Raw genomic sequence first — 44,360 nt, 5'->3', positions numbered from 1 at the left:
GGGCGCGGGGGGTGGGGGGGGCCGCCGTGCCGGTCCTGCGGGGGGCCGGCGGGGGGGGGTTGGTGCCGCCGGGCCCCCCCCGGGGGGGGGGGGGGGGGGGCCGCGCCCCCCCCGCCCCTTCTCCAACCCCCCATGTGCCGGTCGGTCTTACGCGAAGCGCTGCTTCGCGCTGCCGTCGCAGCTCTGCAGCTTCAGCGGGTCCTTGGCCGCCGCGAGCGTCAGGCACAGCCCGGTCGAGGCCGCCGGGCGCAAGGTGCCCGACTCCTTGACGAACTGCTGGTTGGCCGCGCCCGAGCAGTTCCACACGACGAGCGAGGCGCCCGCCTTGTAGTCGGCGCCCGGCACGTCGAGGCACCGGTCGTGGCTCAGTTCCGTGCGGATGCTCTTCGTGCCGGAGTCGTACCACCAGCCCTGGTTGCGGCCGCCGTGGCAGTCCCAGCCGCTGATCCCGGTGCCGTTGCGGGTCACCGAGGCAGGGACGTCCACGCAGGTGCCCGTGGCCTCGTTCTTCAGCGGCTTGAAGACGTCGTCCCACGCCGCGGGCTGGAGCACCGGCTTCCCGGTGCTCGCCGGGTCTGCGCAGCTCGCCTCACGCAGGCCCGAGTTGTAGATCTGGGTCAGGCAGGATGCGAAGGCGGCGTGGCCGCGATCGTTCGGGTGGTAGGACTGCCGGACGGAGTTGGAGTCCGGCGGGAAGTGCGCCAGGTCGATGTAGAGGCCCCGGGCCCAGGTGTTCTCGCTGCACACCTCGTGACCGTGGAAGAGCCGGGAGTTGTCGAGGTAGACGGCTCCGGTGTCGGCGGCGACCTTGCGCATACCGCGCTCGAAGGCGGGGACGGCTACGTTACGGCCCCAGGAGGCGTCGGAGTCGTAACCGGCACAGCCTCCGGGAAGCTTGCCCGGGAAGTTCGGGTTGTCGTAGAAGTCCGGGCCGATCGGGCTCGGGTAGCCCATGACCACCAGCTTGTAGTCGTTGTTGCCGTATCCGGCGTCGGACATGACGGTCTTCAGGTCGCGCACCGTCTTCTCGACCTTCGGGACGAGCGCGTCGATGCGCGCCTGCCAGCCGCCCTCGTACTTCGGCTGGCAGGTGCCCTGGGAGAGCACCCAGCGCTGGACGCAGTCCGTCATGACCGGGCCGAACTGGAGGTCGTCATTGGCGCCGGCGACCAGCAGGATCATCTTGATGCGGGTGTTGCGGGCCTTGATGGCGAGGTTGTCGCTCTGCACGAGTTCGTCGGCGTACTGCTTCGATCCGCCGATCACGATGTTGCCGGTGTACGCGCCGGAGCAGGCGACGTTGTACGTCACGTCGGCCGGGATGCCGGTGCGGTGGATGGCGGAGTCGGACGAGCGATGGCACCAGTTGTCGGGGCCGTTGGTGCCCGCCTCGTACGTGCCGACGCCCTCGCCGGAGATCTCGCTGTCGCCGAGCGAGATCAGCCCCGTCTTGCGGTCGGCGAGCGGACGCTCGGCCGGGTCGCCGTACAGCCGGGTGGCTTCGGCGGCGCGGATGGCCTCCAGCTCGGGCGACAGGGGGGTGGATGCGGTGGTGGTGGAACCGGACCGGTCTGCCGCGCCCGCCGGTCCCGCGGCGAGAGCCATACCGCCCAATGCCGCCGCCATGGCCGCGGCGGCCGCGACCGTACTGCGAAGTCTGTGCCTGGTACGCCTCATTGCGCCTCCCCGGGTTGCTGCATGGGGGTACGGGGTCGTCCCCCGGGAAAATGCAGCACCCCGGTGTCTACTGGTCAGTAGGCGTCTTGGGAATAGACAGAACAAGACAAGTGCTCAACTTTTTCTGGAGGTTGAACCCCATGGGGCGAGGTGCCGCAGCTGTCGTCGTGCGCCCACCAGGGATTACGGGACAGCCCTTGTACGAGACGCTGGACGTGCTGCGTATGACCCGCCCGTGACATGTGTCGCAGCAACCGGGCTGCGGCATCTCTAAGATCTGCCCATGGCAGGTACCGGATACATCGAGCGCTGGGCGCCGGGCGATCAGATCCTGTGGCGCTACCTCGGCAACGGCACGCCGCGGCGGGACGCCGCGCCGGGTCACGCCCAGGGGCCGGTCCACATCTGTCGGCCCGTCACCGTCGTCCAGGACACCGACGAGCTGCTCGCCGTATGGGTGGCCCCCGGCACCGAGTGTGTGAAGCCGGTGCTGGCGAACGGCACCGACGTGCACGACGAGCCGCTCGCCACCCGCTACACCGCCCCGCGCACCACCGTCCGCTCGGCCTGGCTGGGCAACGGCGTGCTGAAGCTCGCCCGTCCCGGTGAACCCTGGTCGGTCTGGCTGTTCTGGGAGCCCGGCTGGCGGTTCCGCAGCTGGTACGTGAACCTGGAGAAACCGCGCACCCGCTGGGCGGGCGGCATCGACTCCGAGGATCACTTTCTCGACATCTCCGTCTACCCGGACCGCAGCTGGGTCTGGCGCGACGAGGACGAGTTCGCCCAGGCTCAGCGGGTCGGCCTGATGCCCCCCGAGACCGCGCAGCGGGTACGGGAGGCGGGCCTCGCGGCCGTCGAGGTGATCCGGGACTGGGGCACGCCCTTCCGGGACGGCTGGGAGGACTGGCGGCCCGATCCGCGCTGGCGGGTTCCCGCACTTCCGGATGACTGGGACCGCATCCCCTCGCATATGCCGTCGTGAGACCCTTGATGCACCCCAGGGGGGCAACCGTAGGATCGCCCTCCGGAGGGCCGCTCCGCTCCAACCGGCGGACGCGGCACCGGACCTGACCACAAGTGATCGCACGAGCACCACGCACTGCACGAGCTGTATGAGCGGCATCAGCCGTATGAGTCGCCTGAGCCACTACGAGGGGGTGGAGACGTGCTCGCTGTCGCCCGCCCCGGCGCCGGAAACGTTGTCGCCGAACCATGCTGCGAGCATCCGGTTTCAGCCCCTCGTTCGTGGGCATCCGGTGACAGCCGTTGTTATCGCCGCTCTTACCGGGGCACAGTAGCGCCCCACGAGGTGATTGCCTCATACAACCGGCCCGGACGGACGGAACCCCACGCGTGACGGAGCATCCCACCTCCCACGAAGGCCGGCAGCCTCTCGCCGCCCGGTCGCAGGAACGCACCCGGCCTCGGCAGCAGGATGCCGAGCCGGCTGCTTCCCCTGCCGTCGCGATCCCCGGCCCGGCCACGGCGCCGGGCGCAGGAGCGAATCCGGCGGCCCCCGCGGCCGGCCCCGCAGGACTCGACCCACAGGCCGCGGCCCGTCGCGAGGGCGACCGGCTGCGTTTCGTGGGGGCCGCCACCCGGCGGATCGCCCGCGGCATAGACCTGGACGAGATCGTGCTGGGCCTGTGCCGGGCCAGCGTGCCGACGTTCTCCGACGCCATACTGGTCTACCTCCGCGACCCGCTCCCGGTCGGTGACGAGCGGCCGGTCTCCCCGTTCGTCCTGCGGCTGCGCCGGTCGGACCGGCTGCGTTTAAACGAGGAGGAGACCGAGAGCTCGTCGGAGATCGAACGACTGCGGCTGCCCGCCATCGATCCGCACGGCGATCTGCCTCCGGCGGCCGACCTGTGCGAGGTCCGCTCGGGCGGCGCGCTCGCCGAGGTGCTGCGCGGTGTACGGCCGGTCTTCGGCGACTCCGCAGCGGCCCGCGCCGCGCTGCCCGAACTGCTCGGCACCGGACGGAGCGCACCCACCGGACACCGTGCGATCCTCGCCCCGCTCCGCGGACGGCGACGGGTGATCGGCGCCGCCGTCTTCCTGCGCGGGACCGAGCGGCCGCCCTTCGAGGCCAACGACCTGCTGGTCGCCGCGCAGCTGGCGACGCACACCGCGCTCGGCATCGACAAGGCCATGCTGTACGGCCGCGAGGCGTACATCGCCGACGAGCTGCAGCGCACCATGCTGCCCGACTCGCTGCCGCAGCCGACCGGCGTCCGGCTCGCCTCCCGTTATCTCCCGGCCGCGGAGACGGCCCGGGTCGGCGGCGACTGGTACGACGCGATCCCGCTGCCCGGGAGCCGGGTCGCCCTGGTCGTGGGCGACGTCATGGGCCACTCCATGACGTCCGCGGCGATCATGGGCCAGTTGCGCACCACCGCACAGACCCTCGCCGGGCTCGATCTTCCGCCGCAGGAAGTGCTGCACCACCTCGACGAACAGGCACAGCGGCTCGGCAGCGACCGCATGGCGACCTGCCTGTACGCGGTGTACGACCCCGTGGCGCACCGCATCACCATCGCCAACGCCGGGCACCCGCCGCCCGTCCTGCTCCATCTGGGCGGCCTCGCGGAGGTGCTGCGGGTGCCGTCCGGCGCCCCGATCGGCGTCGGCGGTGTGGACTTCGAGGCCGTCGAGCTGGACGCGCCCGCGGGCGCCACGCTGCTGCTGTACACCGACGGTCTGGTGGAGTCCCGGCTGCGGGACGTCTGGACCGGGATCGAGCAGCTGCGCGAACGGCTCGCCGCCACCGCCCAGCTCACCGGCCCGGACCATTCGCCGCCACTGGAGGCCCTCTGCGACGACGTGCTCGACATGCTCGGCCCCGGCGACCGGGACGACGACATCGCGCTGCTGGCCGCCCGGTTCGACGGGATCGCGCCAAGTGATGTCGCGTACTGGCACCTGGAACCGGAGGAGACCGCTCCGGGCCGGGCCCGCAGGCTGGCCCGCCGGGCACTGAGCCGTTGGGGGCTCGACGATCTCTCCGACTCGGTGGAGCTGCTGGTCAGCGAGGTGGTGACCAACGCGGTGCGCTATGCGGAGCGGCCGGTGACTCTGCGGCTGCTGCGCACCGACATCCTGCGCTGCGAGGTCGGCGACGACGCGCCGCAGCTGCCCCGGCAGCGCCGGGCCCGGGACATGGACGAGGGCGGCCGCGGCCTGTTCCTCGTGAACCGGCTGGCCAGACGGTGGGGAGCGACACGTCTTTCGACCGGCAAGGTGGTCTGGTTCGAGATGCCGGTCCGGGGCCAGTAGGAGGGTCCGGGCCGGGGCGGACAAGAGCCCTGCACGGACGGTAGCCAAATGTTGCCGACCTCCTGTCGGCGGAGTTGACTTCAGTCGTGAACGAGACGACCTGACCGAAACCCCCACCGACGGGAGGACGCTCGTGCCCGAGGAATCGAAGACCAGGAACACCCCCTACACCACGAACAACGCCGGAATTCCGGTGGAGAGCGATGAGCACTCGCTCACTGTCGGATCCGACGGTCCGATCCTGCTCCAGGACCACTACCTCATCGAGAAGATGGCCCAGTTCAACCGGGAACGGGTCCCCGAGCGAGTGGTCCACGCCAAGGGCTCCGGCGCCTACGGCATTTTCAAGGTGACCAACGACATCAGCCAGTTCACCAAGGCGGACCTCTTCCAGCCGGGCAAGCAGACCGCCATGCTCGCCCGCTTCTCCACGGTCGCCGGTGAACAGGGCTCTCCCGACACCTGGCGCGATCCTCGTGGGTTCGCCCTGAAGTTCTACACGGAGCACGGCAACTACGACATGGTCGGCAACAACACGCCGATCTTCTTCGTGCGCGACCCGATGAAGTTCCAGGACTTCATCCGCTCGCAGAAGCGCCGCCCGGAGAGTGCCCTGCGTGACCACGACATGCAGTGGGACTTCTGGACGCTCTCCCCCGAGTCCGCGCACATGGTCACCTGGCTGATGGGTGACCGCGGCATCCCGAAGACGTACCGCAACATGAACGGCTACAGCTCGCACACCTATATGTGGGTGAACGCGGGCGGCGAGAAATTCTGGGTCAAGTACCGCTTCAAGACCGACCAGGGCATCGACTTCTACGCCCAGGCCGAGGCCGACGAGATCGCGGGCATCGACGGTGACGTCCACCGTCGTGACCTGTTCGAGTCGATCAAGCGTGGTGACCACCCGAGCTGGACGCTGTATGTCCAGATCATGCCGTTCGACGACGCACCGGACTACCGGTTCAACCCGTTCGATCTCACGAAGGTGTGGCCGCACGGCGACTACCCGGAGATCGAGGTCGGCCGGATGACGCTCAACGAGAACCCCGAGGACTTCTTCGTCCACATCGAGCAGGCGTCCTTCGAGCCGTCGAACCTGGTGCCCGGCATCGGTCCGTCGCCCGACAAGATGCTGCTCGGCCGGCTCTTCTCGTATCCGGACACCCACCGGTACCGGATCGGCCCGAACTACGCGCAGCTGCCGCCGAACCGTCCGCGGTTCGGCCGGAACTCGTACGCGAAGGACGGCCCGATGCGGTACGAGCCGACGCGTACGGGAGCGGTCTACGCACCGAACTCGTACGGCGGTCCGGCCGCGGACACCGAGCGCTTCGGCGACCCGGCCGGCTGGGCCACGGCGGGCGAGATGGTGCACGAGGCGTACAAGCTGCACCGCGAGGACGACGACTGGGGCCAGGCGGGCACGATGGTGCGCAAGGTCCTGGACGACGCGGCGCGGGAGCGGCTGGTGTCCAACATTTCCGGCCATCTGCTGGACGGGGTGAGCGCCCCGGTCCTGGAGCGCTCGCTGCAGTACTGGCGCAACGTCGACAAGGATCTCGGCGACCGGGTCGCCAAGAAGGTCAACGGCGGCTGACACCGTCGCACGCGGACGCATGGGTCAGGGGCGGTGCCGGCCGGCACCGCCCCTGACCCATGCGTTCACCGCTCTCTCATGCGTTCACTGCTTGGGCGGGTTGCCGTTGCCGTTTCCGTTGCCCGGCCCCCCGGAGTCCGTTCCCTCGTCCGGAGGGCCCGCGGACTGGCTCGGCGACTCCTCCGGGGACTGGCTCGGCGACTCCTCCGGGGACTGACTGGCCGACTGGCTGGGCGAGTTGCCCGGGCTGCTCTGCGCGGGCGGGCTCGACTGCCTGGACGGGGACGTGTCGGGGCTCTGGGCCGCCGGAGGGGTCGTCGCCGCGCTGGTCGGCAGGGTGACCTCGCCGGACTCGACGTCCTGCAGGTCGAACTTGGCACTGGAGCCGCCGTTCAGCGCGCCCAGGGTGTAGTCCGCCCAGATCTGCGCCGGGAAGCCGCCACCGTTGGCCCGGCCGGAGTTGGCGGTACCGGTCAGGCTGACCTGCGCGCCGTTCTTGGGGGACTCTCCGAACAGTGCGACGACCGTGCTGAGCTCCGGGGTGTAGCCCGCGAACAGAGCGGCCTTGTTGTTCTCCGAGGTGCCCGTCTTGCCCGCCGCCTCGTAGGCCGAGGTTTTGGCCGCCCGGCCGGAGCCGTCCTCCACGACGTGCTGCAGGACGGAGGTGACAGTGTCGGCGGACTTGCGGCTGATCACCTGGCTGCCGATGCCCTCGACCGGCTCGACCGTGCGGTCGCGGTGCTTGGCGGACTTCACGATGAACGGGGTGACCTTCTTGCCGTGGTTGTCGAGCGTGGCGTACGCGCCCGCCATGTCCCACGTCGAGGCGTTCATCGTGCCCAGCGTGATCGCGGGGCGCTCGGGGAAGTTCTTGTCCGGCAGCCCGAGGTCGAGCGCGGTCTGCTTCACCGCGGCGGGGCCGACGTCGACGACCATCTGCGCGAACACCGAGTTGATCGACTTGTCCATCGCTTGCTGCACGGTGACGTCGCCGTAGCTGATGTCGTCCTCGTTCTGCGGGGCGAACGGGGTGTCGCTGCCCACGACCGGCCGCTTGCTGGTGCCGTCGTAGAGGGTGTCGGCGCCGATCAGATCGCCGTCCTGGGTCTTCGACTCGTTCTCCAGCGCGGAGGCGAACACCAGCGGCTTGAAGGTGGAGGCGGGCTGGTAGTCCTGACGCGTGGCGTTGGAGAGGTAGTGCTTGACGTAGTCCACCCCGCCGTAGAGCGCGACGACGGCACCGGTCTTCGGGTCGACGGAGGTGGCGCCCGCCTGGACGGTCGCGTCGACCTTGTTGTTCTCGCGGTCGAGCTTGGACTCCAGCTGGCGGTCGACCGCCTTCTCCAGCTCCTGCTGCCGCTTCTTGTCGATGTTGAGGGTGATGGTCCAGCCGCCGGCCTCCCGCTGGGCCTCCGTGACGCCCTGCTTCTCCAGCTCCTTGTTGGCCGCCTCGACGAGGTAACCGGTCTGGCCGTCCATGCCGGGCGCGGGCTTGGGCTTGTCCGGGTAGGGGAACTTCAGGCTGTCGCGCTCGGCCTTGTCGAGCCAGTGCATCTCGACCATGTTGTCGAGCGTGTAGCCCCAGCGGTCCTTGACGAGCTTCTTGCCGGTGTCCGTGGCGGTGGCCCAGTCGTACTGGCTGGGGGCCTGGAGCAGCGCGGCCAGATAGGCGCCCTGGGAGACGTTGAGATCCTTGGCGTCGACCCCGTAGTAGGCCTGCGCCGCGGCCTGGATCCCGCTGGCGCCTCGTCCGTAGTACGAGGTGTTGATGTACCCGGCGAGGATCTCGCTCTTCTTGTACTTCTGGTCGACCTTGAGGGAGATGACCAGCTCTTTGAGCTTGCGGCTGATCGTCGGGTCCTGCGTCAGGTAGTAGTTCTTCACGTACTGCTGGGTGATGGTCGAGCCACCCTGCTTGCCCCTGCCGGCGAGGGTGTTCAGGATGCCGCGCGCGGTGCCCTTCAGGTCGACGCCCTGGTCCTTGTAGAAGGACTTGTTCTCGGCGGCCACGAAGGCGTGCTGCACCTTCTCGGGGACCTCGGCGAGATCCACGTTCTGGCGGTTGACCCCCTTGCCGGTCCGGGCCAGCACGGTGCCGTCGCTGTACTGGTAGACGTTGCTCTGCCGCTCGGCCATGGCGTTGGCCTGCGGTATGTCCACGTACAGGTAGAGCGCCACGAAGGCGCCCATGCTCAGCAGGCAGAACCCGAAGAACGCGCCCAGCATCTTCCGCCAGGTGAAGAGTCTGCGTATGCCGCCGCTCTTCGCGGCCCGCCGCGCTCCGCGCCTCTGGGCTCGTCGCGCATCCGCTCGACCCATCTCTGTATTGCTCCTGTTTCTCTGCTCGATCAGATCAGCCCCGCCAGCTAACACCGTCGGCCGGGAGAAGAAGCAAGCGGTGTGGCCTTTTCCGGACGTGACAATCAGCACCCCTTACTGGGGAACTGACTCACGAAAGACACCCAAGGTTGCCACCTCAGGTAATGTGTAATCACATTGCTAGCACCAAATCGTCTTTCGAAACGGGGGATTCCATGTCCAACCCACACAATCCGCACAACGCGTCCACGGTGACCGCCGACCTCGCATCCGATGCCCCGCAGATACCCGAGCCGCAGGTGAGAGAGGTGACGGCGCACAGCATCCCCGGCGGCCTCGGTCTGCTGCTGACCGTGATCGGAGTGATCGTCGGCATCGGTCTCGCCGTCGGCGGCGGCATCGCCTGCTCGAACAAGAACTACGGCGTGGGCGTCCCGGTCCTGGTCCTCGGGGGCCTGCTCGTCATCGCCTCGTTCTTCTGCATGACGGGGGTGAAGATGGTCGCACCGGGCGAGGCGCGGGTGATCCAGCTCTTCGGCCGGTACGTCGGCACGATCCGCGCCGACGGGCTGCGCTGGATCAACCCGCTCACCAGCAGCCGGGAGATCTCCACCCGGGTCCGCAACCACGAGACCGCGGTCCTGAAGGTCAACGACGCCTACGGCAACCCGATCGAGCTCGCCGCGATCGTCGTCTGGAAGGTCGAGGACACCGCGCAGGCGCTCTTCGAGGTCGACGACTTCCTGGAGTTCGTCGCCACCCAGACCGAGGCGGCCCTCCGGCACATCGCGATCGAGTACCCGTACGACGCCCACGAGGAGGGCGGCCTCTCCCTGCGGGGCAACGCGGAGGAGATCACCGAGAAGCTGGCCGTGGAGCTCACCGCCCGGGTGCAGGCCGCCGGCGTACGGATCATCGAATCGCGCTTCAGCCATCTCGCGTACGCCCCCGAGATCGCCTCCGCGATGCTTCAGCGCCAGCAGGCCGGCGCGGTGGTCGCGGCCCGGCAGCAGATCGTCGAGGGCGCGGTCGGCATGGTCGAGATGGCGCTGACCCGGATCGCCGAGCAGGACATCGTCGAGCTGGACTCGGAGCGGAAGGCGGCCATGGTCAGCAATCTGATGGTGGTGCTGTGCGGTGACCGTGCGGCGCAGCCGGTCCTCAATACGGGCACTCTTTACCAGTGACGGAAGAGACCCCCCGGCGCGGGCAGCCGCCGCAGCGCAAACAGATGCTGCTGCGGCTGGATCCCGCGGTGCACGATGCGCTGGCCCGCTGGGCCTCCGACGAGCTGCGCAGCGCGAACGCCCAGATCGAGTTCCTGCTGCGCAGGGCGCTGGCCGAGGCAGGCCGCCTGCCCGGCACGGCCCGCCCGATCCCCCGTCGGGGGCGTCCTCCGAAGGACAGGCCGAGCCCGTCCGACGACTGAGGACCGGGGGCCCGGGGGCCGAACCCCCGTGTATACACCCTAGGTATACACGCAATGTACAGTGCTCGGCATGTCTATCGGCCACACCCTGCTCGGGCTCCTGGAGTCCGGCCCCCGCCACGGCTACGACCTCAAGCGCACGTTCGACGAGAAGTTCGGCCACGACCGCCCCCTGCATTACGGCCAGGTCTACTCGACCATGTCCCGGCTCCTGAAGAACGGCCTCGTCGAGGTCGACGGCATCGAGAGCGGTGGCGGCCCCGAGCGCAAGCGGTACGCCATCACCGAGGCAGGTATCACCGATGTCGGCACCTGGCTCACGCAGCCGGAGAAGCCCGAGCCGTACCTCCAGTCGACGCTCTACACGAAGGTCGTCCTGGCCCTGCTCACCGGCCGCAGCGCCGAAGCCCTGCTGGATGCCCAGCGCACCGAGCACCTGCGTCTCATGCGCATCCTCACCGATCGCAAGCGCAAGGGTGACCTCGCCGACCAGCTGATCTGCGACCACGCACTCTTCCACCTCGAAGCCGATCTGCGCTGGCTGGAACTGACCTCCGCCCGGCTGGACCGGCTCGCCGCGGAGGTGGGCGCATGATCCCCGCCGGCTCCCTGCTCAGCGCCGACAGCCTGTACAAGTCGTACGGGTCCACGCCCGCGCTCGACGGTGCCTCGTTCTCCATCCACCCCGGCGAGGTCGTGGCCGTGATGGGCCCGTCCGGCTCCGGCAAGTCGACCCTGCTGCACTGCCTCGCCGGAATCGTCACCCCCGACAGGGGCACGATCACCTACGCGGGCCGCGAGCTCTCCGCGATGTCGGACGCCGAGCGCAGCGCCCTGCGCCGCACCGATTTCGGCTTCGTCTTCCAGTTCGGCCAGCTCGTCCCCGAGCTGACCTGCGTCGAGAACGTCGCCCTGCCGCTCAGGCTGAGCGGCGCCAAGCGCAAGGACGCCGAACGCACCGCCCGCCACTGGCTGGAGCGCCTGGAGGTCGAGGACACCGGCGCCAAGCGCCCCGGCGAGGTCTCCGGCGGCCAGGGCCAACGCGTCGCCGTGGCCCGTGCGCTGGCCGCATCCCCGAAGGTGCTCTTCGCCGACGAGCCGACCGGCGCCCTGGACTCCCTCAACGGCGAGCGGGTCATGGAGCTGCTCACCGAGGCGGCCCGGTCCACCAACGTCGCCGTGGTCCTGGTGACCCACGAGGCCCGGGTCGCCGCGTACTCCGACCGCGACGTCACCGTGCGCGACGGCCGGGCCCGCGACCTGGAGCACGCGGTATGACCCTGCTCGATCACAGGAACGCCCCCGCCGACGCACCGCCCCGGCCGACGCGGCCCACCGGCATCGCCGCCCTGCTGCGCGATCTCGGCCTCGGTATCCGGTTAGCCGTCTCCGGCGGGCGCGAGGGCTGGCTCCGCACCCTGCTGACCGCCGTCGGTGTCGGCCTCGGCGTGGCCCTGCTGCTGGCCGCCGCCTCCGCACCACATCTGATGGACGAGCGTTCCGCCCGTGATCAGGCCCGCTCCGAGGCCGCGATCTCCGGTTCGCCCGACACCGCGGTCAAGAAGTCGGACACCTCGGTGCTCCGGATCAACGCCGAGACGGAATACCGCGGCCGCACCGTCAACGGCTTCCTGATGCGCGCGGACGGCGGCCACCCGGTCGTCCCACCGGGTGTCGCGAGCTTCCCCGGCGCCGACGAGATGGTGGTCTCCCCCGCGCTGAAGGAGCTGCTGGGCTCTTCGGAGGGCAGCCTGCTCAAGGAGCGGCTGCCCTACCGGATCACCGGCACGATCACCGACGCGGGCCTGGTCTCTCCGCGCGAGCTGCTCTTCTACGCGGGCAGCGACACCCTGACCCCCGCCGACGGCGGCCACCGGATCGCCGGTTACGGCAACCCGGGCCCGGCCAAGGAGATGCCGCCGATCCTCATCGTGCTGGTCATCATGATCTGCGTGGTGCTGCTGGTGCCGGTCGCGATCTTCATCGCGACAGCCGTGCGCCTCGGCGGTGACCGCCGTGACCGCAGGCTCGCCGCACTGCGTCTGGTGGGTGCGGACATCCGGATGACCCGCCGGATCGCGGCCGGGGAGGCGTTCTTCGGAGCGGTGCTCGGCCTGCTGATCGGCCTGGCGCTCTTCCTGGCGGGGCGTCAGTTCATGGGCTGCGTCGAGGTGTGGGACGTCAGCGCCTTCCCGTCGGACCTGGTCCCCGATCCCCTGCTGACCGCCCTGATCGCCGTCGCGGTTCCGGTGGCGGCGGTGCTCGTCACGCTGACCGCCCTGCGGTCGGTGGTGATCGAGCCACTCGGCGTCGTACGCGGCGGCCGGATCCGCAAGCGCCGGCTCTGGTGGCGGCTGCTGATACCGGTCGCGGGCCTGGCCGTGCTCGCGCTGACCGGCAAGGTCGACGTGTACTCCCCGGTCGACCCGTATCCGATCGCGGCCGGCGCCGTACTGGTCCTGATCGGGCTCGCGCTGCTGCTGCCCTGGCTGGTCGAGGCGTGTGTGAACCGGCTGCCCGGCGGCCCTGTGCCCTGGCAGCTCGCCACCCGCAGACTCCAGCTGAACAGCGGCGCGGCCTCCCGCGCGGTCAGCGGCATCACGGTAGCCGTCGCCGGTGCGGTGGCGCTGCAGATGCTGTTCGCCGCGGTGGCCGACGATTTCAACCGGGTGACGGGGCAGGACCCGACGCGCGCCCAGTTCCGCACGTTCTCCGAGGCCGTCACCGGTGAAGCGGCCACCCGGACCATCAAGGAGTTCCGGGCCACCAAGGGCGTGACGGCGGTCATCGGCACGGTCGAGTCGTTCGTCGTCAAGCCGGGCACATACAAGGGCGACGACCTCCGGCCCACCACCTCGCTGACCATCGGCGACTGCGCGACCCTGCGCGAGATCGCCCGGATCGGCTCCTGCAAGGAGGGCGACGCCTTCGTCGTCCATCCCGAGCACGACAAGGCGCTCGGCAAGTGGGTGGACGAGACGGCCCGCAAGGGCAAGGCGGTCGAACTCAACGCCCGGGCGGGGTCGGAGCCCGGCGAGAAGTCGAAGCTGTGGACGCTGCCCGCAGGCACCCCGACCGTTCTCGGCCGCCGCGATCCGATGGGCGAGGAGCACTGGGGCATCATGGCGACGGTCGGCGCGATCGACCCGAGCACCCTGCCCCACGCGCAGACCAGCGCGCAGATCCGGGTGGACCCGAGCGTCGACGACGTCGCCGAGTACGTTCGGAACACGGCGGCGCGGCTCGACCCGGGGATGCGGGTCGGCACCCTGAACTCGGTGGCCCGCGACCGGCAGTACGCCAGCGTGCAGAAAGGTCTCCAGGTCGGCGCGACCGCGACCCTGCTGCTGATCGCGGCCGCGATGCTGGTCTCGCAGCTGGAGCAGCTGCGCGAGCGCAAGCGCCTGCTCTCCGTCCTGGTCGCCTTCGGCACTCGGCGGGCCACACTCGGCTGGTCGGTGCTCTGGCAGACCGCCGTGCCCGTGGTCATCGGTCTGGTGGTGGCCGTCGCGGGCGGGCTCGGCCTGGGCGCGGTGATGACCTGGATGATCGCGAAGGAGGTCACCGAGTGGTGGTTGTTCCTGCCGATGGTGGGCGCGGGAGCGGCACTGATCCTGCTGGTCACCCTGGTCTCGCTGCCACCGCTGTGGCGCATGATGCGGCGGTAGCCGCAAGGGGTGCGGCCCCCGGGACCGCGCCCCTTCCGCCTACATACCCTGCGTCACCCGTACCGGCAGCGCCGCCATCGCCTCCCGCAGCGCCGCCGCGAACTCCTCGAACTCCTCGTGCCGCGCCGCCCCCGTCCGCATCCCCAGCGCCACCCGCCGCGAAGGCGCCGGTTCCGCGAAATACCCGGTGGCCAGCGCGTCGTTGCGACCGGTCTCCACCGTCACCGCGGTACGCGGCAGCAGCGTCACCCCGAGCCCACCGGCGACCAGTTGCACCAGGGTGGAGAGCCCGGCCGCGGTCGTGGTGACCGGCGCCCCCTCCGTGCGCCCCGCCTCCCTGCATATGTCGAGCGCCTGGTCACGCAGGCAGTGCCCCTCGTCGAGCAGCAGCAGCGGCAGCTCGCGCAGGGCCTCGCGCGGAATGTCGGTACGCCCGCCCAGCCAGTGGTCCCGCTCCATCACCAGGACGAAGTCCTCGTCGAAGAGCGGAAGTTCGGTCACTCCCGGCGCCCCGAGCGGCACGGCGAGCAGCAGCAGGTCCAGCCTTCCCGCGGCCAGCCCCTCCAGCAGCGAGGAGGTCTGCTCCTCGTGCACTTGGAGGTCCAGCTCCGGGTAGCGCTCATGGACCAGCCGCAGCACGGTCGGCAGCAGATACGGCGCGACGGTCGGGATCACGCCGAGCCTGAGCACTCCGGTGAACGGCGCCCGGACCGCCTCGGCCTCCTCCATCAGCTCGCCCACGGCCTCCAGTACCACCCGCGCCCGGACCGCGAGCCGCTCCCCGGCCGGCGAGAGCAGCACCTTGCGCGTCGTACGCTCGATGAGCTGGACACCCAGTACCTCCTCCAGCGCCGACACGGCTCCGGAGAGCGCCGGCTGACTCATCCCGATTGCTGCCGCCGCATCCCTGAAGTGCAGACACTCGGCAACGGCCGCGAAGGCGCGCAGCTGCGACAGGCTGGGCTGTTTGGGGCGAATACCCTGATTCCTCTGCACCACTGATAGGCACCTCCGATCATCACAACCGAGTGTAGCTATTTCCCTGATCAATGCACTCTGTGCCAAGGTGGGGACCGTCCAACCCTCAGGAACTCCCCGAAAAGGGAGTTCCTACGCTGCAAGGAGAGCAAGTGCTCACTGTCGGTGACAAGTTCCCCGAGTTCGACCTGACTGCTTGTGTTTCGCTGGAGAGCGGCAAGGAGTTCGAGCAGATCAACCACAAGACCTACGAGGGCAAGTGGAAGATCGTCTTCGCGTGGCCGAAGGACTTCACCTTCGTGTGCCCCACCGAGATCGCCGCCTTTGGCAAGCTGAACGACGAGTTCGCCGACCGTGACGCCCAGATCCTCGGCTTCTCCGGTGACTCCGAGTTCGTGCACCACGCCTGGCGCAAGGACCACCCGGACCTGACCGACCTGCCCTTCCCGATGATGGCCGACTCGAAGCACGAGCTCATGCGTGACCTCGGCATCGAGGGCGAGGACGGATTCGCCCAGCGCGCCGTCTTCATCGTCGACCAGAACAACGAGATCCAGTTCACGATGGTGACCGCCGGTTCCGTGGGCCGTAACCCCAAGGAGGTCCTGCGGGTCCTCGACGCCCTGCAGACCGACGAGCTGTGCCCGTGCAACTGGACCAAGGGCGAGAGCACCCTCGACCCGGTCGCGCTCCTCGCCGGCGAGTGAGCTGACAGCGACATGGCACTCGACGAACTGAAGGCCGCCGTTCCGGACTTCGCCAAGGACCTGAAGCTGAACCTCGGTTCGGTCATCGGAAACAGCGAACTTCCGCAGCAGCAGCTGTGGGGCACCGTCCTCGCCTGCGCGATCGCCTCGCGCTCGCCGAAGGTGCTGCGCGAGCTGGAGCCCGAGGCGAAGGCCAACCTCTCCGCGGAGGCGTACACCGCCGCGAAGTCGGCCGCCGCCATCATGGCGATGAACAATGTCTTCTACCGGACCCGGCACCTGCTGTCGGACCCCGAGTACGGGACGCTCCGTGCGGGTCTGCGGATGAACGTCATCGGCAAGCCGGGCGTGGAGAAGATCGACTTCGAACTGTGGTCGCTCGCCGTCTCCGCGATCAACGGCTGCGGCCAGTGCCTGGACTCCCACGAGCAGGTGCTTCGCAAGGCCGGCGTGGACCGTGAGACCATTCAGGAAGCCGTCAAGATCGCCTCGGTGATCCAGGCGGTCGGCGTGACGCTCGATGCCGAGGCCGTGCTCGCCGAGTAGGACCAGCAGTACCCCTTGTACGAGAAGGGCCCCGAGGACGACCGACCGTCCTCGGGGCCCTTCTCCTGTTCACTCGGTTCTGCCGCTGTCATCGGGCGGCGATCCCGGTGCGGGCGTCGGGGCGACATCGACCGCGGTCGCCCCGCGCGGGGGCGGCGCGTGCCGCAGGGCTTCCTCCTGCCCGTACGACCGCAGATAGCCGACCACCGTATTGGTGACCGCTACCAGCGGCACCGCGACGACCGCTCCGCCGATGCCCGCGACCATGCCGCCCGCGGCGACCGAGAGGACGACGGCGAGCGGATGCACCCGCACCGCGCGTCCCAGGATGAACGGCTGCAGCACATGGCCCTCGATCTGCTGCACGGCGAGCACCACGGCCAGCACCATCAGCGCGGTGAACACACCCTGGGTGACCAGCGCGACAACCACCGCGAGCGCACCCGAGATCACTGCGCCGACCAGTGGGATGAAGGCGAAGAGGAAGATGAAGACGGCGAGCGGCACCGCCATCGGCACCTTGAGGAACCAGATGCCGAGCCCGATGAAGATCGCGTCGATCAGCGCCACGACGACCGTGCCCCGCACATAGGCGGTCAGCGTCCGCCAGGCGCGCGGCCCGGCACCCGCGACACCCGGCCGGGCCTGCCCGGGCACCAGCTTCAGCAGCCAGTGCCAGATGCGCTTCCCGTCGTACAGCAGGAAGAGCGTCGAGAACATCGCCAGCAGCATCCCGGTGAGGAGCTCCGCCATCACGGTGACGCCCTGCAGTCCGGCGGAGGTGATCTGCTCGGTGTTGGTGCCGATGGTGTCGCTGAGGTTCTTCGCGACGCCGTTGATCTGCTGCTCGGTGACGTGGAAGGGGCTGTCGAGCAGCCAGTTCTTCAGATCGTCGATACCCGTGCGCACCTTGTCGGAGAGGGTGTCGATGTTGTCCATCACCTGCCAGGCCACGAACCAGCCGACCAGCCCGATGACGACGAAGCCCAGGACCGCGGTGACCGCGGTGGCCAGTCCGCGCGGCAGACCGTACCGCCGCAGCCGGGCGACGGTCGGCTGGAGCATCGCGGTGACGAGCAGCGCGGCAACGAAGGCCAGCACCACCAGCTGTACGGCGCTGATGACCCGCATCAGCACCCAGAGCGTGCCCGCCAGGACGAGCAGCCGCCAGCCCGCTTCGGCCGCGACCCGCATGCCCCAGGGGATCGCCGCGACCGGATCGGGCCGGGCGCCCACGGAAGGGGCGTACGCGGGCGGCGGCGGCACACGGTCGTCCACGGCGGCACGCCGGCCCGCCTCGGCCGGTACGGCAGGCACGGCAGCGACGGCAGGCACGGGAGGCACGGCAGCGACGGGTACGGCGGCGGTCTCCGGCGGCTCGACCGGCGCGGCCTCAAGCCCCTCGGCCTCGGTCCTGCGCTGTTCCAGCCGCTCACCGAGTTCGGTCAGTTCGGCGCCCAGACGGCCGAGCCACCACGGAAGTTTCGACATGATCGACCCTATTCCCCCGTCCCTCTCTCCCCACCGCTCCCCCGCCGAGCCGGTCCGGATCGACCGTACACGCGCGAAGCCCCTCACCGCAGGACGGAGAGGGGCTTCGAGGGGTTGAGACCGGGACCTCGGGAGGTTCCTAGTACCAGTGGTTCGCCTGCCAGAACGACCAGGCACCGCACGGGCTGCCGTAACGGCCGTCCATGTAGCTGAGGCCCCACTTGATCTGTGTGGCCGGGTTGGTCTGCCAGTCGGCGCCGGCGGAGGCCATCTTCGAGCCGGGCAGCGCCTGGACGAGGCCGTAGGCACCGGAGGACGGGTTGCTCGCCCGGTAGTTCCACGTCGACTCGTTGTTCACGATGTTGCTGAAGCACTGGAACTGGTCGGCGGGCACCATCTGACGCGCCATCGCCTGGACCTCGGCCACGGTGTACGAGCTCTGCTGGGCGAACGTGGCGGCGCTGCGGATCTCGGAACGGCTGGCGCGCTCGGCCGCGTCCTTCTTGTCCTTGGCCTCCTGGCGCTCCTTCTCCAGCTTGGCCTCGGCCGCCCGCTTCTTCGACTTGGCGTCCTCGGCGGCCTGGATACGGGCCGCTTCTTCCACGGACTTCTTCGCCGCCGCGTCGGCCGCGGACGCCTGGGCATCGGCCTGCTGCGTCAGCGAGGCGGTCTGCACCTGGGCCTGCTGGCCCGCAGGGATGTCGGCGAGAAGCGTCGTGTCGGCTGCGGTCGCCTCGAAGTTGTTGTCGTCGGCAACGGCAGTGCCGCCCGAGGCAACGCCTACGACGGCGCCGACGGTGGTGACCGCGGTGGCTGACGCCACGGCGAACCCCCGGACCGAGATCCGGCTCACACGGTGTCCTTCCAGCATCGCCCGCTTAGGTGACCTCGCGGACGCAATCGTGCCCCTGGCACTGGCCCCCTACTGCTCAGGTCACGGGAGGCACGGGCCCGGTGGACAACTCCCCGGAGGGAGTGCCGCGTGGTACTCGCGGGCGGCATACGGACGGCGATTGTTGAGTTGTGTGGTGCGTGGCACCTCTGGAGGTGCTGGTGTGCCGTATGCGGGGCCTGACGGAAGCAAGACTCTGCCGGAACGGCACGCCGGGAAGCAATTCCCCGTTGCGTGTGAAAGCTCACACCCCGTTTGGAGCAAGTGTTTTATGGAATGCCACCGCAGCACGGCGCCGCCCGGCTAGGATGCTTCGCTCGCCGGGCGGCACCAACTGTCGTATCCCGTGTCAGATCTGGCCTTCCTCCAGCATTTCGGTCACCAGCGCGGCGATCTGCGAACGCTCGGAGCGGGTGAGCGTGACATGCGCGAAGAGCGGATGACCCTTCAGTTTCTCGACCACGGCGACGACTCCGTCGTACCGGCCGACCCTGAGGTTGTCCCGCTGGGCCACGTCATGCGTGAGCACCACCCGGGAATTCGCACCAATCCGGGACAACACGGTCAGAAGGACGTTCCGTTCGAGGGACTGCGCCTCGTCGACGATCACGAAGGCGTCATGGAGCGAGCGGCCCCGGATGTGGGTGAGCGGCAGGATCTCCAGCATCCCGCGTCCCAGCACCTCCTCGATCACCTCGCGGCCGGCGACCGCCGAGAGCGTGTCGAAGACGGCCTGCGCCCAGGGGCTCATCTTCTCGGCCTCGGTGCCGGGGAGATAGCCCAGCTCCTGCCCGCCGACCGCGTACAGCGGGCGGAAGACCATCACCTTCCGGTGCTGCCTGCGCTCCAGGACGGCTTCGAGTCCGGCGCAGAGCGCCAGCGCCGACTTTCCGGTGCCGGCCCGGCCGCCCAGCGACACGATTCCCACGTCCTGGTCGAGGAGGAGATCGAGCGCGATGCGCTGCTCGGCGCTGCGTCCGTGGATACCGAAGACCTCCCGGTCACCGCGCACCAGGCGCACATGGCCCTCGGCGGTGACCCGGCCGAGCGCCTTGCCGCGCTCGGACTGAAGAACCAGTCCGGTGTGCACGGGCAGTTCTGCGGCTTCGGGTACGTACAGCGTCTCCTCTGCGTAGAGCAGATCCACCTGCTCGGCGGCGAGGGGAAGTTCCGACATTCCCGTCCAGCCGGAATCGGTGATCGCGAGCTCGGCACGGTACTCCTCGGCGAGAAGCCCGACCGAGGACGCCTTGATGCGCAGCGGCAGGTCCTTGGAGACGACCGTGACGTCGTACCCCTCGGCCTGGAGGTTGCGCGCGACCGCGAGAATCCGTGAGTCGTTGTCCCCCAACCGGTAGCCGGCGGGCAGCACGCCGGGGTCGGAATGGTTGAGTTCGACGCGCAGTGTCCCGCCCAGGTCCCCGAGCGGGATCGGGGCATCCAGCCGGCCGTACCGGGTCCGGCAGTCGTCCAGCAGGCGCAGGGCCTGCCGGGCGAAGTACCCCAGCTCCGGGTGGTGCCGTTTGGCCTCCAGTTCCGTGACCACGACGATCGGGAGCACGACTTCGTGCTCGTCGAACCGGGCCATGGCGTTCGGATCGGCCAGCAGGACGCTGGTGTCGAGAACATAGGTGCGCCTGTCGAGCATGCGGCGCTTTGTGCTGGTCACCACGGAAGGACGTACCCCCTCGTATGAGGTTGGGGTGCGACGGCGTCGCGGAGCATCCCAAGGGGAGAGGACTGGCCGGGCTGCGACCCCGATGCACGGGCCGAGCGCCGGCCCTCCGCGTGGCCGCACTGTGTGTACGGTCCTTCGTGTGCAAGAGGCCTCCCGGGCGAGCGGACTCCGTGCCGCTCACTTGGACACGACGTCCGCCTGGTTGGTGACCGGACATCGACCTGTCAGGGGTATTCCCTCGAACACGCGAAGCCATGCCCTCTTGGGGGCTGGCGGTGAGCCGGGAGTGGTGGCCCGGGCCTGTGGGTTCGGGCACGCCACCCGAATGGCTCCGTCCGTGGAGGCGGCGGTGTCAGCCGCCGTAGCGGCGGTGGCGGGCTGCGTAGTCGCGCAGGGCTCGCAGGAAGTCGACGCGGCGGAAGGCCGGCCAGAAGACCTCGCAGAAGTAGTACTCGGAGTGCGCGCTCTGCCAGAGCATGAAGCCGGACAGCCGCTGCTCGCCGCTTGTACGGATCACCAGGTCCGGGTCGGGCTGGCCCCGGGTGTAGAGGTGCTCGGAGATCAGGTCGGTGGAGACGATCTCCGCCAGGTCCTCGAAGGACGTCCCCTTGGCGGAGTGGTCCAGCAGCAGCGAGCGGACCGCGTCCGCGATCTCCTGACGCCCGCCGTAGCCGACGGCGACATTGACCAGTATCCCGTCGATGCCGGCCGTGGCCTGCTCGGCCTCCTTGAGGACGGTCTGGGTGTGGGCGGGCAGCAGATCGAGCGTGCCGACGTGGTGGACCCGCCAGCGCCCGTCCGCCGCGAGGTCGCGCACGGTGTTCTCGATGATGCCGAGGAGCGGTGTCAGCTCGGACTCGGGCCGGTCGAAGTTGTCCGTGGAGAGCAGCCAGAGTGTGACAACTTCCACATCGGTCTCACTGCACCAGCCGAGCAGCTCCTGGATCTTGTCCGCACCGGCCTGGTGTCCCTGCGCGGCCGTGCCGCCGGACGCCTTCGCCCAGCGTCGGTTGCCGTCGAGGATGACACCGATGTGCTTGGGCACCTGGGTATGGTCGAGGCGGGCCTCCACCCGGCGCGCGTAGAGCCCGTACACCAGGTCGCGCAAGTTCACTGAGTTCACCTCTCGGTTTCGTGCGGGCCCGCCCGCCCCATTGCCCGGGTCCGGGGTCGTCCCCCTGGGGATCGCCGCACTACTCCGCAGAGTCCATCGCCCCGCCGTGCCGTGGCAGTACCCGAAGCCGCCACATTACTGCGCAGGCGGCGCACCGGCCCAACCCAGCCTGTCACAAGTCCGTGATAAGGAGAGAAACGTGACTGATTCTCCTCTCTTCTACCAGGCCGCCGGTTCGCGTTACGACTCAATGGAGTACCGCCGCACCGGCCGCAGCGGTCTCAAGCTCCCGGCCGTCTCCCTCGGCCTCTGGCACAACTTCGGCGACGACCGCACGCTGGACTCCCAGCGGGCGATCCTGCGCCGCGCCTTCGATCTCGGGGTGACCCACTTCGATCTGGCCAACAACTACGGGCCGCCGCCCGGCTCCGCCGAGCTCAACTTCGGCAAGATATTCCGGCAGGACTTCGCCCCGTACCGGGACGAGCTGATCATCTCCACCAAGGCCGGCTACGACATGCACCCCGGCCCGTACGGCGAGTGGGGCTCCCGCAAGTACCTGCTGTCGTCGCTCGACGCCTCGCTGAAGCGGATGGGGCTCGACTACGTCGACATCTTCTACTCCCACCGCTTCGACCCGGACACCCCGCTCGAGGAGACGATGGGGGCGCTCGCCTCCGCCGTACAGCAGGGCAAGGCGCTGTACGCGGGTGTGTCCTCGTACAACGCGGAGCAGACCGCCGAGGCTGCCCGGCTGCTCAGGGAGATGGGGGTACCGGCCCTGATCCATCAGCCGTCCTACTCGATGATCAACCGCTGGATCGAGGACGACGGGCTGCTCGACACCCTGGAGACGGCCGGCATGGGCTGCATCTCCTTCGTACCGCTTGCCCAGGGCCTGCTCACGAACAAGTACCTGAAGGGCATCCCCGAGGGTTCGCGCGCCGCCCAGGGCAAGTCCCTGGACCCGGGCCTGCTCTCCGACGAGGTGCTGCGCCGGCTCAACGGGCTGAACGACATCGCGCAGCGGCGCGGGCAGTCACTCGCCCAGCTGGCGCTCAACTGGGTGCTCCGGGACAGCCGTATGACGTCGGCGCTGATCGGCGCCTCCAGCGTGAAGCAGCTGGAGGAGAACGTCGCGGCGCTCGCCGGGGCACCGCTGTCCGCCGAGGAGCTGAAGGAGATCGACGCCTTCGCCGTGGACACCGAGGGCACCAACATCTGGGCCGGACGGAGCTGACCGGGGCGGCCTTCGCGAGGGCGTAAGCGGTCGGCACGCGGCCGCCGGGCGGACCCACAAAAAACGGGCCGGTCCGTGGGGGGGGATACGGACCGGCCCGAGGGGGGGTTTCCACCATAACCCTTCGTAAGTGATGCTGCGTGCCACGCCACTCCACAATTACTCTCCGAATGCACCGGACTCCGCTGCGCACGGCATCCGGCCGACACCTCGGTGGCCACCGGCCGGCTTCACGCATCCGGTGCCCTCCGGGTCAGCTCCTCGCCGGTGCGCCGCGGTGGCAGCGGGTGAAGCGGATCGCCACGGTGTCGCCGCCGAGGACCACGAAGCGTCCGCCCTCGCACCGGATGACGGCCTCGCACACCTTGCCCCGCTCGTTCCTGCGCTCCTCGGTGCGGGTGACGGTCCAGCCGCCGCCGGGGGGCTGCGGGAGGTTCGACACGACGGCGAACTCCCACTGTGCCGACGGTACGCACCAGTTGGGCAGCCGGGGCCAGGCGCCGGGGCCGATGTGCAGGGTCCCGTCGGATGTGCAGGTCAGGAGCACCGACTGACCGTCGGCCAGCAGGAATTCGACGGCTTCCGGCTCCCCCATCCGTCCCTCCGGCCGGTAGAAGACGCCGAGCACTCCGACGATCCGTGCACCTCTGAGCCAGTCGGCCTTCCCCTGCCGCGGGACACGCGGTGCTTCCTCTTCGTTCCCCACCCTCATGACCGGCTCCCTCCCATGCGCTCACCGTCCAGGGTCGCATCCTTCGGGCGAAAGCAGGGGGCCCGGCCTACTGCGGTGTGCGAGCCTCGATCAGGAATCGGGTGGTGTGGGCCACGAACGGCCCCTCGGTCTCGATCCGGTGGTGCAGCGCGGCCAGTTGCGGCCGGTACTCCCCGACGGTGAAGCCCGGCACCATCCAGATCACTTTCCGCAGGAAGTAGACGACGGCGCCGATGTCGAAGAGTTCGCGAGCGTAGCCCCAGGAGGGGCGCTGTTCGGTGGCCCGGCCGTCGAGCCAGGAGAAGTCCCAGCCGTCGACGGAGACGGCGGCCTCCGCGACGAGCGCGTCGAACCGTGCGCGTTCCGCTGCTTCTTCGGGTGTCCCTGGCATACGGGGATGGTGTCACCCGAGGGTGGCCGGGGCGACCGTAATACGGCGGGGCGGGCGGCAGGCCGAGCAGTGGTCAGGCGGCCAGTCCGCCGAGGAGTATGCCCAGCAGCGCGCCCGTGATCATGAACGGCCCGAACGGGATGCCGGTCTTGCGCCCGGCCCGCTTCAGGACCATCAGCCCGAAGCCGTACAACGCGCCGAGCAGGAACCCGGCGAAGCCCCCGGCGAACACCACGGCCCAGCCGTACCAGCCGAGAGCCACGCCCAGCGACAGGGCGAGCTTGACGTCTCCGAAGCCCATTCCGTTCGGGTTGATGAGGAAGAGCAGGAAGTAGAAGGCGCCGAGGGCCGCTCCGCCGAGCAGGGCGGACAGCCAGGATCCACCGTGCTCCGGGAGCAGCGCCGCAGCGCCCAGGAGTACGACGGCCGCCACCGCGGCGGGCAGTGTCAGCCGGTCGGGCAGGCGGTGGACGCGGCGGTCGATGGCCGCGAGGAGTACGCCGACAGGGGCCAGCAGCAGCCAGACGGCGAGCTCGGGCCTCGGTCCGGTGGCCGCCGCGAGGGCGGCGCAGGCGAGCGCGGTGACGACGGGGATCAGGACGCCGGGGGCGTAGCGCGCCGCGGGCCGTGCGGTGCCTTCCGTGTCGTTCCGGTCTCCCGGCTCGGCGCCCGGAGCGGTGGGGACCGGCACCGCCGCCGTACACAGGGCGCACCGGGTGGAGCCGAGCCAGCCGCGGGCGGCTCCGGTCAGGGCGTGGCCCGCGGGGCAGGTGTCCCGCCAGGCGTCCTCCGGTTCGACGGAGAACCGGTAGGCGGCGCGCGGGACCAGCAGTCCGGCCGCTGCGCCCCAGAGTGCGGCGAGCACTGTCAGCATGGCGTACACGGAGCAGACCCTAAGCGGGTGCCGGTCACGGGTCATGGGTCCTGGGGCCCACTGCGCACCGTTGCGGACCCAGCGGCCGTCACCGGGCGCTACCGTCGTGGCCATGGCTCAATGGCGCAATGGGAATGGGACGTTGACGGTCACCGATCCACGAGGAGGGCAGGAGCGAGAAGGGCAGGAGCCTGAGATACCGCTGCGGATCGCGGCCACGTACCGGACCAGGAGCCGCGGGCTGCTCGGACAGGACGGGATCGACGGCGCCCTGCTGATCACCCCGTGCGGGAGTGTGCACACCTTCCGGATGCGGTTCACCATCGATGTGGCGTACCTGGACCGGAAGTTCAAGGTGGTCGCCGTCCACACGATGAAGCCGGGCCGGCTCGGGATGCCGCGGTTGCGGGCCCGTCATGTGATCGAGGCGGAGGCCGGGGCGATGGAGAAGTGGGGGCTGCGGCCGGGGTCGCGGGTGCGGATCGTCCAGGGGGAGGAGAGCCGGGGCTGAGAGCCTGTCGGGCGACCTCTGAGGTGTGGGCGGCCGGGGCGCTCGTATTCAGCTGCCCCGGCCCCGGCCGAGCTCACGCTCACGTCTCGCGCTCACGGCGGGCCGGGGCCGAGCAGCGTCCATGCCCCGTAGGCCGCCGAAGCCATCGCGAGCACGGCGACGACCGTCACCGTACGGGCCGTGGTGCGCAGCCGCAGCAGCGCGACGGCGGGCGGGAGGAGCAGCGGGAACGCGGGCATCATCAGCCGCGGCCTGGACCCGAAGTACCCGGAGCCGATCAGCGAGATGACGACGAGGGTGATGCAGTAGGCGAGTACGGGGAGCGGCTGGCGCTGCCGTACACACAGGAACACCACCCATCCCAGGCCCGCCAGCGCCGCGCACAGCCCGAGCGTGGCGGGCCATGGCAGCCCGAGGATGAACGAGGCGAGCGCCACGCCTCCGTCGATGCTGTTGCCCCACTGCGCCTGGACGTCGAAGTACGCGACCGGGCTGCCCTCCCGTACGGCGACGAACACCACGTACGCGAGCCAGCCCAGGGGGGCGAGCACGGTACCGGTCAGCATCCGCGCGTTGCGGCGGATGATGCCGTTCGTCCGGCCGGCCCGGTACTCCTGGACCAGCGTGACCGCGGCGTTGATCGCGAAGGCGGCGATGAGCGCGGCCGCGGAGGGCCTGGTCAGCCCGGCGAGTACGCACAGGGCGCCTGCCACGATCCAGCGCCGGGTCAGTACGGCGTACAGCGACCAGGCGGCGAACGCGGTGAACAGTGTTTCGGTGTACGCCATCGACTGCACGAACGCCGTCGGGTACACGCCCCACAGCGCGGCCAGCACCACCCCGGTCCGGCGCCCGTACAGATGCGCCCCGACGGCGTAGATCCCCCAGGCGGCGAAGAGCGCGGCCACCCAGGCGACCAGCAGTCCGGCGCCCGCGAGGGAGAGCGGGGTCAGCTCGGCGATGCCGCGTTCCAGAGCGGGCAGCAGGGGGAAGAAGGCCAGGTCGGGGTGGACGTCGCCGTTCGGGAGGGTGACGGAGTAGCCGTAGCCGTTCTCGGCGATCCGCTGGTACCAGACGGAGTCCCAGCGTCCGCTGAGGAGGTGGAAGGCGCTCTTGTCGGCATTGGACGCGGCGGCGGCGAGGACGACAAGGCCGATCAGGCGCACGGCCGCGTACGCCCCGAGGGCCGGTGCCGCCGCGGCGAGGGCCGTGGCGAGGCGGCCGCGGACGGGGGGCTGCGGCTGCGTTCGGCTGCTGCGCTGCCGAACGCGCTGCTGTGCGGGGGCGGTGGCCTGAGCGGCCGGTTCGTCGTCGGGCATGCTGTCGATTGTCGCGCAGCGGACAGCCCCCTACCTTCACGCGCGGAGCCGGCCCTTCACCGGCGGGCAGATCCTGCACGGGCGGGCCCCGGGGACGTACCGGACGTCGCGGGACGGGTGCGGCCCCGGAACACGCCCTCTACGGCCGGAGCTTGGTACGGGAGAGCGGCAGGGCGGGGGCGATCGACCAGAGGACCTCGGCCTCCTCCTCGCCGGGGTTGTCCCAGGCGTGTGCGGCGCGGGCCGAGAACGTCGTCGAGTCACCGGCCTCCAGGAACCTGGGTTCGCCGTCCACGCTGAGGCGCAGCGTGCCGCGGACCAGGTAGGCGAACACGGTCTCGGCCTCCAGGCTGTACGCGCCGCCCGAGCCGCCGCCGGGCCGCAGGATCGTCCGCATGACCTGGACGTGCCGTTCCTCGGCCGGGGTGAGGAGGAACTCCTCGATGCCGTGCCCGCCCATCTCCAGCTTGGCGCCCAGGCCGCCCTTGACGACGTCCTGGTCCGGATACTCGAAGAGCGCGGCGATGCTGGTTCCGAGCGCCTCGCAGATGCGGATCAGGGTCGGGACGGAGACCGAGGTCTTGCCGCGTTCGGCGAGGCTGACGAACCCCTTGGTCACGCCTGTGGATTCGGCGATTTGAGCGAGCGTCAGTCCTTGTGCCCGGCGGAGCTCACGCAGCCGCGGACCGATCGTGGACATGTGGCTGTCAGGGGCTTCGGACATGGCGCACACGCTACCTGTCGAGGGAGTCACGGTCAGTGGCCGGGGACAAACGCAGGCCGGAAAGGTCTTTACCCGTCGAGTTTAGTGCTGTAAAACTTTGACGAAAGTTTAATGGCGCTAAACAAGGCGTCCCGGTGGACCGCTGTGCCGCCCTCCCCCCTCCCCACCCGTACCGCACCGTCCGAGGAGTAAGCCGATGAGCTCCCCGTCTTCCCAAGAGAGCACCGCGCGCACCGTGCGCGGCGTCGTCTTCCGCTCACCGGGGCAGGAGGTGACCGTCACCGACGTCACCCTGGCCCCGCCCGGCCCCGGAGAGGTCGAGGTCGCCGTCGCGGCGGCCGGCGTCTGCCACTCCGACCTCCATGTCATCCGCGGCGAGTGGGACCACCCCACCCCGGTCGTGCTGGGACACGAGGGCTCGGGCGTGGTCACCGCTGTCGGCGAGGGCGTCACCGGTCTCGAACCGGGCGATCACGTCGTGCTGTCCTGGGTCCCGTCCTGCGGCACCTGCCGCTTCTGCCTCTCCGGGCGTCCGGCCGCGTGCAGCCTGGTCGCCGAGGTCGTGGCGCCGGGCGGGGTGCTGTACGACGGCACCAGCCGGCTCTCCGTCGACGGCGAGCCGGCCCACCACTACCTGGGCGTCTCCTCGTTCGCCGAGCGCGTCGTGGTCCCCGCGTCAGGCGCGATCAAGGTACGCGAGGACGCGCCCCTCGATGTGATCGCCCTGGTCGGCTGTGCCATCGCCACCGGTGTCGGCGCGGTCCGCAACACCGCGGGGGTCGAGGCCGGAGCGACCGTCGCCGTCATCGGCTGCGGCGGTGTGGGTCTGTCCTGCGTGCAGGGCGCCCGGCTGGCGGGGGCGGGCCGCATCGTCGCCGTCGACGTCGTCCCCGAGAAGCTGGAGCTGGCCCGCCGGCTCGGTGCGACGGACGCGGTCGACGCGCGTGACGGCGATGTCGTCGAGGCGCTGCGGGCCCTGGTCCCGGAGGGCCTGGACTACGTGTTCGACGCCATCGGCAAGATCGAGACCACCGAGCAGGCCATCGCCGCGCTCGGGCAGGGCGGTGCCGCCGTCATCGTCGGCCTGCCGCCGACCGGCCGCACCGCACGCTTCGACCCGCTCGCGCTCGCCGAGGCCGACCAGCGCATCCTCGGTTCCAATTACGGCTCGGTCGATGCCGCCCGCGACATCCCGGCCCTGGTGGACCTCGTGGTGTCGGGTGAGCTCGACGTGGAATCGATGATCTCGGCACGGCGCCCGCTGGACGAGGCGGGCGACGCCCTGGCCGACCTCGCCGCAGGCCACGCCCTGCGTCAGCTGCTGATCACGGAGGACCGGACATGAGCACCGCCGGAAAGCAGGCCGCGCCCGGAAAGCCGGCTTCGCCCGGAAAGCCGGCCGACGGCCTGGCCCACCGCTCCGTCTCCACGTTCGAGGTCGGCGCGCAGAGCGTCGCGAACGTCGCGCCCAGCGCCGTCATCGCGTTCGCCCCCGCCAGCATGGCGGCGTCCGCCGGCAACGGCGCCTGGTTCTCGTTCCTCCTGGCCATGGCCGCCGTTCTCGCCATCGCGTACTGCATCTGCGTGTTCGCCCGCCGGCGTGCCGGGGTCGGTTCGCTGTACGCCTTCTCCCGGCTCTCGCTCGGGCCTTCCGGCTCCTTCGTGACCGGGTGGGCCCTGCTCATCGGCGCGGTGTGCATCGGTTCGGGTTCGCTCGCGGGCGCCGGGTACTACACGGCGCGCGCCCTCGACCAGATCGGCATCGGGATCTTCACCGGCATCCCCGGCCAGATCCTGCTCGATCTGCTGCTGGCCGCCGTCGCGATCCGGCTGACGATCGCCAGTGTGCGAACGGCGGCGCGCGTCGCCTCCGTGCTGGAGGTCGTGTCGATCGTCCTCATCGTCGTCGTACTGGTCGCCGCCTTCTTCAAGAGCGGGAACATCATCGACACCGAGCAGCTGACCCTCAGCGGCTCCACCCTCGACGGTGTCGTCTTCGCCGTGGTGCTCGGCGTGCTCGGCTTCGTCGGATTCGAGGGAGCCGCCTCGCTCGGGGCCGAGGCCACCGACCCGTACAAGGCGATCCCCCGCTCGGTGATGGGCAGTGCGGTGCTGGCCGGTGTGCTCTACATGTTCGCCACGTACGCACAGGTCGCCGCGTTCGGCGGGGCGGACGCCCTGGCGCAGAGCTCCGACCCGATGGACGAACTGGCGGAGCTGTCGGGCCTCGGCTTCCTGAAGTTCTTCCTGCACGCGGGCTTCGCGGCATCCTTCGTGGCCGTGGTGATGGCCTGCATCACCGTCGCCGCCCGGCTGCTGTTCGGGATGGCGAAGGAGGGTGTGATGCCGGCCCGGCTCGGTGTCGCCCACCCCCGTCACCGGACCCCGTCCGTGGCGATCTGGGCCGTCGCCCCGTTCGTCGCCGTTCCCGCGGTGCTCGTGGTCGGCGCCGGGACCGCACCGCTGGACGCGACGTCGTACATCGACACCATCGGCGTCTTCGGCTACATGCTCAGCTACACCCTGGTGTGTCTGGCCGCGCCGCTGTTCGTACGCCGGATCGGGACCCGCGGCCTGCTCGTCACCTGGAGCCTGGGGCTGATCGGCGCCGCCGCGATGATCTACGTCTTCTACCGCAACCTGTGGCCGGTCCCGGCCTGGCCGCTGAACGTGCTGCCGTACGTGTTCGTCGGCGCGCTGGTCGTCGGAATCGTCGGCTTCGCCGTGCTGCGGATCCGCAGGCCGGAGGTCGCCGAACGCGCCGGGACGTTCGCGGACGACCTGGACTGACCCTCCGCAGCGGGTCCGGACCGGCCGCCCCCTGGCCGGTCCGGACCCGCGCCTCTCCTGCCCGCCCCACCTCCCCTCCGCTCCCCCTCTCTCCCGCGACGCCCGGCTCCTCTCCCGACGCCCGGCTCCCCCGCACCCCCGCGGGCGGAGCCGGGCATCGCTCGTTGGGCCCGACATTGGGGCCAAGGGCCCAGGTCAACCGGCCCGTACACCCATACGCTCACGCCACACCCGAATGCGGAACTGCGGGCACAGGCATGCCAAGTGGACGTCGGAGAGGAAGAACCGTGACTGGTGGCGGGGGCTGGGAAAGCGGAAGCGCGGGCCGCATACCACCGGGGAGCGGGGGTGGTGGTTCCGGTGCGAGCGGTGGCGTCTTCTTCGCACTGACCCGTAGTTGGGCCACCGGTGCTCTGGTCTACCTCGCCGCCGGATATCTGGTGTCGCGCGGGCTCGTCGAAATGCTCGCCACCGACGAACGGCTCGCGTCCTTCGGCTGGCGCCTCGCCCTGCTGCACATACCGAACGTCATCACGACCGTGCTCACGGTCCTGGCCTCGGCCCGCGTCCTGCCCGACGAGCAGCGCGAGTCCCGCCTGTTGACGCTGCTGGCCTCCCTTGGTGTCCCGCTGGCCGGGCTCGCCTACGGATTCGCCGTGTCCTGGCATCTCATGGGCTTCGAGGGCACGTTGATGCCGATCGTCTCGCTGGTGACCGGTTCGGCCGCGGGACTGGCCGTCGACCGGCTGCTGGACGACCGCGACGATCACGACGACCGGTCGCACACGTCGTCCCCGTACTCCTGGCGGGACGGCGGCGCCACCGCCCTGGAGTACCTCGGGGTGATCGTCCTCGTCGTCACGATGATCGGCGCGATGGCCATGGCGGGGGTCGGCGGGCAGATCGGGGAGCGCATCCGCTGTGCGATCAACGCCATGGGCGGCGGCGCCGGCTGTTCCACGGGCGGCGGGGACACCACCGCGAAGCCGAAGACGGACGCCGACTACGAGCCCAAGATGTGCCAGGTCTCCAACATCTCCGACACCGCCGGCGGCAAGGTCAAGATCGGCTGGTTCGAGTGGGGCAACGATTACGGCTTCCAGCAGAAGGTCAGCCAGGCCAACACGGACGTGAACGAGGACGGCAAGGTCGACGAGAACGACAAGCTGGTCTACATGACGTTCACGGACGCCACCTCGGCCGGCGGCACCGCCAGCACCCCCGGCATCAAGCTCGGCAAGCTGGGCAAGGCCGATGTGGACGTCGGCGGCGGCATCAAGATCACCAACGGTGACACCTGGGTCTTCAAGAGCGAGGAGGACGCCCAGAAGCTGCGGGACGACATCGGGGAAATGAAGATGTGGGAGTCCTCCACCAAGTACAGCGGCGCCTACGGCGGCAACTGGTACTCGGCGATGAAGTGGGCCGAGAAGAAGCAGGACATCGAGAAGAAGATCGGTGACAAGAAGATCTCGTACTCGACCGTCGGCCTCAATGTGTACGCGGACGGCGGCCTCTCCATCAGCGCGGGCGACGAGATCAAACTCGGCCTCAAGCTCGGCGGCAAGGCCAAGTTCTCCCCCGAGGTGACCATCACCAAGGACGACATCAGCGGCAACGAGTCGTACACGTACACCGCCAAGCTCGAACTGGAGGGCAAGGCCGGCGGTACGGCCGGTCCGCTCGGCCGCACGGCCGCCTCGAAGGACAACCGGACCGGGGCGATCACCGTCACCCGCGACCAGAAGACCGGCAAGATCGTCCGCATCGACATGACCCAGACCGTCGAGAAGGACTCGACGTCCGACAAGGGTGACATCAAGGGCGACAACGGCAAGAAGGACGGCGACAAGCGCGGCGGCAAGGTCGGCGGCACCGACTCCTCCGGCGAGACCGGCATCGAGATCGTGACGAACTCGATCGTCTTCGGCAAGGACACGGACCAGGCCACCGAGGACAAGCGGGCCATCGCCGAGCAGTGGCTGGACGGCTCCGGCAACAACACCGCCCCGTTCGAGTACCTGTTCGGTGACCACTCCATGCAGCAGAAGCCCACCGGAACCGACCCGTTCGACCAGCTGATGTTCCAGGACGGCCTGTCGAGCACCATGAAGTACCACGGTGCGACGGACGCCCAGGACTTCGGCTTCGAGATATCGCTCGGCATGAGTCTCGGGTTCTCCATCTCGGACGAACACAAGAAGGAGAAACTGACCAACGCGCAGTTCCTCGGGGCTCCGCAGGGCGACAAGCGCTCGTACCTTCCGTACAGCTACTGCGCCAAGTAGCCACGACGGTACGGCTACGGCACGGTACGGGTACGGCACAGCACCAACCACGCACGACGAAGAGGCGATAGGCGATGACGACGACGATAAAGATGTCCCGGGCAATCGGCGCAGCTGCTGCCGCCGCCATCGGCCTCGCCCTGCTCACCGGCTGCGGCGGTGACGCCGCCGCGCTCCCGGAGGGCTGGGGAAAGCTCGACACCAAGAGCCTCTCCGTCGGCTACCCGGAGGACAAGGGATACAAGGAACAGCCCGCAGCCGACCGGGCCAAGGCCAACGCCGCCGTCGCGCTGAAAGAGGAGGGCGGGCTGCGCACCGGCATGGTCTCCGTGCAGCTCGACTTCGCCACGGGCGTGGACAACGCCGGTGAGGCGGCGGCCGCGGCAGGTGCCGGTATCGGTCTCGGGGCGACCCGGAAGGAAACCTCCGACGTGCGGCTGGCGGGTGCGGAGAGTGCCCGTGAGGCACGCAGGATCGACTACGAGTTCACGTCGAGCGGCAAGGAGCGGACCCCGGCGCCCGGCACCGAGATGACGGGGGTCGTGGTGGCGGGCGTCGACTCGAAGGATGTGCCGTTCGCGGTCCGGATCAATGCGGTGAAGGGCTCGCTGAGCCGGCAGGACCTCGACGCGTTCGTCGATTCGATCACGGTCAAGTGATTAGTCCCGGTAGCGGTCAAGCAGCGGATCAGAGGCGCTCGTTCATGCAGATCCTGCCCGGCGGCACGGCCACGTTCCTGCTCCTGTTCGGCCTGTTCCTCGGCGCGTTCGCGATCCGGTCGGCGCTGCGTCTGAACCGGGTGCTGCGGCTGGTCCGGCACGGCGAGCACGCCGAGGGCCGGTGCGCGGACCGCCGGACCGTCGACCGGGGTCCGGGCATGGACCGGAGTTACGCCACGGAGTACGTCTTCGCGTTCCGTACCCGGGACGGCCGGGACATCGAGTTCACCGACCACGCCCCGGGGCCGTTCGGCTTCGAGGTCGGGGCGCCGGTTCGCGTCAGCTACGACCCGGCGGACCCCTCGGGACGCGCCACGGTGGCGGGCCCGGGGGCGTGGGGGCCGGTGGTGATGCCCGCGGTGTTCGCGGTCGTGCTCGCGGTGTTCGCGGTGGGACTGCTGCTGGGATTGGGGGTCGAGTAGGAACCGCGCAGAGAGTGCAGTTTGGTGTCACACTATTTGACACCCGGGCTGGGCTGGCTGTTCGCTGTGCCGCGTGGATGAGGTGAGTGACCCGCGGGTGGGGTTCCTGCGCTCGGATGTGGAGCGCTTCTGTCAGCAGCTGGACGGGCTGGCCCCGGCGTTGCGGATGCGTCTGCTGGAGGAGCTACGGAGCGCGCTGGTGGGCGCGTTAGACGAGGCCCGGGTGGAGGCGATGGCGGCGGCCTCGGAAGAGGGGTGGGGACTGCGGCGGATCGGAGCGTTCTGCGGGGTTTCACACGAGCAGGTGCGGCGGCTGCTGGCCGAGCGGCAGGCCGGGGGCGGCCCGCCGGTCAGCTGACGATGGTCTCCCGCGTGGCACGCAGGGGGCGGAGCTTGCCGGCGGCGAGTTCTGGCGAGAGCCGGAAGTGGTAGCGGCCGATCATGCGGATGTGGTCGTGGCCAAGCGGGGAGAGCCGGGCGAGGTCGACGTCGGAGACGTGGCGGCCCTCGGCGCGGAGCTGGTTGACCGCCTCCTGGATATACACCGAATTCCACAGAACGCAGGCATTCAGGACGAGTCCCAGCGCCGACAGCTGATCCTCTTGCCCTTCCTTGTACTTCTGCCGCAGTTCGCCCTTCTGGCCGTAGAAGATGCGACGGGCGAGTTCGTGGCGGGATTCCTGCCGGTTGAGCTGGGTGTTGATCTTCCGGCGGAAGATTTCGCTGTGGTAGTAGCGGGCGAGAAAGGCGGAGCGGTCCAGGCGGCCGATCTGCATGACCGCGCGGCCGAGCGGGCTGGGGCGTCCCTGGCCTGCGAGGACGGGCAGGATCTGGGAGGCGCGGACGGTGCCCTCGCGCAGGGAGCCCGCCAGGCGCAGCAGGTCGTCCCAGTTCTCGGTGATGGTGCGCTTGCGGATACGGCCGGTGGTCAGCGGGTTGAGCTGGCCGTAGTCGGCTGTCGGGTCGGCGCGGTAGAGCAGGGTGTGTCCGGCGTCCGCGAGGCGCGGGGAGAACTGGTAGCCCAGGAGCCGGAACAGCCCGAAGATCATTTCGGAGGCGCCCGCGGTGTCCGTCGCGATCTCGGTGGGGTTCAGCGAGGTCGGCTGGTCCAGGATGCCGTCGAGCAGGTAGAGGCTGTCGCGGCGGGTGCCGGGGATGACGATGTGGTTGAAGCCGCTGTACTGGTCCGAGAGGTAGTTGTAGAGCGTGATGCCGCGGGCGGCGAAGTACTTCGGGTTGGGGCCGGAGTTGAGGACGCGCAGCGGGGTGGCGAAGCGCAGGCCGTCGGCGGAGGCGAGTTCGCCGCCGCCCCAGTGCCCGACGATGGGCAGCGTGGCCTGGTAGTCGACCAGGACCGCGTTGGCCAGGCGCAGGGTTTCGGCGCGCAGGTAGTTCTGCTCGACCCAGAACAGCTGGTCGCGGGAGCGACCGGGCTCGTCCTCGGACACCATCGCCTGAATCCCGATATTGCACGCCTCGGCCACAAGAACCGCTGCCAGCGATACGACGAGATGCTCGGCGCGGCTGCCGGCCTCGGAGACGTGGTGGAAGTGGTTCAGGAACCCGGTCCAGGCGTGGACTTCGAGGAGGAGTTCGGGCAGGTCGACGGTGGGGATGCGGGCGTCAACGGCCTCGCGCAGGTCTTTGAGGCTGACAGGTTCGGTGAGCTTGTCCAGGCCGGTGAGGACGAGGTGGTCGCGCAGTTTTCCGTTCTCGGTGCGCTGCTCGATGCGTACGTGAGGGTTGTCGGCGAGTCCGGCGTTCAGGCGCCGGTAGTCGTCGTCGAGTTCGCGGCACCAGCGGTCAAGGTCGACCCCGGGCTTTGCGGACAGGCCGAGGCTGCGGCACACCCGGGTGCGGGCGTTTTCCCAGGCGTCGTCCTGGAGCAGGGCCTTGCGGGGGTCGCCCCACTTGTCCAGGCCGGGCACGAACACGTCGTGGCGGCGCAGGGCACCACGCAGGGCCTCGGCGGTGCCGACGATCCAGGCGTGCTTGTCGACCCCGCCGGCGTGCTCGCCCTCGGTGGGGAACACCTTCGTCTGCCAGGTGGGTCCGAGGTGCTTGAGGGGGACGGAGGGGAACAGTTCGCTCTGCCGGCTCTTGGCCAGGGTCCGCTCCAGCTTCGGCAGGAACGTGAGTGCCTCCATCAGGGGACCGGCCTCTTCGACGCCTTCCAGGCCGAGGTTCTTGGCCAGTCGCCGCAGCGGCTGGTTGATGGTGCGGTAGCGGGCGGTCAGCTCGGCGGCGATGGTCTCGGCCTCGGGCCGGGCCAGTTCGCCGACGGTGCGCGCGGCCTGGTGCATGGCGGTGATGTCGAGCAGGTCGAAGTCGGATCGGACGTCGCCCTCGGGGTCGGCGGCGGCGTGGCTGAGGGTGATCCACGCCTCGCGCAGCATCAGGGCCGCGGAGTCCAGGTCGCCCAGGGTGCGCATGCGCTGCTTGGCCGCCAGGTTCGCCGAGGTGCGGGCCAGGTCGGACATCAGCATGTCGAAGACCTCGATCGCCTCGTCCGCGGCCCGGTTGCGCATCGCGGCGGCGAACGCCACCAGGGTGGCCATCCTGCGCGGCTCGGCGAGGTCGGCGACCGCGCGGGCGCGGACCGAGGAGGCGTAGCGGGACAGGGCGTGGAGGCGGCCGGCGGGGATGGCGGACAGGTCCCAGGTGTGGGCGCCGAGCTTGTTGAGTTCGATGAACCGGTCGATGGCCTTGCCCGCGCCGGGGCCGGTGATGTCGCGCGGGGAGCGGCGCAGCCGGTCCAGCTTGGAGGTGCGGCGGCTGTTCTCCACCGGCAGCAGCGCGGTCAGGGCGGTCCGCTGGGCGGCTTCGGGTTTGGCGGCCAGGGTGCGCCAAGTCTTGCGGTTGGTGTGCTCGCGGATGGAGGTGACCATGCGTTCGAGGACGGTGGCGCCGGGCAGCAGCACCTTGTTCTCCACCAGGTGCAAGGTGGCGAGGTCGAACAGGGCGATGGGGCGTTCATTACCCGACCAGCACCGGTCCCACAGCCAGCGGGCCAACTTCCACCAGGCGTCGCCCTTCAGATCCCGGTAGCCGTAGGCGTCCTTGATGGCGTCTCTGTGGTCCCAGCGGGTGCGCTCTGCGCCGTACCCGGCGAGCACCGAGGCGGGGTGGCCGAGTTGGTCGGCGACGTACTCGACGACCTCGGCGGGCGCGTCCTCGGGGTTGTCGAGGAAGGTGCCCAGGAACCGTACGGTGCCGAGCTGGACGGCGTAGCCGACTTGCGACCTCGCGCCCCGGCGGGCCATCGCCCGCCGCCTCGCTTCGCGGTCCAGCAGGAAGTAGCCGGCCAGCTGCCCGTCGTCCGGCACCTGCGTGAACGTGCCGTAGTTGCGGCATTGCTCGTCGGTCAGGAACGCCACCCGTCCTGCCCCTCCCCATTGCTTCTCCCTGCGCTGTGACGGGGCTCACCTTAAGTCACATGATCAGCAGAGGGGGAACCCGGGTCAGCGTTGGGCTGACGGCGGTCATCGGTCCACGAAGCGGGGCTGTGTTGTCCAGACGGCCGCGGCGAGACGGAGCATGTCAGTGGGATCGGGGAGGTCGAGTCGGACGGCGAGGCGGGCGAGCTCAGACGGTCGATCGCCGAAGGCCATCCAGCAGCACTGACTTGCCGCTGGATGGGTGGACGAGGTGGCCCGACTGCAGGTCGTGGTGTGGCCTCCGGGGCTCGATGTCCACGCCGTGGCCGTCAGGTCGAGGTGGAGGGCTGCCACAACCTAGCTAGGCGAGGTCGGGGCGACGGAGACGTGGATGTCGGGTGAGGTGCGGGCCGCGCTGACATGGGGCCGTTTCACTGACGGGAGCCCCTCCAGAGCACTTCATTCCCGGACACCTTGTTCGTCGCACGCAGACCGAGCGCCCGTGCAATACCGATCGATGCCTCGTGCTGCGGGTGGATGTGCGCGGTAAGGCCGTCCACGCCGCGTGCACGCAGCCAGTCGGCCATGGCCAGTGCTCCCTCACGCCCGTAGCCGTTGCCCTGGTGGGCGCTGCCGATCACCCAGGCGAGTTCGGCCTCGATTTCCCCCGCGTTCGGGTGGTAGAGGGTGGCCTGGACGGTACCGACGAGCTGCCCGTCCGCGAGCCGCCGGAGCATCCAGTTCAGCCAGCCGTGCCTGCCGTCCGGGGACTGCCCGGCCGACTGCCGCTGGTACTTGGCTTCGAGCTCCTCGAATGTGCACGGCGTTCCGCCGGTCCACTTGTGCAGTCGTACGTCGTCGAAGACCGATACAGCCTCCGGCGCGTGCTCGACCCGCAGCGGTTCGAGTTGCAGGCGTGACGTCATGACGGGAGTGGCGGTCGGCCAAGTGGTTGTGTTGGACACGGCACGGATCGTATCCGTCAAGAGCCCGTCTCACGCCGAGTGCCCAACTCCTGGCTGAATGCTGGCTGTTCACGGCCAGTGGTGCAGAGCTAGCTTTGAAGATCGTTGCACCTTGCATGTGATCAGGGCATTCGCCCGGAACCCGGAGGCGCACCATGGCTACAAGTCCCGAACTCGCCACTTCGCCCGACCCCCAACTCGACGCGGAACTCGACGCCGCCGCGCTGGAGGCCGCGCTCCCGACTCTGACCGAGAAGCTCGGCAGCCTGTCCTCGACGCTCACCGAGGACGAGCGCGCGGTGCTCAGCAGCATCGTGACGTCCGCGAGCCTGCACCTGAAGGAACTGCAGAGCATCAACGCCGAGGCGGAGTACATCTACTCGAAGCCGATCTCGGCCGCCGCGACCCCGACCATCAGGGAGCGGCTGCTCGACCTGCCCGAGGTGCTCGGCTTCACCGAGTAGCGATCGACGTGCTCGGGTTCACCGAGTGGCGACGCAAGACCGGAGAAGCCGAGCAAAGCAGCTGAGCAGAGGAGACTGCGGTGGAACGTTCGACGTTGGTTGACCGGTTGTCCGAGCTGTCGTCAGAGCTCACCACCGCAGAGCGGGAGAACCTGAAATTCCTGCTGAGTATGGCCGCTGGGGGACTCCTCAGCGGCCATGCCCGGGCCATTTCCGAGCCGCTGCGCGACGCGGCGCTGACCGCCGCCCAGCACTCGTTGCCCAAGCTCCACGGCAATCTGCGGCCCGACTTCGACACCGGCGTGGTGTTCTGCGGCCGGGGGCCGTTCTTCTCGGACGACGACCTCGCCGTACTTGACCGGGAATCCCTGGCGTACCGGGTGCGCGCCGAGCGCTTCCACGACCACTACGTCGCCTCGGGCGCCCCTATCGCGCGAGAGCTGGCGCTGTCGCAGTCGGTCAACGACTACCTGTCGTCTCAGGTCGGGCCCGTCCTTCCCACGTACAAAGCCAACTACCTCTACTACGACGAACCGGGGCTCGGTATCGACCCGCACGTCGACAAGGACGAGTTCTCGCTCAACGTACTGACGATGCTGGAACACCGGCCGGACCGTCGGCAGTCTGAGCTGATCCTCTACCCGCCCGACCAGGAAGCCTTGCACGTTCACCTGGAGCCGGGCGAATCACTCGTCTTCTTCGCCGACAGCGTCACCCACCAGCGCACACGCACCGTCGCCGGTGAGGCCATCCGGCTGGTGTCCTTCGGCTACCGGACCATCGGGAGTGCGGCATGACCGACACAACGGCGATGGGGCAGCGGCTCGCGGAACTGCACCGCACGCTCACGCCCGCCGAACAGGCGAATCTGAAGCTGATCCTAGGGTTGTCGGCTGGACGGCTGGTCCCGGACAAGGACCCGGGCTCCGAGCGGGGCCGCCGGGCGGTGTCCGAAGCGCTCGAAATCCTGTGCCCGTACGACGTCGCCGATCCCCGTGGCATCCAGTACCGGGGGCGTCCGGAGTTCCTCACCGACGACTTGCTCGGCGCACTCGTCGCGGAGGCAGAGCAGGTCGGACAAAAGGCCGTGCCGTTCGACGAGCACTATCTCGGCATGGGCGGCACGGTCGCGGACCGGATCGCGACGAGCGAGGACCTGGCGCGGCTCGTGGCGTCGGTGGTGCCCAAGGCGGAGGCGACCGGTATCGCGAGCTATCTGTTCTACCGCGACGCCGGCCAGGGAATCATCCCGCACATCGACACGGACATCTTCTCGCTGAACGTGCTGATGATGCTCCAACACGAGATTCCGCCGGGTCTCGCCGAGCCGTCGGCGCTCTATATGCACTTCGCCGACGGGAGCGAACAGCGGCTGCAACTGGAGCCCGGTGAAGTGGTGATCTTCCTAGCGGGTACTCAGGCGCACAGCCGCACGCCCATCCGGGAGGACGAACGTGTCACGATTCTGACCTTTGGCTTCATGCCGGAGGGAGCACCTCTGGAGAACTACCGCCGGTGACCGTCGCCCTCGGAATCCACTGCGGACACGAGTCCTCGTGCGCGGTCGTACGGGACGGACGGCTGGTCTCCGCCATCCAGCAGGAACGGGTCACCCGCCGCAAGTACGACGGTCAGGAGTTCCTCTCCAGCCGGCTGCCGATCGAGGTGGCGCTGGGCGCTGCCGGGCTGACGATCGACGACGTCGACGTCATCGTCAGCTCGTTCCAGGCTGCCGGGCCCTCCGCGGTCGGATTCCAGCGGCCGCTGATTTCTCCCGGCTTTTCGGCCTTCGACCCGTTCGACGTCCGCCACCACGTCGTGTCCCACCACTTGGCGCACGCCGCGTCGGCGGTCTATCCGTCGGGCTATCCCCAGGCGACGGTGCTCGTGTCGGACAGTGCGGGGACGACGTCGTGGGACGGAGCGGACTACGACCTGCCATTCGGGCAGTTCTTCAGCAGGTACTACGCGGACGTGGACGCGTCGGCAGGCGAGCTGTTCACGGAGATGCGGTCCATCTACGCCTTCCGCGGTGGCCGCTTCGAGCTGCTCGACCGCGCGTTCGGCAAGCCCCACAACCAGCCGGACGTCTTCGTGCAAGGCGAGGCGAGTCTCTACGACAACGTGGCGCGGTTCCTGTTCCGCAAGGAGCACGCCCACGGCCAGCTCATGGCGTTGGCGGGGATCCCGGTGAACCGGCCGCCGAAACTGGTGGCGGGCGACATCGTCACTGCGGGCTCGCCGCCGCGGATCAGGAACGGCTGGCAGTTGTTCGAGGCCGGCCCGGACCCCGTCGACAGCGCGGACGTGGCAGCGGCCGTGCAGGAGGCGTTCACCAGGCTACTCACCCATCACGCGCGGCGCGCGGTCGGGCTGGCCGGCCTGCCAGACATCTGCTGTGCCGGCGGAGTCTTCTTGAATCTGACGGCGAACACCGCGATCTCGGAGCTGCCCGAGGTCCGTGATATGTATGTGCCGTCGTGCCCGCACGACGCGGGAATATCCGTCGGCGCCGCCTTCCTTGGCTGGGCCCGCGCCCGGAAGGGCCGCGCTGCTCCCACCGCCCGCCTGCGCAGTGACTTCCTTGGTCGTCCGGCCGAGAGGATCACCCCTGAACACGCCGGGAGCTATGGCTATACGCCGCTCACCCGGTTGGGGGACACCGACGCGAGTGTGGCCCGGGCCGCCGAGGTCATCGCGGCGGGGACGGTGGTGGCCCGCTACGCCGGACGTGCGGAGTTCGGCCCGCGCGCCCTCGGCAACAGGTCGCTGCTGTGCCATCCCGTCGCCTGCGACGATGCCCGGGCGAAGCTGAATCGGCTCAAGCGACGTCAGGACTGGAGGCCGGTCGCCCCCATCGTGCGGGAGGAGGATCTGCACACGTACTTCCTGGGACCGGACCAGTCCCCGTTCATGAACTTCAACTTCGTGGTGCGTGACGAGTTCCGTGCCGTCCTGGCCGAGGCGACGCACACCGACGGGACCGCCCGGGTGCAGACCGTCTCCGCCGACTACAACCCAGCTGTGCACGATCTCCTCACCCGGGTCGCCGATCTGGGGCAGGTGCCGGTCCTGATCAACACCTCCTTCAACGGGCCGGGCCAGCCCATCATCGACTCCGCCGACGACGCGCTGGAGTTCGTCCGACATCCGGTGGTTGACCATCTGCTCACCGACGAGTGCCTGTTCGCCACACCAGCCTCCGGACCCATCAAGGTGCGGCGTCCAGAGTCGGTCGTCATGGCCGTGTTCGGGACCGGTGCCGGGGCTCGCTACCTGCTGAGCGACGAGAACGCCTCCAGTCCGGTGGACCGGCAACTGTTCCTCGACCTATGCGAGCGGGAGACGGCGGCGGCCGACAGCGCCTCCCGCCTCGTCCTCGACTGCCTGCGCGCCGGACTACTCGTAGAAGCCTGAGGCCCGATGACCACGAACACCGAGGCGTCCCGGCACGACGACTCGTTGGCGACCGCCCTGCCCGTCGCCAACTTCCTGTCCTACTTCGCCATCGCCGCGGTGGAGTTCTCCGTACCGTTCGTGGCCGTGTCGACACTGGGCGCCAACTCGCTCGTCATCGCGGCACTGGGCGTCTGCCGCTTCGCGCCGCAGGTCCTGCTGGCCCGTAGCGCGGCGCGCGTCGTCGAACGGTACGACCTGCGGACGGTCATGCTCGGCTCGGAGTTGCTGCGCGTCGCTGCCTTCGTCCTGTCGGCGCTCGCCCTTGCCGTCAGCTCCGGGATCGGACTGGGCATCTTCGCCGTCGCGAACATCGCGCTGGCCTGTGCCTCCATCCTGACCTCCGTGGCGACACAAGTGCTGGTGCCGGCCGTCTTCGCGGACGAGAAGCTACCGAGGATCTACGCCAGGCTGGGCATCGCCGAGTCGACAGCCGACGCCGCCGCTCCCTTCCTCACCGGGCTGGGGCTCGCCGCGATCGGGGTCTCCCAGACGTTCGGCGTGGCCGCGGCCCTGGCCCTGGGGGCCTGCGGGCTGCTGCTGCGGATTCCACGGCTGTATGCCGCCTCCGGTACGGTCGGCGGCAAAACGACGGCCACCCCACCTTCCACACTGCGCCGCGGGTTGAGCCTCAATCTCCGGACCCCGCCCCTGCGGATCATCACGGTGTGGGCGGTGTCCTACAACTTCGGCCAGTGCGTCATCGAAGCACTGCTGCTCATCGCGCTCCTCGACCGGACCCCCGTCGCTGCGGCGTCCTATGGCGTGATCCGTACCTGTGCGGTGCTGTTCGCTGCGGTCGGAGCCTGGGCCGCCGAGCGGCTGCCTACCTCGCTGCGCAGCGGGCTGGGCACCTCTGTCTTCGGCTGCGGCGCGGTCGCCTCGTACGCGCTGCTGGGCGTCGGTGTGTACGTCGGCGGCATGGAGGGGCTGGTGATCGTGCTGGTCGGCTTCGTGCTGGACGAGTTCTGCTCGGGCGTGGTTCTGGTCCGGATCCAGGCGTTCCGTGCTCGCGCGATCGCCGAGAAGGACCGGCCCATCGCAACAGCAGCGTACCGCGCGGTTAACCTGACGGCCGTCCCTGCGGGCTTCGCCGTGGGTGGAGTTGCCGGGCTCCTACTCAGCCCGGCCAGCACGATCCTCGTGGTCGGTCTGCTGATGGTTCTGCCCGCTGTGCTGATCTTGTCCCGCTCGGTACGCGAGACGACCTGACCACCAATCAGATGATCAAGCCCTTGAGGTTTCTCAGTGAAACGCCCTGATGAATCAGCGCACGCCGATGTCGTATCTGCAGTGTTACCCAGCCTCACCCCCACCGAACGCATCGCCTACGGCTGGCTACTCAAGTCGTCCCTGGGCCGCTTGGCCCCCGACGGTAAAGTACCGAGCCCAGAGGAGCCGGATGGAGAGCGTGTCAACCTGGCCCTGCGAACTCTGGCGCGCCTCGAAGTCGCCGACCCGGTAGCCCATGCTGCATGGTTGTCCCCAGAAGAGGTGAGATTTCTTCGACAGGCCGAAGGCATGATGACTCCCGAGGGCCCTTTGGACCTAACCGGGCGCCCAGCTTTGAGCCCGGCCGCTTATCGAACAGGTTTACATGTGGAGCTCCTCCAGGTCCTAGAGGAATCTTTCGGGAAACTTCTTCCGATGGGAACAGCTGAGATCGTGGAAGGACTACCCGACTCCAACCCTCAAAGATGGCTGGACGTTAAATCTTTCGCAGTGCAGGCGTATATGACGCTCCAGGCTGACGCAGGAGCGGAAATGGAGATTTATCTCCCACAGGCAGGGATCCGAAGGACCCCTTTAAGAGTCGGCCAAGTGCTCGCCCTGCATTCGGGAGTGGTGCCACACGCCGTGATCGGAAACGAGCACACGGCACCTGTCTCTTTACTGCGGCATTCTTACCTGCCGCAGACCCTGGTCCCGCGAACAGCTCATCTGGTTCAGACTCCCGAGCGCGTCACCACGGAGATTGTGCGACTGGCGGGGCTGTCGCACCACAGCCTATTTGTTGACATCGGATGCGGTGACGCGACCGTGCTCCTCGACGTTTGCAAGGCCACTGGCGCCTGCGGCCTCGGCCTAGAGTTGGATCCGCAGACAGCAGCCGCAGCACGGTCACGGATCGCCAAAGCGGGCATGCAGCACGCCATCCGCATAACGGAGGGCGCCATGGAAGATGCCCGAATCAAGCGAGCGGATGTACTTTTCGCCTTCCTCAACCCCGAAACTAATGATGAGTTGAGAAAGCGCATCGAAGAAAGAAAGATCAGCGGATCATTGCTGATGACGTACGGATGGCCGATGCGAGGATGGACGCCAACGGACGTGCACGTCATGCACCTTCCAGACGTGACTTCACCAGTCTGTCTTTATATCTATTCCCTGGAGCACATCTGAAAAACGGCCATTTGGAGCGCCGACAAGCCGCTGTAAAGCAACGGCAGGTAGATCTCAAGCCCCAGCCAGCACTTCCCCCCTCCGAGGTTCCGGAATACGGCGGAAATGTGCCATGGCCCCGTGACGGCCTTTCACTTCTTCCTCCTTGCCGCGGCGATCCGGTCGGCATAGGTGCGGTATGCCTTGCGTACGGCCGGGGCGCCGCCCCCGCCCGCGAGGGCGGCGCACTGCTTGAGCGTGGCCTGATGGAGCGCGAGCGGAGCGGTGACGCGCACCGAGTAGCCCTGCCCGCGGCGGATGGTCCTGCCGTCGCGCAGCGCGTCGCGG

The 44,360-nt window shown here is 69.3% G+C and carries 39 protein-coding genes (1 of these 39 running past the window's edge); 24 read left to right on the top strand and 15 right to left on the bottom strand.

Annotation, left to right across the window (positions count from 1 at the left end):
- Positions 1-147: 147 nt before the first annotated feature.
- Complete coding sequence (locus ACH4EW_RS02720) at positions 148-1,677, bottom strand: ricin-type beta-trefoil lectin domain protein (RefSeq protein WP_398250358.1); 1,530 nt, start codon at positions 1,675-1,677, stop codon at positions 148-150.
- 283 nt (positions 1,678-1,960) lie between these two features.
- On the opposite strand from ACH4EW_RS02720, the gene ACH4EW_RS02715 reads away from it, so the two are divergent.
- From ACH4EW_RS02715 to ACH4EW_RS02705, 3 genes are all read left to right on the top strand, one after another.
- The gene (locus tag ACH4EW_RS02715; protein ID WP_398250356.1) at positions 1,961-2,659 is read left to right on the top strand and encodes a DUF402 domain-containing protein; all 699 of its coding nucleotides are present in this window, start codon (positions 1,961-1,963) and stop codon (positions 2,657-2,659) included.
- A 371-nt stretch (positions 2,660-3,030) separates the two neighbouring features.
- Entirely contained in the window at positions 3,031-4,953 is a 1,923-nt protein-coding gene (locus ACH4EW_RS02710) for a SpoIIE family protein phosphatase (RefSeq protein ID WP_398250354.1), read from the top strand.
- A gap of 133 nt (positions 4,954-5,086) precedes the next feature.
- Positions 5,087-6,556 (top strand): catalase, encoded by a 1,470-nt coding sequence (locus tag ACH4EW_RS02705; RefSeq protein WP_398250352.1) that lies wholly within the window; start codon positions 5,087-5,089, stop codon positions 6,554-6,556.
- 84 nt (positions 6,557-6,640) lie between these two features.
- Here ACH4EW_RS02705 and ACH4EW_RS02700 read toward each other — a convergent pair whose 3' ends face one another.
- The gene (locus ACH4EW_RS02700) at positions 6,641-8,875 is read right to left on the bottom strand and encodes a transglycosylase domain-containing protein (RefSeq protein ID WP_398250350.1); all 2,235 of its coding nucleotides are present in this window, start codon (positions 8,873-8,875) and stop codon (positions 6,641-6,643) included.
- A 215-nt stretch (positions 8,876-9,090) separates the two neighbouring features.
- On the opposite strand from ACH4EW_RS02700, the gene ACH4EW_RS02695 reads away from it, so the two are divergent.
- The 5 genes from ACH4EW_RS02695 to ACH4EW_RS02675 all read left to right on the top strand — a co-directional run bounded on the left by ACH4EW_RS02695 (position 9,091) and on the right by ACH4EW_RS02675 (position 13,972).
- Positions 9,091-10,062: an SPFH domain-containing protein gene (locus ACH4EW_RS02695; protein WP_398250348.1), complete on the top strand. Its 972-nt coding sequence runs from the start codon at positions 9,091-9,093 to the stop codon at positions 10,060-10,062.
- Positions 10,059-10,304 (top strand): hypothetical protein, encoded by a 246-nt coding sequence (locus ACH4EW_RS02690; RefSeq protein ID WP_398250346.1) that lies wholly within the window; start codon positions 10,059-10,061, stop codon positions 10,302-10,304. The genes ACH4EW_RS02695 and ACH4EW_RS02690 overlap by 4 nt, the downstream gene beginning before the upstream one ends.
- Positions 10,305-10,374: 70 nt before the next feature.
- Positions 10,375-10,899, top strand: coding sequence for a helix-turn-helix transcriptional regulator (locus tag ACH4EW_RS02685; protein ID WP_398250345.1), 525 nt, complete (start codon positions 10,375-10,377; stop codon positions 10,897-10,899).
- Positions 10,896-11,582, top strand: coding sequence for an ABC transporter ATP-binding protein (locus ACH4EW_RS02680; protein ID WP_398250343.1), 687 nt, complete (start codon positions 10,896-10,898; stop codon positions 11,580-11,582). The genes ACH4EW_RS02685 and ACH4EW_RS02680 overlap by 4 nt, the downstream gene beginning before the upstream one ends.
- Positions 11,579-13,972: an ABC transporter permease gene (locus ACH4EW_RS02675; RefSeq protein WP_398250341.1), complete on the top strand. Its 2,394-nt coding sequence runs from the start codon at positions 11,579-11,581 to the stop codon at positions 13,970-13,972. Before ACH4EW_RS02680 ends, ACH4EW_RS02675 begins: the two co-directional genes overlap by 4 nt.
- A gap of 39 nt (positions 13,973-14,011) precedes the next feature.
- Here ACH4EW_RS02675 and ACH4EW_RS02670 read toward each other — a convergent pair whose 3' ends face one another.
- A complete protein-coding gene (locus ACH4EW_RS02670) occupies positions 14,012-14,971 on the bottom strand; it encodes a hydrogen peroxide-inducible genes activator (RefSeq protein ID WP_398250339.1) in 960 nt (319 codons plus the stop codon).
- A gap of 131 nt (positions 14,972-15,102) precedes the next feature.
- Between ACH4EW_RS02670 and ACH4EW_RS02665 the strand changes: the two genes are divergently transcribed.
- A complete protein-coding gene (locus ACH4EW_RS02665; RefSeq protein ID WP_358857928.1) occupies positions 15,103-15,657 on the top strand; it encodes a peroxiredoxin in 555 nt (184 codons plus the stop codon).
- Positions 15,658-15,669: 12 nt separating this feature from the next.
- Positions 15,670-16,203, top strand: a complete 534-nt coding sequence (locus ACH4EW_RS02660) for an alkyl hydroperoxide reductase (protein ID WP_072483998.1) — start codon at positions 15,670-15,672, stop codon at positions 16,201-16,203.
- 69 nt (positions 16,204-16,272) lie between these two features.
- Here ACH4EW_RS02660 and ACH4EW_RS02655 read toward each other — a convergent pair whose 3' ends face one another.
- From ACH4EW_RS02655 to ACH4EW_RS02640, 4 genes are all read right to left on the bottom strand, one after another.
- Positions 16,273-17,694, bottom strand: coding sequence for an AI-2E family transporter (locus tag ACH4EW_RS02655; protein WP_398250336.1), 1,422 nt, complete (start codon positions 17,692-17,694; stop codon positions 16,273-16,275).
- Positions 17,695-17,833: 139 nt separating this feature from the next.
- The gene (locus ACH4EW_RS02650) at positions 17,834-18,547 is read right to left on the bottom strand and encodes a lytic transglycosylase domain-containing protein (protein WP_398250334.1); all 714 of its coding nucleotides are present in this window, start codon (positions 18,545-18,547) and stop codon (positions 17,834-17,836) included.
- A gap of 388 nt (positions 18,548-18,935) precedes the next feature.
- Positions 18,936-20,258, bottom strand: a complete 1,323-nt coding sequence (locus ACH4EW_RS02645; protein ID WP_398250332.1) for a PhoH family protein — start codon at positions 20,256-20,258, stop codon at positions 18,936-18,938.
- Between the two features lie 358 nt (positions 20,259-20,616).
- Positions 20,617-21,378: an isoprenyl transferase gene (locus ACH4EW_RS02640; protein ID WP_327273203.1), complete on the bottom strand. Its 762-nt coding sequence runs from the start codon at positions 21,376-21,378 to the stop codon at positions 20,617-20,619.
- Between the two features lie 199 nt (positions 21,379-21,577).
- On the opposite strand from ACH4EW_RS02640, the gene mgrA reads away from it, so the two are divergent.
- Positions 21,578-22,618, top strand: a complete 1,041-nt coding sequence (gene mgrA, locus ACH4EW_RS02635) for an L-glyceraldehyde 3-phosphate reductase (protein ID WP_398250330.1) — start codon at positions 21,578-21,580, stop codon at positions 22,616-22,618.
- Between the two features lie 253 nt (positions 22,619-22,871).
- Here the strand turns inward: mgrA and ACH4EW_RS02630 are convergent, their stop codons facing one another.
- The 3 genes from ACH4EW_RS02630 to ACH4EW_RS02620 form a co-directional block, all read right to left on the bottom strand.
- A complete protein-coding gene (locus tag ACH4EW_RS02630) occupies positions 22,872-23,330 on the bottom strand; it encodes a hypothetical protein (RefSeq protein WP_398250329.1) in 459 nt (152 codons plus the stop codon).
- A 67-nt stretch (positions 23,331-23,397) separates the two neighbouring features.
- Positions 23,398-23,721 (bottom strand): hypothetical protein, encoded by a 324-nt coding sequence (locus ACH4EW_RS02625; protein WP_398250327.1) that lies wholly within the window; start codon positions 23,719-23,721, stop codon positions 23,398-23,400.
- A 73-nt stretch (positions 23,722-23,794) separates the two neighbouring features.
- Positions 23,795-24,604 carry a prepilin peptidase gene (locus ACH4EW_RS02620; protein ID WP_398251248.1) on the bottom strand — a complete coding sequence of 270 codons (810 nt, stop codon included), beginning with the start codon at positions 24,602-24,604 and terminating at the stop codon, positions 23,795-23,797.
- 103 nt (positions 24,605-24,707) lie between these two features.
- Here ACH4EW_RS02620 and ACH4EW_RS02615 point away from each other — a divergent pair, with 103 nt between their 5' ends.
- Positions 24,708-25,106 (top strand): DUF192 domain-containing protein, encoded by a 399-nt coding sequence (locus ACH4EW_RS02615; protein ID WP_398250325.1) that lies wholly within the window; start codon positions 24,708-24,710, stop codon positions 25,104-25,106.
- Between the two features lie 92 nt (positions 25,107-25,198).
- On the opposite strand, the gene ACH4EW_RS02610 is transcribed toward ACH4EW_RS02615, so the two are convergent.
- Positions 25,199-26,425: a hypothetical protein gene (locus ACH4EW_RS02610; protein ID WP_398250323.1), complete on the bottom strand. Its 1,227-nt coding sequence runs from the start codon at positions 26,423-26,425 to the stop codon at positions 25,199-25,201.
- A gap of 139 nt (positions 26,426-26,564) precedes the next feature.
- Complete coding sequence (locus ACH4EW_RS02605; RefSeq protein ID WP_398250321.1) at positions 26,565-27,149, bottom strand: helix-turn-helix domain-containing protein; 585 nt, start codon at positions 27,147-27,149, stop codon at positions 26,565-26,567.
- Between the two features lie 196 nt (positions 27,150-27,345).
- Between ACH4EW_RS02605 and ACH4EW_RS02600 the strand changes: the two genes are divergently transcribed.
- The 6 genes from ACH4EW_RS02600 (at position 27,346) to ACH4EW_RS02575 (ending at position 33,726) form a co-directional block, all read left to right on the top strand.
- Positions 27,346-28,494, top strand: coding sequence for a Zn-dependent alcohol dehydrogenase (locus ACH4EW_RS02600; protein WP_398250319.1), 1,149 nt, complete (start codon positions 27,346-27,348; stop codon positions 28,492-28,494).
- Positions 28,491-29,939 (top strand): APC family permease, encoded by a 1,449-nt coding sequence (locus tag ACH4EW_RS02595; protein ID WP_398250317.1) that lies wholly within the window; start codon positions 28,491-28,493, stop codon positions 29,937-29,939. The genes ACH4EW_RS02600 and ACH4EW_RS02595 overlap by 4 nt, the downstream gene beginning before the upstream one ends.
- A 287-nt stretch (positions 29,940-30,226) precedes the next feature.
- Positions 30,227-32,227 carry a hypothetical protein gene (locus ACH4EW_RS02590; protein WP_398250315.1) on the top strand — a complete coding sequence of 667 codons (2,001 nt, stop codon included), beginning with the start codon at positions 30,227-30,229 and terminating at the stop codon, positions 32,225-32,227.
- Between the two features lie 74 nt (positions 32,228-32,301).
- Positions 32,302-32,886, top strand: coding sequence for a hypothetical protein (locus ACH4EW_RS02585; protein ID WP_398250313.1), 585 nt, complete (start codon positions 32,302-32,304; stop codon positions 32,884-32,886).
- A 44-nt stretch (positions 32,887-32,930) separates the two neighbouring features.
- On the top strand, positions 32,931-33,368 hold the full coding sequence (locus ACH4EW_RS02580; RefSeq protein WP_398250312.1) for a DUF3592 domain-containing protein: 438 nt from the start codon (positions 32,931-32,933) through the stop codon (positions 33,366-33,368).
- Between the two features lie 73 nt (positions 33,369-33,441).
- A complete protein-coding gene (locus ACH4EW_RS02575; protein ID WP_398250310.1) occupies positions 33,442-33,726 on the top strand; it encodes a hypothetical protein in 285 nt (94 codons plus the stop codon).
- On the opposite strand, the gene ACH4EW_RS02570 is transcribed toward ACH4EW_RS02575, so the two are convergent.
- Both ACH4EW_RS02570 and ACH4EW_RS02565 read right to left on the bottom strand, forming a co-directional pair.
- Positions 33,719-36,745: a Tn3 family transposase gene (locus ACH4EW_RS02570; RefSeq protein ID WP_398250308.1), complete on the bottom strand. Its 3,027-nt coding sequence runs from the start codon at positions 36,743-36,745 to the stop codon at positions 33,719-33,721. The genes ACH4EW_RS02575 and ACH4EW_RS02570 overlap by 8 nt on opposite strands.
- A 431-nt stretch (positions 36,746-37,176) precedes the next feature.
- On the bottom strand, positions 37,177-37,710 hold the full coding sequence (locus ACH4EW_RS02565) for a GNAT family N-acetyltransferase (RefSeq protein ID WP_398250306.1): 534 nt from the start codon (positions 37,708-37,710) through the stop codon (positions 37,177-37,179).
- Positions 37,711-37,865: 155 nt separating this feature from the next.
- Between ACH4EW_RS02565 and ACH4EW_RS02560 the strand changes: the two genes are divergently transcribed.
- From ACH4EW_RS02560 to ACH4EW_RS02535, 6 genes are all read left to right on the top strand, one after another.
- On the top strand, positions 37,866-38,174 hold the full coding sequence (locus tag ACH4EW_RS02560) for a hypothetical protein (protein ID WP_398250304.1): 309 nt from the start codon (positions 37,866-37,868) through the stop codon (positions 38,172-38,174).
- Between the two features lie 80 nt (positions 38,175-38,254).
- On the top strand, positions 38,255-38,971 hold the full coding sequence (locus ACH4EW_RS02555) for a hypothetical protein (RefSeq protein WP_398250302.1): 717 nt from the start codon (positions 38,255-38,257) through the stop codon (positions 38,969-38,971).
- Entirely contained in the window at positions 38,968-39,693 is a 726-nt protein-coding gene (locus ACH4EW_RS02550) for a hypothetical protein (protein WP_398250300.1), read from the top strand. Before ACH4EW_RS02555 ends, ACH4EW_RS02550 begins: the two co-directional genes overlap by 4 nt.
- Positions 39,690-41,591, top strand: coding sequence for a carbamoyltransferase C-terminal domain-containing protein (locus ACH4EW_RS02545; RefSeq protein ID WP_398250298.1), 1,902 nt, complete (start codon positions 39,690-39,692; stop codon positions 41,589-41,591). The genes ACH4EW_RS02550 and ACH4EW_RS02545 overlap by 4 nt, the downstream gene beginning before the upstream one ends.
- A 6-nt stretch (positions 41,592-41,597) precedes the next feature.
- On the top strand, positions 41,598-42,842 hold the full coding sequence (locus tag ACH4EW_RS02540; protein WP_398250296.1) for a hypothetical protein: 1,245 nt from the start codon (positions 41,598-41,600) through the stop codon (positions 42,840-42,842).
- Positions 42,843-42,878: 36 nt separating this feature from the next.
- On the top strand, positions 42,879-44,033 hold the full coding sequence (locus tag ACH4EW_RS02535) for an SAM-dependent methyltransferase (protein WP_398250295.1): 1,155 nt from the start codon (positions 42,879-42,881) through the stop codon (positions 44,031-44,033).
- Positions 44,034-44,164: 131 nt separating this feature from the next.
- Here the strand turns inward: ACH4EW_RS02535 and ACH4EW_RS02530 are convergent, their stop codons facing one another.
- Positions 44,165-44,360, bottom strand: the 3' portion of a protein-coding gene (locus tag ACH4EW_RS02530) for a recombinase family protein (RefSeq protein ID WP_398250293.1). Its footprint extends 734 nt past the window's final position; the window shows 196 of its 930 coding nt (coding positions 735-930); the start codon falls outside the window, past its right edge; its stop codon occupies positions 44,165-44,167.

It is taken from the genome of Streptomyces sp. NPDC018000, from assembly GCF_044328025.1.
GTDB lineage: Bacteria > Actinomycetota > Actinomycetes > Streptomycetales > Streptomycetaceae > Streptomyces.
Note: the sequence above shows the minus strand (reverse complement) of the source record. Positions and strands in the feature narration are given on the sequence as shown.

Bases quoted from the DNA above. Each gene is read 5' to 3' on its own strand.
- ACH4EW_RS02615 (WP_398250325.1), top strand. From the start codon at position 24,708: ATGGCTCAATGGCGCAATGGGAATGGGACGTTGACGGTCACCGATCCA.
- ACH4EW_RS02655 (WP_398250336.1), bottom strand. From the start codon at position 17,694: ATGTCGAAACTTCCGTGGTGGCTCGGCCGTCTGGGCGCCGAACTGACC.
- ACH4EW_RS02715 (WP_398250356.1), top strand. From the start codon at position 1,961: ATGGCAGGTACCGGATACATCGAGCGCTGGGCGCCGGGCGATCAGATC.
- ACH4EW_RS02585 (WP_398250313.1), top strand. From the start codon at position 32,302: ATGACGACGACGATAAAGATGTCCCGGGCAATCGGCGCAGCTGCTGCC.
- ACH4EW_RS02540 (WP_398250296.1), top strand. From the start codon at position 41,598: ATGACCACGAACACCGAGGCGTCCCGGCACGACGACTCGTTGGCGACC.
- ACH4EW_RS02600 (WP_398250319.1), top strand. From the start codon at position 27,346: ATGAGCTCCCCGTCTTCCCAAGAGAGCACCGCGCGCACCGTGCGCGGC.
- ACH4EW_RS02700 (WP_398250350.1), bottom strand. From the start codon at position 8,875: ATGGGTCGAGCGGATGCGCGACGAGCCCAGAGGCGCGGAGCGCGGCGG.
- ACH4EW_RS02605 (WP_398250321.1), bottom strand. From the start codon at position 27,149: ATGTCCGAAGCCCCTGACAGCCACATGTCCACGATCGGTCCGCGGCTG.
- ACH4EW_RS02695 (WP_398250348.1), top strand. From the start codon at position 9,091: ATGTCCAACCCACACAATCCGCACAACGCGTCCACGGTGACCGCCGAC.
- ACH4EW_RS02630 (WP_398250329.1), bottom strand. From the start codon at position 23,330: ATGAGGGTGGGGAACGAAGAGGAAGCACCGCGTGTCCCGCGGCAGGGG.
- ACH4EW_RS02560 (WP_398250304.1), top strand. From the start codon at position 37,866: ATGGCTACAAGTCCCGAACTCGCCACTTCGCCCGACCCCCAACTCGAC.
- ACH4EW_RS02660 (WP_072483998.1), top strand. From the start codon at position 15,670: ATGGCACTCGACGAACTGAAGGCCGCCGTTCCGGACTTCGCCAAGGAC.
- ACH4EW_RS02595 (WP_398250317.1), top strand. From the start codon at position 28,491: ATGAGCACCGCCGGAAAGCAGGCCGCGCCCGGAAAGCCGGCTTCGCCC.
- ACH4EW_RS02550 (WP_398250300.1), top strand. From the start codon at position 38,968: ATGACCGACACAACGGCGATGGGGCAGCGGCTCGCGGAACTGCACCGC.
- ACH4EW_RS02720 (WP_398250358.1), bottom strand. From the start codon at position 1,677: ATGAGGCGTACCAGGCACAGACTTCGCAGTACGGTCGCGGCCGCCGCG.
- ACH4EW_RS02680 (WP_398250343.1), top strand. From the start codon at position 10,896: ATGATCCCCGCCGGCTCCCTGCTCAGCGCCGACAGCCTGTACAAGTCG.
- ACH4EW_RS02675 (WP_398250341.1), top strand. From the start codon at position 11,579: ATGACCCTGCTCGATCACAGGAACGCCCCCGCCGACGCACCGCCCCGG.
- ACH4EW_RS02685 (WP_398250345.1), top strand. From the start codon at position 10,375: ATGTCTATCGGCCACACCCTGCTCGGGCTCCTGGAGTCCGGCCCCCGC.
- ACH4EW_RS02610 (WP_398250323.1), bottom strand. From the start codon at position 26,425: ATGCCCGACGACGAACCGGCCGCTCAGGCCACCGCCCCCGCACAGCAG.
- ACH4EW_RS02580 (WP_398250312.1), top strand. From the start codon at position 32,931: ATGCAGATCCTGCCCGGCGGCACGGCCACGTTCCTGCTCCTGTTCGGC.
- ACH4EW_RS02625 (WP_398250327.1), bottom strand. From the start codon at position 23,721: ATGCCAGGGACACCCGAAGAAGCAGCGGAACGCGCACGGTTCGACGCG.